Origin of the sequence: Serratia sp. Ag1 (assembly GCF_000743355.1) — a bacterium.
Lineage (GTDB): Bacteria > Pseudomonadota > Gammaproteobacteria > Enterobacterales > Enterobacteriaceae > Chania.
The window spans coordinates 1-49,997 of the sequence record NZ_JQEI01000032.1 but is presented as its reverse complement, the minus strand read 5'-3'; the positions used below and the strand labels follow the sequence as shown (position 1 = coordinate 49,997).

At 53.0% G+C, this 49,997-nt stretch carries 46 protein-coding genes and 1 rRNA gene; 28 read left to right on the top strand and 19 right to left on the bottom strand.

The features are described 5' to 3' along the window. The 3 genes from IV04_RS19085 to IV04_RS19075 all read left to right on the top strand — a co-directional run. A partial coding sequence (locus tag IV04_RS19085) for an IS3 family transposase (protein ID WP_037403943.1) occupies positions 1–583 on the top strand: 583 nt, incomplete at its 5' end. 10 nt (positions 584–593) lie between these two features. Further along, positions 594–932: a DUF3617 family protein gene (locus IV04_RS19080; protein WP_161782105.1), complete on the top strand. Its 339-nt coding sequence runs from the start codon at positions 594–596 to the stop codon at positions 930–932. Positions 933–1,184: 252 nt separating this feature from the next. Then, positions 1,185–2,111, top strand: a complete 927-nt coding sequence (locus IV04_RS19075) for a DMT family transporter (RefSeq protein WP_037403942.1) — start codon at positions 1,185–1,187, stop codon at positions 2,109–2,111. A gap of 201 nt (positions 2,112–2,312) precedes the next feature. Here the strand turns inward: IV04_RS19075 and IV04_RS19070 are convergent, their stop codons facing one another. The 3 genes from IV04_RS19070 to IV04_RS19060 form a co-directional block, all read right to left on the bottom strand. After that, positions 2,313–2,792 carry a 2TM domain-containing protein gene (locus tag IV04_RS19070; protein ID WP_037403941.1) on the bottom strand — a complete coding sequence of 160 codons (480 nt, stop codon included), beginning with the start codon at positions 2,790–2,792 and terminating at the stop codon, positions 2,313–2,315. A gap of 275 nt (positions 2,793–3,067) precedes the next feature. Further along, positions 3,068–4,399: an MFS transporter family glucose-6-phosphate receptor UhpC gene (gene uhpC, locus IV04_RS19065; RefSeq protein WP_037403940.1), complete on the bottom strand. Its 1,332-nt coding sequence runs from the start codon at positions 4,397–4,399 to the stop codon at positions 3,068–3,070. 12 nt (positions 4,400–4,411) lie between these two features. Beyond that, positions 4,412–5,227: an inositol monophosphatase family protein gene (locus IV04_RS19060; protein WP_037403938.1), complete on the bottom strand. Its 816-nt coding sequence runs from the start codon at positions 5,225–5,227 to the stop codon at positions 4,412–4,414. A gap of 385 nt (positions 5,228–5,612) precedes the next feature. Between IV04_RS19060 and IV04_RS19055 the strand changes: the two genes are divergently transcribed. Beyond that, positions 5,613–6,026, top strand: a complete 414-nt coding sequence (locus IV04_RS19055) for a DoxX family protein (RefSeq protein WP_037403937.1) — start codon at positions 5,613–5,615, stop codon at positions 6,024–6,026. 105 nt (positions 6,027–6,131) lie between these two features. Here the strand turns inward: IV04_RS19055 and smrA are convergent, their stop codons facing one another. Next, entirely contained in the window at positions 6,132–6,704 is a 573-nt protein-coding gene (gene smrA, locus IV04_RS19050) for a DNA endonuclease SmrA (RefSeq protein WP_037403936.1), read from the bottom strand. Positions 6,705–6,892: 188 nt separating this feature from the next. Here smrA and IV04_RS19045 point away from each other — a divergent pair, with 188 nt between their 5' ends. Further along, positions 6,893–7,234, top strand: coding sequence for an MbeD/MobD family mobilization/exclusion protein (locus tag IV04_RS19045; RefSeq protein ID WP_037403935.1), 342 nt, complete (start codon positions 6,893–6,895; stop codon positions 7,232–7,234). A gap of 69 nt (positions 7,235–7,303) precedes the next feature. After that, positions 7,304–7,750: a DUF1198 family protein gene (locus tag IV04_RS19040; RefSeq protein ID WP_037403933.1), complete on the top strand. Its 447-nt coding sequence runs from the start codon at positions 7,304–7,306 to the stop codon at positions 7,748–7,750. On the opposite strand, the gene IV04_RS19035 is transcribed toward IV04_RS19040, so the two are convergent. Continuing rightward, complete coding sequence (locus tag IV04_RS19035) at positions 7,720–8,745, bottom strand: AraC family transcriptional regulator (protein ID WP_037403932.1); 1,026 nt, start codon at positions 8,743–8,745, stop codon at positions 7,720–7,722. The genes IV04_RS19040 and IV04_RS19035 overlap by 31 nt on opposite strands. Positions 8,746–8,897: 152 nt before the next feature. Between IV04_RS19035 and IV04_RS26860 the strand changes: the two genes are divergently transcribed. Together IV04_RS26860 and IV04_RS19025 are read left to right on the top strand one after the other, a co-directional pair. Then, positions 8,898–9,197, top strand: coding sequence for a hypothetical protein (locus IV04_RS26860; protein ID WP_037403930.1), 300 nt, complete (start codon positions 8,898–8,900; stop codon positions 9,195–9,197). Between the two features lie 12 nt (positions 9,198–9,209). Beyond that, positions 9,210–9,923 carry a hypothetical protein gene (locus IV04_RS19025; protein WP_037403928.1) on the top strand — a complete coding sequence of 238 codons (714 nt, stop codon included), beginning with the start codon at positions 9,210–9,212 and terminating at the stop codon, positions 9,921–9,923. Positions 9,924–10,048: 125 nt separating this feature from the next. Here IV04_RS19025 and asr read toward each other — a convergent pair whose 3' ends face one another. Further along, the gene (asr, locus tag IV04_RS19020) at positions 10,049–10,462 is read right to left on the bottom strand and encodes an acid resistance repetitive basic protein Asr (protein ID WP_037403926.1); all 414 of its coding nucleotides are present in this window, start codon (positions 10,460–10,462) and stop codon (positions 10,049–10,051) included. A gap of 255 nt (positions 10,463–10,717) precedes the next feature. Between asr and IV04_RS19015 the strand changes: the two genes are divergently transcribed. Continuing rightward, a complete protein-coding gene (locus tag IV04_RS19015; RefSeq protein ID WP_037403946.1) occupies positions 10,718–11,029 on the top strand; it encodes a YqjD family protein in 312 nt (103 codons plus the stop codon). Positions 11,030–11,092: 63 nt separating this feature from the next. Here the strand turns inward: IV04_RS19015 and IV04_RS19010 are convergent, their stop codons facing one another. Then, entirely contained in the window at positions 11,093–12,526 is a 1,434-nt protein-coding gene (locus IV04_RS19010) for a PLP-dependent aminotransferase family protein (RefSeq protein WP_037403924.1), read from the bottom strand. A gap of 100 nt (positions 12,527–12,626) precedes the next feature. Here IV04_RS19010 and IV04_RS19005 point away from each other — a divergent pair, with 100 nt between their 5' ends. Next, positions 12,627–13,058, top strand: a complete 432-nt coding sequence (locus IV04_RS19005; RefSeq protein ID WP_037403923.1) for a carboxymuconolactone decarboxylase family protein — start codon at positions 12,627–12,629, stop codon at positions 13,056–13,058. Between the two features lie 56 nt (positions 13,059–13,114). Here the strand turns inward: IV04_RS19005 and IV04_RS19000 are convergent, their stop codons facing one another. After that, a complete protein-coding gene (locus tag IV04_RS19000; protein ID WP_037403922.1) occupies positions 13,115–14,470 on the bottom strand; it encodes a 2-hydroxycarboxylate transporter family protein in 1,356 nt (451 codons plus the stop codon). Positions 14,471–14,797: 327 nt separating this feature from the next. Between IV04_RS19000 and IV04_RS18995 the strand changes: the two genes are divergently transcribed. From IV04_RS18995 to IV04_RS18980, 4 genes are all read left to right on the top strand, one after another. Continuing rightward, positions 14,798–16,390 (top strand): sensor histidine kinase, encoded by a 1,593-nt coding sequence (locus IV04_RS18995; RefSeq protein WP_037403920.1) that lies wholly within the window; start codon positions 14,798–14,800, stop codon positions 16,388–16,390. Between the two features lie 17 nt (positions 16,391–16,407). Continuing rightward, a complete protein-coding gene (locus IV04_RS18990) occupies positions 16,408–17,094 on the top strand; it encodes a response regulator (RefSeq protein ID WP_037403919.1) in 687 nt (228 codons plus the stop codon). Positions 17,095–17,181: 87 nt separating this feature from the next. Continuing rightward, positions 17,182–17,493 (top strand): type II toxin-antitoxin system HigB family toxin, encoded by a 312-nt coding sequence (locus tag IV04_RS18985; protein WP_037403918.1) that lies wholly within the window; start codon positions 17,182–17,184, stop codon positions 17,491–17,493. Continuing rightward, complete coding sequence (locus IV04_RS18980; RefSeq protein ID WP_037403916.1) at positions 17,490–17,948, top strand: type II toxin-antitoxin system HigA family antitoxin; 459 nt, start codon at positions 17,490–17,492, stop codon at positions 17,946–17,948. The genes IV04_RS18985 and IV04_RS18980 overlap by 4 nt, the downstream gene beginning before the upstream one ends. Positions 17,949–18,215: 267 nt before the next feature. Here the strand turns inward: IV04_RS18980 and ompL are convergent, their stop codons facing one another. The 8 genes from ompL to yihU form a co-directional block, all read right to left on the bottom strand. Next, positions 18,216–18,911 (bottom strand): porin OmpL, encoded by a 696-nt coding sequence (ompL, locus tag IV04_RS18975; RefSeq protein ID WP_037403945.1) that lies wholly within the window; start codon positions 18,909–18,911, stop codon positions 18,216–18,218. Positions 18,912–19,113: 202 nt separating this feature from the next. After that, positions 19,114–20,550, bottom strand: coding sequence for an MFS transporter (locus IV04_RS18970; RefSeq protein ID WP_037403914.1), 1,437 nt, complete (start codon positions 20,548–20,550; stop codon positions 19,114–19,116). A 239-nt stretch (positions 20,551–20,789) separates the two neighbouring features. Then, entirely contained in the window at positions 20,790–22,187 is a 1,398-nt protein-coding gene (locus IV04_RS18965) for an MFS transporter (RefSeq protein ID WP_037403913.1), read from the bottom strand. Between the two features lie 82 nt (positions 22,188–22,269). After that, complete coding sequence (locus IV04_RS18960; protein ID WP_037403911.1) at positions 22,270–24,297, bottom strand: alpha-glucosidase; 2,028 nt, start codon at positions 24,295–24,297, stop codon at positions 22,270–22,272. A 53-nt stretch (positions 24,298–24,350) separates the two neighbouring features. Next, the gene (locus tag IV04_RS18955) at positions 24,351–25,694 is read right to left on the bottom strand and encodes an L-fucose/L-arabinose isomerase family protein (protein WP_037403909.1); all 1,344 of its coding nucleotides are present in this window, start codon (positions 25,692–25,694) and stop codon (positions 24,351–24,353) included. Between the two features lie 37 nt (positions 25,695–25,731). Continuing rightward, positions 25,732–26,775 (bottom strand): aldose epimerase family protein, encoded by a 1,044-nt coding sequence (locus IV04_RS18950; RefSeq protein WP_037403908.1) that lies wholly within the window; start codon positions 26,773–26,775, stop codon positions 25,732–25,734. 50 nt (positions 26,776–26,825) lie between these two features. Further along, a complete protein-coding gene (locus IV04_RS18945) occupies positions 26,826–27,689 on the bottom strand; it encodes a class II fructose-bisphosphate aldolase (protein ID WP_037403907.1) in 864 nt (287 codons plus the stop codon). Between the two features lie 46 nt (positions 27,690–27,735). Next, positions 27,736–28,626: a sulfolactaldehyde 3-reductase gene (gene yihU / locus IV04_RS18940; protein WP_037403906.1), complete on the bottom strand. Its 891-nt coding sequence runs from the start codon at positions 28,624–28,626 to the stop codon at positions 27,736–27,738. Between the two features lie 351 nt (positions 28,627–28,977). Here yihU and IV04_RS18935 point away from each other — a divergent pair, with 351 nt between their 5' ends. From IV04_RS18935 to emrB, 10 genes are all read left to right on the top strand, one after another. Further along, complete coding sequence (locus IV04_RS18935) at positions 28,978–29,874, top strand: sugar kinase (RefSeq protein WP_037403904.1); 897 nt, start codon at positions 28,978–28,980, stop codon at positions 29,872–29,874. Between the two features lie 37 nt (positions 29,875–29,911). Then, positions 29,912–30,712 carry a DeoR/GlpR family DNA-binding transcription regulator gene (locus IV04_RS18930; protein WP_037403903.1) on the top strand — a complete coding sequence of 267 codons (801 nt, stop codon included), beginning with the start codon at positions 29,912–29,914 and terminating at the stop codon, positions 30,710–30,712. 219 nt (positions 30,713–30,931) lie between these two features. Continuing rightward, positions 30,932–32,134: a glycine betaine/L-proline ABC transporter ATP-binding protein ProV gene (proV, locus tag IV04_RS18925; RefSeq protein WP_037403901.1), complete on the top strand. Its 1,203-nt coding sequence runs from the start codon at positions 30,932–30,934 to the stop codon at positions 32,132–32,134. Continuing rightward, positions 32,127–33,185, top strand: coding sequence for a glycine betaine/L-proline ABC transporter permease ProW (gene proW / locus IV04_RS18920; RefSeq protein WP_037403899.1), 1,059 nt, complete (start codon positions 32,127–32,129; stop codon positions 33,183–33,185). Before proV ends, proW begins: the two co-directional genes overlap by 8 nt. A 300-nt stretch (positions 33,186–33,485) precedes the next feature. Beyond that, the gene (gene proX, locus IV04_RS18915; protein ID WP_037403898.1) at positions 33,486–34,487 is read left to right on the top strand and encodes a glycine betaine/L-proline ABC transporter substrate-binding protein ProX; all 1,002 of its coding nucleotides are present in this window, start codon (positions 33,486–33,488) and stop codon (positions 34,485–34,487) included. Positions 34,488–34,643: 156 nt separating this feature from the next. Next, positions 34,644–35,843: an MFS transporter gene (locus IV04_RS18910; protein ID WP_037403897.1), complete on the top strand. Its 1,200-nt coding sequence runs from the start codon at positions 34,644–34,646 to the stop codon at positions 35,841–35,843. A 501-nt stretch (positions 35,844–36,344) separates the two neighbouring features. Next, positions 36,345–36,866, top strand: a complete 522-nt coding sequence (mprA, locus tag IV04_RS18905) for a transcriptional repressor MprA (protein WP_037403894.1) — start codon at positions 36,345–36,347, stop codon at positions 36,864–36,866. Between the two features lie 22 nt (positions 36,867–36,888). Beyond that, on the top strand, positions 36,889–38,340 hold the full coding sequence (locus IV04_RS18900) for an efflux transporter outer membrane subunit (RefSeq protein WP_037403891.1): 1,452 nt from the start codon (positions 36,889–36,891) through the stop codon (positions 38,338–38,340). Positions 38,341–38,368: 28 nt separating this feature from the next. After that, entirely contained in the window at positions 38,369–39,541 is a 1,173-nt protein-coding gene (emrA, locus tag IV04_RS18895) for a multidrug efflux MFS transporter periplasmic adaptor subunit EmrA (RefSeq protein ID WP_037403890.1), read from the top strand. 14 nt (positions 39,542–39,555) lie between these two features. Then, positions 39,556–41,094: a multidrug efflux MFS transporter permease subunit EmrB gene (emrB, locus tag IV04_RS18890; RefSeq protein ID WP_161782106.1), complete on the top strand. Its 1,539-nt coding sequence runs from the start codon at positions 39,556–39,558 to the stop codon at positions 41,092–41,094. A gap of 219 nt (positions 41,095–41,313) precedes the next feature. Here the strand turns inward: emrB and IV04_RS18885 are convergent, their stop codons facing one another. After that, positions 41,314–42,402 (bottom strand): tRNA/rRNA methyltransferase, encoded by a 1,089-nt coding sequence (locus IV04_RS18885; RefSeq protein ID WP_037404627.1) that lies wholly within the window; start codon positions 42,400–42,402, stop codon positions 41,314–41,316. 263 nt (positions 42,403–42,665) lie between these two features. Here IV04_RS18885 and trxC point away from each other — a divergent pair, with 263 nt between their 5' ends. From trxC to pssA, 4 genes are all read left to right on the top strand, one after another. Beyond that, a complete protein-coding gene (gene trxC / locus IV04_RS18880) occupies positions 42,666–43,085 on the top strand; it encodes a thioredoxin TrxC (RefSeq protein ID WP_037404626.1) in 420 nt (139 codons plus the stop codon). A 168-nt stretch (positions 43,086–43,253) separates the two neighbouring features. Then, positions 43,254–43,958: a tRNA-uridine aminocarboxypropyltransferase gene (locus IV04_RS18875; protein WP_037404625.1), complete on the top strand. Its 705-nt coding sequence runs from the start codon at positions 43,254–43,256 to the stop codon at positions 43,956–43,958. A gap of 53 nt (positions 43,959–44,011) precedes the next feature. Then, positions 44,012–46,663, top strand: coding sequence for a bifunctional acetate--CoA ligase family protein/GNAT family N-acetyltransferase (locus IV04_RS18870; RefSeq protein ID WP_037404624.1), 2,652 nt, complete (start codon positions 44,012–44,014; stop codon positions 46,661–46,663). 151 nt (positions 46,664–46,814) lie between these two features. Further along, a complete protein-coding gene (gene pssA, locus IV04_RS18865; protein ID WP_037404623.1) occupies positions 46,815–48,170 on the top strand; it encodes a CDP-diacylglycerol--serine O-phosphatidyltransferase in 1,356 nt (451 codons plus the stop codon). A 77-nt stretch (positions 48,171–48,247) separates the two neighbouring features. On the opposite strand, the gene IV04_RS18860 is transcribed toward pssA, so the two are convergent. Then, positions 48,248–49,558 (bottom strand): MFS family transporter, encoded by a 1,311-nt coding sequence (locus IV04_RS18860; RefSeq protein WP_037404622.1) that lies wholly within the window; start codon positions 49,556–49,558, stop codon positions 48,248–48,250. Between the two features lie 247 nt (positions 49,559–49,805). Beyond that, positions 49,806–49,921, bottom strand: a 5S ribosomal RNA gene (gene rrf, locus IV04_RS18855). Positions 49,922–49,997 lie beyond the last annotated feature (76 nt).

Here is a 49,997-nt window from a genome sequence, read left to right as displayed (position 1 = left end):
CTATAAACGAGGTGGAAGTGAGCGCATTGATATCCCTAACCTGCTTGAACGTCAGTTTGCTGTCACCCGACCAGATCAGGTTTGGTGTGGTGATGTGACGTACATCTGGACAGGTAAGCGCTGGGCGTATCTTGCTGTTGTGTTGGATCTGTTTGCCCGCAAGCCCGTTGGCTGGGCAATGTCCTATTCACCTGATACGGAACTGACCGTGAAGGCGTTACAGATGGCGTGGGAGTTACGTGGTCGCCCTACTGGGGTCATGTTCCATAGTGATCAGGGAAGCCACTATACCAGCCGTAAATACCGCCAGGCGCTGTGGCGTTGTCAGATTAAGCAGAGTATGAGTCGGCGCGGTAACTGTTGGGATAATAGCCCGATGGAACGGTTCTTCAGGAGCTTGAAAACCGAATGGTTCCCCACCAGGGGTTATCAAAGCGTTATCGAGGCTAAAAATGCGATTACCCGCTATATCATAGGGTATTACAGTGAACTGAGACCCCATTGGTACAATGGCGGCTTAACGCCAAATGAATCAGAACGGCTGTTCCATGAACAGTCTAATGCGGTGGCCAATATTAGTTGACCACTACACTATGATGCTCAACGGGCAAGCACTGTCCAACTCCCCCGAGGATGATGAAGACGAACAGTGCGTATCAGCCGAGCAAGCGAAAGATGCGCGCGCTGCAATGGCGTCAAACTTTAAAGATTCGGGTTGCAAAATCACCTCGTGGAACATGGCCTCAGGCAATAAGCTGGAGATGGGGCTTGCGTGCATTAACGAAGAGGGGAAATCTAAAGGCAAACTCAGCGGCGTGTACACCAGCACAAGCTACGATCTCAAAGGACGCTTAGACGGCACTCATGCCCAGGCAGGATCTTATTTTATCGATATGCATATGTATGGAAAACGAATTGGCGAATGCCACTAAGCCATATTCGCACTAAAAGACTTTCCCCTTGAGGCACCAGGTTGTTTTGCGCCAGCCCATCTGGCGCTTTGTTGCTAACGCCCCAGAGCACATCGATTCAAAACACCGCTCATACAGGGAAAAAACCTGTTTCATGCACATTTAGGGTTTATGGCACCAAAAGCGGGTAAAAAGTGAAGTTAAGCAGGACTTTTCAGGCAGATCTCGCTATAACGAAACGGTATTTCATTTTTATTTTAAAAGGGATGTTTTGTGGAACGCAGTCCGCTTCTTTTCACCAATAAAAAATTTGTCTTCTTCGGTGCCACCTTCTGTTGCCTCCTCTGGGGGAGTGCCTACCCGGCGATCAAAAACGGCTATGAACTGTTTAATATCTCGCCAGATGATATCCCCAGCAAAATGGTGTTTGCCGGTTACCGCTTTTTGCTGGCTGGGCTCGTGTTGCTGATGTTTGCCGTTGCCAGCGGCAAATCAATCACCAACATGAAACCAATACATTACAAGCAGATGACTCTGTTAGGTTTAACCCAAACGTCACTGCAGTATGTGTTCTTTTATATTGGTTTGGCGTACACCACCGGTGTCGCGGGTTCCATTATGAATGCGACCAGTACTTTCTTCAGTGTGCTGCTGGCGCATTATCTCTACCAAAACGATCGGTTAAGCTTCAATAAAATTATTGGCTGCATACTGGGTTTTGCTGGCGTAATGGTGGTCAATTTCAGCCCCGACCTCACCAATTTCACCTTCACGTTGATGGGCGAAGGCTCGGTAGTGCTGGCTGCCTTTATCCTCTCTGCCGCAACGATTTATGGTAAACGTATTTCTCAACATATCGACAGCACGGTGATGACCGGCTATCAGCTTGCCATCGGCGGCCTGGTGCTCACGCTGGGTGGCTATCTGTTTGGCGGCGAATTGACGGAATTCGGTTGGCAGGCGCTGCTGCTGTTGGGTTACCTGGTTTTATTGTCTTCCGTGGCGTTTGCCCTGTGGAGCTTATTGCTAAAATACAACCGTGTGGGAATGGTCGCCCCCTTCAACTTCCTGATTCCGGTATCCGGTGCTGTACTTTCTGCCATCTTCCTCAATGAAAGTATTATGGAATGGCGCAACGTTCTGGCATTGCTGCTGGTATGTGGCGGTATTTGGCTGGTAAACCGAATTAAACAAGCCTAAAGCATCATGCCGATCAGTTAAGCACAAAAACCCCGCGGCAAAATCCTTGTTGCAGCGGGGGGAGGGTTATCAATGTAATGCTTAGGGTCGGTGATAACGCGGGCCACAAACCCGCGTTATTGGCTCTTAACGGCTCACCCTTGCTATTTGCGGGGGTTCACTCTGTTCTTGCGTCATCAACAGCAATAAACCTACCCGCCATTATTTTCGCAGTATTTTCTGCAAACGCTCCTGCTGCCAGCGGGCCAACCAGTCTTGCAAGAAAAAGACTTTTGCTCCTTGCAGCAGAATAAATGTTCCCCAGATGGCCAACGGCCAAACAAACCAGATGCTAGCCGGGGTAATAAAGTGGTTGATGGCGTACAAAAACAGGTTCACTACCACATAAACCAGCAGGTTGCGGTAGAAGTTGCTCTCTGCGGCAACCCGAGCCTTGGCGTTTTCAATCTGCTGATCCAGCGCATTATCACGTTGCTCAATATAGGGCTGCTCTCCGCTTCCAGAAATCTCTGTCACGCTGATATTAAATACGGCAGCAATAGCGCTGAGTGTCTCAAGGCTGGCCTGCTCACCATTCTCAATGCGCTGAATAGTGCGCACGCTGAGGGACGAAAGCTCCGCCAATTGTTCCTGTGACCAGGCTCTGGAAAGCCGCAGTTGTTTAATGCAATTCTGACTCATGGATATCATCCTTTATAGGCGAATGGAGGTTTCGCACACTATGCGCTGAAGGCGTTCACAGCAACAGGTCAGCAACCCGACAGTAACCTGACACCTTACCGACAGCAGAGTAAAGCACAGTTCCGCCACTCGGATAATAGGTAAAAGGAGGGATGACTTTCGATTCAGAGAGAAGGCGCAGTAATCTACAACAGACACTTTGATAAAATTTTTACCACCCGTTTATCCTTGCAGTATCGCTCCCCTTCACTGCGAGGAGCGATTTTCCCCAATGTTTAACTGGCAGTTGCCGGTTCTACCCGCCGTGGCTTAACCACCAACGGTAACAGCAGCAGAGCCGAAGCCATGGTCGTTGCCGATAGCACCAAGAAGAAGCCATCCCAACTCCAGGTTTCGAGCACTTTAGCCAGCGGCCAGCCAGACAACCCGGCCCCCAGGTAACCAAAGATGCCGACAAACCCGGTTGCCGCCCCAGCAGAATCTTTGTGCGCAGACTCTGCCGCGGCAATACCAATCAACATCTGTGGGCCAAAGATAAAAAAGCCGATAAAGAAGAAGCAGGTGGCATTAAACAGATAGCTATCAATGCGTAACAACCAGATCAACAGCACGCTGACAAAAATACCAATCATAAAAATGATATTCATCGGCACCCGGTTACCGGCAAACAGCTTATCCGAGCCCCACCCTGCCACGATGGTGCCGATAAAGCCCCCGACCTCCAGCATGGTCAAAGAAGAGTTAGCCTTCACTAGCGAATAGCCATGATTCTGTATCAGGTACAGGTTGCCCCAATCGTTAATGCCAATACGCACCACATAGACAAACACATAGGAGATCGCCAGCAGCCAGATGTATTTATTGGTGAAGATATAGCGTTTTAAAATCGCCATCAGCGGCAGTTTGCTGCTGCTTTGTTCTTGCTCCAGTTCTTGCGGATCCGCTCGCCACTGGCCCACGGTAGGCAAACCCATAGCTACCGGGCGATCGCGTAAACGAAAACAAAGGAAGCAACCGCTAACAATCGCAATCAGCCCTGGCACAATCATCCCGTAGCGCCAACCGTAATTCACGGCCAGTACCCCAGCCAGCAGCGGAATCACCGCCCCGCCGACGTTGTGCGATGTGTTGCAGATGGCCCACCAGAAGCCCCGTTCGTTGCGCGAGTACCAAGTCGTGAGCAGCTTGGAACAAGGAGCCCATCCCCATCCCTGGAAGAACGCATTCGCGATCCAGAACGCCGTCAGGGCAAACAACGACGAGCTGAAACCAAACAGAATATTGATCACCCCCGTCAGGATCAGCCCTACGCCCATAAAATAGCGTGGGTTGGCGGCATCGCTCATCACTCCAGAAATAAAACGGGAAGCACCATACATAAAATAAAACAGCGTCCCCATCAGGCCGACATCTGCCACTGTCAGCCCCAAGTCTTTCAGCATTTCTGGCATCACATAGTTAAAACTTTTGCGGGTGAAGTAATACACCGCATAACCGACGTACATACCGAGCATGATATGAATACGCCAGTAACGATAGGTGTGGTTAACCTGTTCGGCATCCGCAGTCACTGGCTGCACCGGAGCTGATTTCATCCATTTGATCATAATGTCCACCTGTCATGCAGAGAGATGAGGTTGTGAATTGCCATGGTGGGAGAGCGTTGCCAGAACCTGCGCATGCAGTCGCGGGTCGCCTGCGGCAACAACGGTGGATTTGGAATACATGGTGAGCGGCTCACCGTGCCAGTCGGTGATTTTGCCGCCTGCGCCTTCGATGATCGGCACCATGGCGCAGTAATCAACTTCGCGCATACCGCCGCTGTCGACGCTGAGATCGATGCGGCCAGCCGCCAGGCAACCGTAGGCATAGCAAGCAGCGCCGTAGATCCGCCATTTGCTGGCTTTGAGCAGATGGTTATAGCCCGCCCGATGTTCAGGCAGCACAAACTCGGTGTTACTGGTGGACATCAGAGCCTCTGCCAGATTCAGGCAGGGCCGAGTCGTGATCGGGTGGCCATTCAGCGTGCTGGGCTGCCCGGTAATACCGACCCAGCGCTCATCCAGCGCCGGAATATCAATGATCCCGACCACCGGTTGGCCGTGGTGGCACAGCGCCAGCAATGTGCCGTAAACCGGAACGCCCGCAATAAACTGTTTAGTGCCGTCGATGGGATCGATTACCCATACCCACTCTTCGTTCTGGGCTTCGGCCCCGAACTCCTCCCCCAAAATGCCATGGGAAGGAAACGCCTGGTTTAGCTGTTCGCGGATCAGTTGCTCAACTTGCTGATCAATCTGGGTGACCGGGCTGAGATCGTCTTTAGTCTCAAACTCCCGGCCACCGTAAAGGTAACGTTGGCGCTCTTGTTTAATTAATTGACGGGTCTGATCGGCGATGGATTCAGCGACCCTGGTGAAATGTTTCAGTTCCATATTCATGCTCCCAGTTGCAGGTTCTTGTGAACAACATTGCGGCTGACAGGCTCTGTTTAACGGAAGGGAAAGCCGCCGATGAACGAAGCACATAACGCTTATATGTATGTTTTATGTTTAATTTTTGTTAAACATAATCATCACTATGGTATTGAAGGGGGTTAGATACTTGAGGGATTTCTTTAGCGAAGGTAGCGAAATCGGCATAGCTCCGCCGGATCTCGAGGTACGGATGATCATTCAGGCAACACACAAACTGCTCGGCACAGGCAAATGAACCTCAGGGATAAAGCCTATCTCTCTGCCTAGGCTAGAAAAAGTGTGAACTTGTTCTAGGCTTTATTAGGTACAACCACATCATTCCGTAGTGGCTAAGGGGTTCACGATGAGCGAAAGTTTGAAAGACGGCACAATCCTGCTGTCGAGAATATTGCTGATGGTCTTATTTATTATTTTCGGCTGGATGAAGTTGACCAATTTTGGTGCCACGATCTCATCGATGGAGAGGTATGGCACGCCATTCCCCTATCTGGCAGCGATCGTTTCCGTAGTCGTTGAGTTTATTTTCGGTATCGCCATTGTCCTGGGGGCTTTTACCAGACCATTGGCAATTATTTATGCGATTTATGTGTTGGGGACAGCTCTGATTGGCCATCCATTCTGGCGGATGAGCGGAGCAGAAATGCTGGGCAATGAGATTGGTTTTTTTAAAAATATCAGTATTATCGCCGGGTTGCTGCTGCTGTCGGTCACCGGGGCAGGCCGTTTCTCGCTCGATCACAAATGGTTTAAGCAATAAACTTTTGTAGCCAACGGCGTTTCACCGTGCCGTTGGCCTCTTAATCGCAAAAAAGCCTTTGCACTTCGCAGCGCTTTCCCGATTGTTAGTTCAAACAGACAACGCTTAACGGCTGCGCTTGGCGTGGCGTTCGAAGTTTTCAGCCTTCGCTGCGGCAGACTTGCGCAACGTGACATAACAGGCACCTTCACCGCCATCACGCGGCAGAGCCCGGCAAAACGCCTGCACTTGCTCAAACTGCGCCAGCCATTTGGCCACGTAGCTGCGCACAATATTGGCATGGCTCTGATCTCCACGCCCGCGACCATGCACGATCAGCAGCGAGCGCAGGCTGTCTTGCTGCGCCTGCATAATAAAGCGGAACAGCTCCTGACGGCAGGTTTCTACCGGGCGCTTCAGCAGGTTCAAGCTGGCCTGGGGCGCATAGTGCCCACTGCGTAATTTGTCCAACACGCCCTGCTGAATCCCTTCCCCCTTGTATTCCAATGGAATATCACACGCAATAATCTCGAGAAAACCGGTACTGAGGAAATTCTCCAGCCGTAACGCCTGCGCTTCGCGGCGGGCGCGTTTGTCGACAGGATCCTGCGGTTTGAAGTACAGCGTCTGCTGCCCCTCAGATAGCGGGGTTACATCGGCCATCGCTTGCTCAAAAAAACCTTTGTCTTCGTTGATCATTTCGCTTCACTCTCAGGGAATTATGCCAGTCAATAAAGGGTCTGGGGTTCCTTGTGATGTGGGTAATAAAGAGGATTGTAAAACGCCCCGCACAGGTTGCAAGCCACGAATTGCCCACAACGGGTGAGCTTCTGAGCCATTTTCGCTATACTGCATGCCATGATCGAGTGCCGCAAAGGGAAAAAACCATGACAGTGCGTGAACTGGATATCCAGTTTCAGAATGCAATGAATGAGTTGCAGGCCAGCTTTGAAAAACAGCACCGCGAATGGCAGCAAAGCTATCAGGCTCTGCAGCAGCTGTTGGAAGAGGCCCAACAGCGTGAGGTTGCATTACGAATGCAGAATGAGCAACTGATCCGCAAGCTGAATACCGCCAGTTCCGTCCCGGAGCAGCATGCACTGATCAAGCAGATAAAAATGCTGGGAGCACATCTGGACGCTCTGGCAAAAGATGCGGCTACTTTCAATCGCTATGCCCATAGTCAGCAGCATGACACCAGCAATTTTAGCGGCGAGCAACACCGATAATTTCAGGCGCTGTGTGCAGCGTCTCCGGCCAATTAACTTCTGGCGTTCCAAGACGGTAAAACATCATCAATGACGTGGATCATCATCGCCGCCCTGATCGTGGTATTTATTATTGGCTACCGCATTCTGACTTCCGACACCCGCAAGGCGATAGATTCGCTGGCCCATCTGCTGAAAGTAAAACCGATGCTGATTGAGTCGATGCTGCAAGAAATGGGCAGCCGCAACAGCCAAACCTTTATCCGCATGCTGAATAACGGTTATACCGAAGAGATGCATCAGGCTGCCTATCTGCTGTTCATTTATCTGACGTTTGTTAAACAAGCGGACGACGAACAGATTGGGCTATGGCGTGAAACACTGTTGCGTGCAGGGCTCTCGCCCGAGTTACACGCCGAGCACACCGAAGCAGCGCTGTTTTACTTCGCTGAGCTGGATTTGGATCCGTTCGAACTGGCACAGTTTCGCCGCGCCTATAACGAGCGCTATAACCGCGAGGCATTGACTAGTTGGTGATTACGTTTACGCCATTCGCTCGGGTTGACACCATAAACCCGCAAAAATTCGCGATTAAAATTGGACTTTGTGCTGAATCCGGCTTGCCGCATGACTTCCGTGATCGGGCGCTCGCTACCGAGTAACCATTCAGCCGCTTGTTGGATACGCAGTTGATTGACGTATTGCGAAACATTCATACCCGCCTGCTGATTGATCGCTTGTGACACCTTACGCGCGGGTAATCCCGTCTTGCGCGCCAAACGTGCCAGGTTCAGATTCGGTTCCAGATACAGATCGTCCTGTAATAACCGCTGATTAATCTGTTGGAACCAGAGTTCGCCTTCCTCCGCATCAAGGGCCACGCTGACTGATGCCGTCTGAACAGGGGGTTCTATCGGCTCCGGTTGCTCCCGACCACGACCAAGCACCAGAGCCACACCGACCACCACCAACACATTACCAATAGCTGCCAATGCACCAGCATGATGGCCCGCTAACAGCGCGTAATCGAGAGCGATAGCCAGCTCGGCAAAACCACTGATAATCAACAAACCACCTAAACCGCACCAGAGCCGGTAACTCAGCCAACTGTCGGCCAGCGCAACCTGTTGCAAACTATTCTCGCCACGCCGCAAATAACCCAGAATGGCAACCCCATAACCCAAGTAGCCAACAACGATCAGCCCATCCAACGCGAACAAGGCTTTCCATTGTGCCAACAGCGTCAACAATGGTAGTAACAGGTGCCCGATATCGCGCCACCCCACTGGCCCACGAGCATAAAGCATCAGCACCAGATAGCATAATGGCGGGATCAGCGCTGCGCCCAACGGTTGCCATAAAACCACCCACGGTTGTTGATAACCAAAACGTATTCCCACCAACAAACTTTGCCAACCGCATATCAGTAACAGCAGTTGTAACAACCAACGCCGGGGTTGCGGTCGGCCAAGACGTATGAGCAAAACAACACACAGTAAGCTGAGCAAAAACGACAGAGGGATCAGCGGCATAAGCTCCTCATTACCGATTTATGGAAAGCCATTGAGTGTAGAAGCCATCGTCAGCTAAAACAATCGGTTAACGACCTGGATCGCGATCGAGGTCGCTGATGGCGAACAATGATGCCACTGTTGTTTTCCCCCATACTGATTAAGGAAACATAATGAAAAAACTGTGGTTTTTATGGTTACTGTTTAGCAGTGTGGCAACGGCTGCACCCTGGCAAACCGCCAGCCGTTTACAAACGTTTTATAACGGTGATCGTCAATTAGTGAGCCGTATTTATTACCCCACCAGTGCCAATGGCCCGCAACAGATGGTCGGTGATAGGCTCGTTTTTGCAGGCATTAATGCGCAGCCTGATGCACTACCTGCGACCGGGCATTTTCCTTTAATTGTACTAAGCCACGGCAGTGGCGGTAACAATAGCAGCCAAGCCTGGTTAGCACAGGCGCTGGTATAACAAGGGGCGATCGTGGTCGCGGCTAATCATCCGGGCAGCACTAGCGGTAATTCAGTTCCAGCGCAGTCGATACTTCTCTGGCAGCAGACGCAAGATATTTCAGCACTGATTGACGCCATGCTGGGTGACGTAACTTGGCACCCACGTATTAACACGCAGTCAATTGGCGTAATGGGCCATTCCAAGGGGGGCTACAGCGCTATCGCAACCATTGGCGGCCAAGTCACCTTGCAGGATTTTGCAACGGGCTGCCAACGCCTGCCAAATTCACCAAACTGCCAATTCTACCAAGGAGTAGAACTGGATAAAGTGTCCACGGCCGCGTTCAATGCCAACTATACCGACAGCAGAATCCACTTTGCGGTTGCACTCGATCCAGGCATGGTACCTTATTTGCAACCCAGCAGCCTGCGGCGGTTAAGTGCCCCACTCCTGGTCGTCGCAGCGCAGCACTACATGCCGGGCAATGCTGATGATGGCTTGGGAAGTACCTCACTGGCTGCATACAGTGGTCAACATGCAATTACTGCAGTAACACTACCCAATGCCAATCACTTCGACTTTCTGCCGCAATGTAATGCAAAAGCTTTGGTGATTTTGGCGCAAGAAGGGGAAACTTTTATCTGCACTTCAGCAGCATTACAGCGCGAACAAGCCCATAAACACAGCATCAGCGCAGTGCTGGCTTTTATGCAACCGTGGTTATCTGCTCCAGTTGCGGAATAAGGTGTGCTGAAGGGTAAAAGAGAAGCGATTAGTCAGGAATATTTCAAAAAAGAAGACACCCGGTAAACCGGGTGTCTGAATACTTAGCTGATGACGCGGAGCTGTTAACGGCCCGCCATCCTTACTTATTTAGCGGCTGGAGCAGCAGCTTTGGCTTTGTGGTGCTTTTTAGCTGCCTGGGCTTTTTGCTCTGGAGCTTTTTTGCTGTGTTTTTTGGCTTTAGCGGCCTGAGCTTTCTGCTCTGGGGCTTTTTTGCTGTGTTTCTTGGCTTTAGCGGCCTGAGCTTTTTGCTCTGGGGCTTTCTTGCTGTGCTTTTTAGCTTTAGCAGCCTGAGCTTTCTGCTCTGGAGCTTTGCTCATAGCTTTCTTGTGCTCTTTCTTATGATGAGTAGCTTTTGCAGGAGCCTTGTCACCATGTGCTGGAGCAGCCATGGTATCAGTCGCTGCCGGGGCAGCAGCCGGTGCTGCAGTATCAGCAGCGAAAGCCATTGAAGACAGACCCATAGTGGCAGCAACGATCAACGCTAATACTTTTTTCATCTTTAGTTCCTCAGAGAGTGTTTTTCGGTAAGCCCCGGTTGGGCCGTTGAACAGATAATAATGCAATCAATTCAGCGCTTCCGTGAGTGATTGGTTTCGCCGAGTAACCAAATGTACAAAGCAGCTAGACCCTGTACTGCGGGGTAATTGTTCAGCCCAAGAGACCCAACTTGCTGCCAGTTGCTAAAGATGGCCGCCATCATCGTTCAAAAAATGGTCTATAATTATCCGATGTGTTCCGCAATGGAGAGTCTGATGTTCAAGAAAGCTGAAAAAATAGAACGAGACATCGATCAGGATCTGGCCCTGCTGGCCGATACGCTGGATGAGGTATTACGCGACTCCACCAGCAAAACCCAAGAGGAGCTCAGTGAGTTACATCGCAAGGCAAAAAGCGTTTTGCACGATGCCCGTGCTCGATTCAACGACTCCAGCAGCAACCTGACCCAACATGCACGTGACGTGGCAAACCATGCCGACAGCTACGTTCGCGATAAACCTTGGCAGGGTGTCGGTATGGGTGCCGCCGTTGGCATCGTCATCGGCCTCCTGCTCGCCCGGCGTTAAACACCCCTGTAGCTAAAAAGATGAAATAGATGTGCGTCTGGCCCGCAGGAAACTGCGGGCCGTTTAGTTTCCACGCCCGATAACCTCTGCTAGCCTGGCGACAACCCGTTCGACGTCTGCATATTGCGAGAAGTTGGTAAACCCCATCAGCAAACCGTTCGCACTGGTGGTAGCTATCTGCCAGTTTGACAACGCTTGCACCGCCAACCCCTGTTGCCAGGCCTGTTGCGCCAATTCATGGTCATTCAGCCCCGCTTTCAACTGTGCCAACAACTGGATACCACCGGCCTGCGCAACCACCGTCAACTCGTTTGCCAGGCGTTGCCCCAGCGCTTGGGCCAGCCATTCGCGCCGTTGTCGATACAATGGCCGCATCCGCTTTAAATGGCGGTAGAAATGCCCATCGTTGATAAAATCAGCAACCGCAGCCTGCATCAGCGGTGGGCAACCACACATACGCAGGTAGCTACACGCCTCAAAAGCCGCCACCTGACAGGCTGGCACCACCAAATAGGCTAACCGCAGTGCCGGGAACAGCGTTTTGCTGAACGTACCGGCGTACAATACCCTGCCTTGACGATCGAGGCTTTTCAGCGGTGGCAGTGGCCTGCCGTGATAACGGAACTCACTGTCATAATCATCCTCCACGATCCAAGCCGATTGCTGCTGCGCCCATTCCAGTAATGCCATACGCCGCGCCAGGCTGAGGGAAATACCCAGCGGGCTCTGATGGGTCGGTGTCAATACTGCCAAACGGGCATCGGGCCGCAGAGCGATACCGGCAGCAATATCCATCCCTTCATCATCAACAGGTATCGGTATTGTTTGCATTCCGGCGATTTTTAACAAAGGTTGCGTGATCGGATACCCAGGATCCTCAAGCCAGACGGCATCTCCTGGCCGCAAGAGTGTGCTGATAATCAGATCCAGTAAAGCCTGATAACCCGCACAGATAAAAACCTGTTCCGGCTGACAAACAATTCCGCGCGAAAGATGCAGATAATGCGCAATCGCTGTTCGCAACTCTGGCAAACCGCTTGCAGGAGGGTGTGCCATGGCGGCAGTTGTTGTGCTGCGTAGTTGCCGGGCAACGATACGCTGCCACACCGTGCGTGGAAAAACGTCCAGCGCGGGCAGCCCAAGTTGAAAAGGCGGGATCTGCCTTTCGGGGCGAAAAGCTGGGGGGGCAATAACCGGCAAAGGTTCAATCGCCGCCAATGTGCTGCGCCCCGTAAGATCCAGCAATTGTGCTGACACATAGGTTCCCGCTTGCCCACGACTTTGTAAAAAGCCCTCGGCAACCAGGGCTGCATAAGCATTTTCTACCGTGGCACGCGCCACGCCCAGATCGCTTGCCAACCCACGGACTGAAGGCAGCCGGGCATTGGCCACCAGCGTTCCTTGGGTAATCGCATCTTTGATGCGCAGGTAGATCTGCCGATACAGCGGTTCCGCCAGTTGGTTATCCAACCGCAGAGAAGCGAGAATATGACGCATTATGGCCTGGTTAAATAATCATTTTATGCCCCTATAGCATAGACCATATTGCCACTAAAGTAGCATTCAACAATTTGTTGGACGATACATGAGGTTGAACATGAGTAAGCAGCGTTTGAAGTATTCCGAACTGTCACCAGCGCCTTACAAAGGCATGCTGAGCGCGTTAACCGGGTTGGATCAGGGTTCTCTGGATAAGGCGATCATCGAGTTGATCTTTATGCGCGTCTCGCAGATCAACGGTTGTGCCTACTGCTTGGATATGCACGGCAAAGCGCTACGCGAATCAGGCACCAGCAATACCAAACTCGATACGCTGGCAGGCTGGCGCGTCAGTCATGAATTCAGTGAACGCGAGCGCGCTGCTTTGGAGTGGGCGGAATCCGTCACGCAGATCGTCACCAGTGGAACACCGGACAACGCTTTTGCCGCTTTGAAAGCCCATTTCAGCGACGCCGAAATCAGCGATCTGACTTTTGCCATCAGCATCATGAACGCCTTTAACCGGTTGGCCGTCAGCATGCGTCAATAACCCTCTAGGCTCCCGCCGCCTATAAAAGCCCCGTCGAAGGCGGGGCTACCCACACATCAGAAGAAATGTGACAACGCCAGCAACGACAGCGAAACGTTAATCGCGCCACCGATACGCGTGGCGATCTGGGCGAATGGCATCAGCGACATACGGTTACCCGCAGTCAGGATCGCCACATCCCCCGTACCGCCCTGCCCGCTCTGGCAACAGGAAACGATGGCGACATCGATCGGGTGCATCCCGATCTTCTTGCCGACAACGAAACCGGTGCCCACCAGCGCGCACACCGTTGTCACAATCACGATCAAGTTCTGCACGGTGAAGGCATTGACCAATTCCTGCCACGGCGTGATCGCCACCCCCACGGCAAACAGAATGGGATAAGTCACCGCAGTACGGAAAAATTTATACACCACCTGCGACCCCTCCTGAATGCGCGGAGAGACTCCGTGCGCCAGTTTCACCGCTACGGCAGCAAACAGCATACCGACCGGTGCGGGCAGGCCAATCAGCCGGTTCAGTAACATCCCAACCATATACAACAGAATCGCCAACAGAGCCCCACAGGCAATAGTGCTGACATCCACCATCTTGCCACTGGCCTGCTCAGCCACAGGCATCTCGCTATCCCCCTGTTTGCTTGGCATCAGGCTGCCTTCACCGGTCAAATGCGGATAACGTTTCCCCATCTGGTTGAGCAACCCGGCGATCACTATGGCGGTCAGACCGCCCAGCATCACGATCGGCAGAATGCGCCCCAGTGCCACACCCTGCTCCATATGCAAGATGGCGGCATACCCCATCGACAGCGGAATCGCCCCTTCCCCGACACCACCGGCCATGATCGGCAGGATCAGGAAGAAGAAGATCTGGAACGGCTCCAAGCCTAATGCCATCCCGACCCCCATCCCGACCAACATGCCAACAACTTCGCCACACAGCATAGGAACGAAGATCCGCAGGAACCCCTGAATCAGCACCTGGCGATTCATGCTCATAATGCTGCCGACGATAATGCAGCAAATGTAGAGATAAAGAATATTGGTCGACTTATAGAATTTGGTGGTGGACTCCACCACCACATCCGGCAGCAAACCATAATGCACCAGCGCGGAAGGAATAAAGGTGGCGCAGATGGCTGCCGCCCCCATTTTCCCTACTAACGGCAAACGCTTACCGAATTCACCACAGGCAAAACCAAAGAAGGCCAGCGTTGCCACCATCACCACAATATCGCTGGGTAATTTACCTGCCAGACAATCGAGTAAAATAAGTCCCCCGGCCAGAATAAAGAATGGCAGCGGAATAATACCTATTTTGTAATTATCCAGAATGTGCCACCACTTTTCGCGTAGCGAACGTGGGGGATTTTTATCTTTGGCAACGAGGTAGGAATCATCGGTTGTGCTCATAATCTGGCCTCTTATTTATTTGTCCGGCCATCATAGAGAAATGCGCAGATTAACCGCTGTGATTGTGTTCAAAATTAAACAGGGTTTTTAATGGTGGTTATGGTTTCTATGGTGTTAATTGGCGTTATGTAAAATAATGCGTGGAGTTAATGGTGTTAATAATACTGTCATTTTAAATTTTACTGGCTTTATTGCACGACAATGCACTTATTAACCCGCACTATAAAGCTGCGCAGGCAGTCACAACTTGATCAGGAGCAACATTACTTTAAGCATGTCTCATGCTAGGGTAAACGCTCAAACAGACTTCAAGGCCAGTAACACGCCATGCGGATAAAACTCTCTTTTCAAATCAAGCTGTTTCTCTGCCTGGTGGCCTTTTCCTCTATGCTCTTGACGTTAATTGGCGCTTACACCTACTACCAATTGGATGCGCAATTGCATCGCGATCTCGGGGCTCGCGCCCAACTACAGGCACGGGAAATTGCCCTGATCCCAACGCTGATCAATGCGGTAAAACATAATGATACCGACGGTATTGCCGCACTGATGAATAAAATCCGTGCCCGCAGCGATGCCAGTTATATTGTGATCGGTGATAAGCGCACTATGCATCTTTACCATTCCGAACACAGTGATTTCCTGGGTACGCCAATGATAGGGGGGGATAATAAAGAAGTCCTGGAAGGGAAAAGCATCATTTCTATCCGCAAAGGAGGAATTGGCGTTTCATTACGCAGCAAAGCCCCCATTATGGATGAAAATAACCGGGTGATTGGCATTGTTTCGGTAGGTTATCTGAAATCCCAGATTGATAGTTTAAACACCCACACTCTGACACAAATTGTCGGCTCTATTGTCCTGCTATTAATCGCTTTGTTTATTTTCTCTTGGTTATTATCCAAAAACTTAAAGCGTCAGATGTTTTCCCTGGAACCCAAAGAAATTGCGCTGCTGGTGCGCCAGCAAAAAGCCCTGCTGGAAGCCATTTATGAAGGAGTGATCGCCGTCGATCCGCAATTGCGCATCATCACCATCAACCATGCCGCCCGTGAGCTGCTGGATCTGCGCCAACCGGCCAGCAGCCTGATGGGGCGTGAAATCGGCGCAGTGATCCAGTCGCAACCCGATTTCTTCAGCATTACTCAGTTAGAGCAGGATACGCACGACGAAGTGTGCCGCTTCAACCACGCGCGGGTGATCGCCAGCCGGGTCAGGATCATGCAGGAAGAGGAATTGCAGGGTTGGGTGATCAGTTTTCGTGACAAAAATGACATCAATACCCTCAGCAGCCAGCTCAGCCAGGTGAAACGTTATGCCGATAATCTGCGTATCATGCGCCACGAACAGTTGAACTGGACCGCCACTCTGGCCGGTTTGCTGCATATGCAACGTTATGACGAAGCTGTCCGCTACGTGGAGACTCAGTCTGAAGGTGCACAGGAGATCCTCGATTTTATCTCTCAACGCTTCAGTTCTGCCGCGTTATGCGGCCTGCTGCTGGGCAAGTACGCCAGCGCGCATGAAAAAGGCATTGAACTGCGTTTTGATCCGGCCTGTCAGCTGCGCCAACTCCCGGCATCACTCAACGAAACCGAGCTGATGTCGATTATCGGCAACTTGCTGGATAATGCGGTGGATGCCACACTGCGTTGTGCTGCGCCGCACGACGCGGTAGAACTCTATATTAATGACAGCAGCAATGAACTGGTGATTGAAGTGGCAGATCGCGGCCCCGGCATCGCAGCGCAAGTGCGTGATACGCTGTTTGAACAAGGCGTCACCACCAAAGACAAAGGCGATCACGGCATTGGCTTGCATCTGGTGGCCAGCCACGTTGCACAGGCACACGGCAATATAGAAGTGTCGGATAACGATCCGCACGGCGCTATTTTCTCTCTGTTTATACCCATGACTTAAGCCCCCGGACTCACTCTATGCAACATGAAACACTGGACGTTCTGATCGTGGAAGATGAGCCGCAGTTAGCCACACTGCATACTGAATTTCTCGAGAAGAATTTTAACCTGCGGGTCATTGCCCATGCCGCCACGCTGGCAGAAGCCAAAACCAAAGTTAACGTTCATCAACCGCGCCTGATCCTGCTGGACAATTTTCTGCCGGATGGTCAAGGAATTACACTGATGGAAGAAGCGGCGGTGAAAAACCCGGCCTGTTCAGTGATCTTCATCACTGCGGCCAGCGATATGCACACCTGCAGCCAGGCGATCCGCAACGGCGCGTTCGACTATATTATCAAACCGGTGTCTTACCATCGGCTACGCAATTCATTGGAGCGCTTTATCCAGTTTGCTCAGACGCAGCGCACGTTCAAAGTGATCGATCAGAGCAATGTTGATGCACTGTATAACCTGCACGCCAAACAGTTTTCTAGCGAAACCGGTACTAAAGGGATCGAAGCCAACACGCTGGAACTGGTAAAGGCGTTATTCATTAATCAACCGGATGTCGCACATGCGGTAGAAGATGTCGTTGAGCAGGTCGGCATCAGCAAAACCACCGCGCGCCGCTACCTGGAGCACTGTGTCGCCACGCAGTTCGTACGCGTCGAGATGCTATACGGCAATATCGGCCATCCACGGCGGTTGTATCGTAAGGTTTAAAGGGAAATGATTAAGTTTTCAATTTGAAAACTTAATCATATGGATGTATAATGTTTTCAAGTTGAAAACAAGGTTGAGGGATTAACGTTGCATGTGATCAGCAGACAGCCGTTTAACGAGGCAGCCAATAAATTTCCGAACAGCGAACTGGCGCTTTTTGATTTGATGAGGGTTTTGGAGAAGCATAATTTCGGTAGCCCAGACGAAATGAAAACAGTGATCCAGTCTTTAGACAACTTCAAGCATCGTAAAAAGTGGTGGGTCATTGATGTATCTGGTAATACATTGCGTCTTATAGCTTTCATTGATTTTGAAAAACATAAGCTTTTTGTTAAACACATTATTACTCATGCCGAATACGACAAGTTAACCAAGTATTATAGGGAGCATAAAGAATGACTATTGCATCTCACAACAGCAAAAACGGCATCGATGCAACTACTGCAGAAGGCATGATCGCCACATTCGTCAACGCAGTGAAATGCATTCCGCTTATGGCAGGCGGTAAAAGCGCGGCAGAGTATAAAAAAGCCCTTGAACTGATCGAATACCTTATCGATAGGGATGATTTGAGCAACCCGTTGTTTGAACCGCTAGCGGCGAAAATAGCTGAATATGAACAAAATGCACCGGAATTTGAGAGTTTCAACCACCGTATAGCCGAGATCCCTGATGGTATTGCAGCTTTACGCACTCTAATGGACCAATATGGACTCAAACCAGCAGATCTGGCCGATGAACTGGGGTCCAAAAGTAATGTGAGCAACATTTTGAATGGCCGCCGCGCATTAACAGTTCAACATATAAAAGCTCTGGCTGCGCGTTTTAATGTTCCAGCAGATCTGTTTATTTAGCCATTTAAGAGTGACATATATACCCAAAATAATTCGAGTTGCTTGTAGGCGGCAACTGAGTGAAGCCCTAGGAGCATAGATAGCTATGTGACTAGGGTGAATGACAAATCTGCTTGGCAGATTTGAACGCCGCTTGCGGCGGCCCCGAAGGGGCAAGGCCCAGCATGGGCCGAGTCACGCGGCCAACACCCAAGCAACTTGAAGTATGACGGGTATAATATTGCCAATTTACCCGGCCAGCTTATTTAGCCGGGTAAACCCTATTTTTCAAAAGGTATAACGCAGCCCCACACGGATACGGTATTGTTCTGCATTATAATCCAACCAGCGATCTAACCATTGCAGTTCTAAATAAGGCATCCAGTGGGTGTCTATTTTATAGCTGAATTTATTGGTAATCTCCCAGTGATGACCTTTTCCATTTTTACTGTGGAAATCATTTACCCGGATAAAGTAATGTGGCTCGAAGGTATAGTTAAGCTCGTCAGTGACTTTAAAATTCCAGTAACTGGCAAATTCATGGGTATCATTGCGTGCCGGTTGGCCGTTAAAGTCGATGGAGTCATAATTACTGCGGTTATAACGGTAACGCACGGTCAGATTAAACATGGGTAGGAATTTATAGTTGTTATCCAGATAAAGCGCCCCACCGGAGCCAGCACTGTTGGCGTTGACCAATCCGCCCGAAGAAACCGTCCATTGCTCCGTCGGGCGGAACAGCGGATACCAGCCCTCCAGCTCATTATAGCTATGGTTCAACTGATCAAATTTGCCGATATTATAAGCATTAGTGGCCATCACTCCGGCACCGCCGTCAAAATTATACCCTGCGCGCAGGATAACCTCATTCAATTCCGAAGCGGTGTTGTATGCCTCACGGGTTTCCAGATAAGCGCGCCCGGCCTGGGCACTGGCTGAAGCGATTAATGACGTAATCAACAGTAATAATTTAGCTTTATTCATTTTGATTTCCCAAATAGTCTGGATAAAATAACTCGCCGCCGTGCAATCGCGCATGGCGGTATATACCCGTCATACTTCAAGTTGCTTGGGTGTTGGCTGCCCTCACTCACCCCAGTCACTTACTTGAGTAAGTTCCTGGGGCTTCGCTCAGTTGCCGCCTACAAGCAACTCGAATTATTTTGGGTATAGCTATTTTTAATAATTAAACTTCTTTGATGGCTTGTGTGTTAACTACCGGCTGAAAAGTTATATCCTTACCGTGATTGTTTTTACGCAGATTAATTTCATTTATTATCTGCATAAATAGTTGCTCATTTAATTTATAGAAAGCCCCCATCATAATTGCAGCCACCATCGCCAATAGGCAGGGATAAATAAAAATCAACTGTCGCAAACCCTCCAGCACCGCTGGTGACTGCACAACATTCGGAACATAACCAATTTGCGTCAGCATAATCCCCGGCAGCAACCCCGCCAGCGCAGCGGAGATCTTGCGCGAGAAGGTATAACCGGTGTAGACCGAGCCTTCCGTGCGGATGCCAGTTTTCCATTCACCATAGTCGACGGTATCTGATACCAGCGCCCAGTTCAGGCTGTTCACAAACGCGGTGCCAAAAAATGCCATACAGGAGAACGCCACGAAAGAGACGGAACTGTTGCCCCAACCGTAGTTCAGCACATCGCCCAGGCCCCACAGCAGCAATCCGCCGAGATAGACGCGCTTCTTGCCGAAGCGTTTCACCGCCGCTGGCACCATCAGTACGCCAATCAGAATGCAGCCCATGCTGAAAAAGCCCATATAGGACAGCAGACGGATGTCGTGCAACACGTACTGCGTGTAATAAACCTGGATCGCCAGCTTGATGTTAAACGCCGCCAGCGTACACAGGTTGGCGATACACAGCACCAGCAGCGGTGGGTTTTTGAAAATGCCGCAGAAGGACTTGAAGATCCCCGGTTTATGGTGATCCGGTACCACTTCCACATAGCGCTCTTTCACCCCGGCATAGCACCACCACATGCAGAACACGCCGCAGGTAGCAAACACCATGGCCGCCGCCAGATAGCCGATCTCTGGGCGAGCAGTAAACAGCGACTGGATCGGTACGAACCCGACAGTGCACAGCAATAACCCGAGCGTGGCCCCACCTTGCCGCCAGGCAGCCAGTTGCGCCCGTTCCTGCGGGTTCTTGGTGATAGCAGGCACCATCGCCCCGTAGGCACAGTTCATCAGGCTATAAAACAGGCCGAACAACATAAACAGCACGGTGGCCAATATGGTTTTGCCGTTCAGGTTGAAGCCGCTATTGAAAAAGTTAGCCACCGCCAGCAAAGCCACTGGCAGTGAAGCATAAAAAATAAAGGGCCGGAATTTGCCTTTGGCACCGATATTACGCCGCGAATCCAGCAACACGCCGGTCAGCATATCGGTGAAGGCGGTAAAGAACTTGGCAATCAGAAAGATCACACCGCCGTAGATCGCGGGTAATCCCAAAATATCGGTATAGAATTTCAGCAGATACAGCGTGCCAATGCACAGCATCAGGTTAGAACCGAAGTCCCCCATGCCGTAGGCCAGCTTTTCACGCAGCGGCAGCCGCAGCGTGACGGGATCGTTGTAAGGTAATGAGTTGGCCATATACCATGTCCTCGTAGGAGATTGATGACAAAGTGGCTGTTAATCCGAGATACCCGGGCCTAGCGCACCGAGGGGCGCTCCGGCGGCTCACGCCGCTACGACCCCTTCGGCACGCTCTCCCTAATAACGGGCTTTGTCAGCAATCTGATAGCCTATCTGAATAGGCTTTTATTATTTTTTAACCCGTTTCCCCATCGCTGCGATGGCCTGCTATAAACGGAGCTGCAGGTTGCCTCTGTCTACACTGCCGGGTTCATCTTGCGCTTGCGGGTTTCCAACTCATCCACAATCTTGAGGTAGTTCCTCTCCGTCAGGTGGTAGAACAGGCCCATGGTCAATGCCGTCAGCACCGCCAGCCCGCAAGGGTAGATAAAGATCAGTTGCCGCAGCCCTTCCAGCGTACTGGCACCTTGTTCCACGTTAGGCACATAGCCGATATAGGCCAGCATCACGCCAGGAAAGAAACCGGCCAACCCTTGGGAAACCTTACGGAAGAAGGTAAAGCCGGTATAAACCGTGCCTTCAGAACGCACGCCGGTTTTCCATTCGCCATATTCCACGGTATCGGACACCAGCGCCCAGTTGAGGCTGTTAACGAAAGCGGTGCCAAAGAATGCCAGGCAGGAGAACAGCACAAACAGCGTAGAGGTATTACCCCACAGGTAATTCATGGCATCGCCGAGGATCCACAGTGACAAACCGCCCAGATAGACGTTTTTCTTGCCAAAGCGTTTCACCACCGTCGGCACCAGCAGCACGCCGAGCAGAATACAACCCATGCTGAAAAACCCCATGTAAGACAGCAGGGTGATATCGTTAAGCACGTATTGGGTGTAGTAGATCTGGATCGCCAGCTTGATGTTGAACCCGGCCAACGTGCACAGGTTGGCAACGCATAACACGAACAGCGGCTTATTACCGGTAATCGCTTTAAAGGATTGCAGCAGGCCCGGCTTTGGCGCACCCGGTTTCGGCAATTCGACGTAGCGTTCTTTAACGCCGGAATAGCACCACCACATGCACAGCATGCCAACAAACGCGAAGATCGCCGCCGCCACCAGATAACCTACCTGCGCTTGGCCTTCAAACAGCGATAGGATCGGCACAAACCCGACGGTACACAGCAACAGCCCGACCGTCGCCCCGCCCTGACGCCAGGCGGCCAGTTGCGCACGTTCCTGCGGGTTTTTAGTCATCGCAGGCACCATTGCGCCGTAGGAGCAGTTCATCATGCTGAAAAACAACCCGAATGCCATAAAGATCAGCGTGGCAATCACCGTTTTCGCCAGCACGTCGAGCGATATGCCAACGCCGATAAAGTTGGCAACCACCAGCAGCGCCACCGGCATTGAGGCGTACAGAATAAATGGCCGGAACTTGCCTTTGGGGCCGATATTGCGCCGCGAATCCAGCATCAGCCCGGTGCCGATATCGGTAAAGGCGGTAAAAAAGCGGGAGATCAGGAAGATCAACCCACCCCATGCGGCTGGGATGCCCAGCACGTCGGTATAAAACTTCAGCAGGTATAGCGTACCCACACATAACAGCAGGTTAGAACCGACATCGCCCATGCCATAGGCAAACTTCTCGCGCAGCGGCAATGTCAGCTTGACTGGATCCTGGTTAACTTCACTCATGGTGATTCTCCTTGGAAAACACCCCGTCCCGAGGTTGCCGCCATTGCCGGTTGAGCTAATGGCGGCTGACAGTTTCTTATAGTTACAACGCTTTTAATGAGGCAAACAGCCCGGCCCACTCGCTGCTGGCACGGTAAAATACCGGCGGCTGACCGATTGGCGCGGCGACCGTCACTTCACACCCGCCGCTGTGCGGTTCACCGGTCCACAGGTTGATCCAGTTATCCTGCGGCAGATAGAGCGTCCAATCGCTGCGCCCTTCTTCATGTACCGGAGCCACCAGCAGCTCGCGACCAAACAGGTATTGATATTTCAGGTTGTAAGTGTGGGCATCGTCTTCGTAATGCAGGAACAGCGGGCGCATCACCGGCAAACCGGATTGCGAGTTCAGCGCCACCGCCTGTTTGATGTACGGCTTCATGGCGCTAAACACCCGGCTCATGCGGGCGAACTGGCGAATGGTTTCCACATCGTGATCAAACTGCCAGTTATCGTCCGGGCGGTTGCCCTCGTGGGTGCGCATCAGCGGCGTAAAGGCACAGAATTCACACCAGCGCATCAGCAGTTCCTTGCTACGCTTCATCTCAAACAGCGTGGTATAACCACCGATGTCGCTGTGGTGCAGACCATGGCCGGTCATCGCCAGCGACAGCGCCGCCGGGATCACCGAGGCCAAGCCGTCGTCCAGGCTCCAGTCGACGTTCTGATCCCCGGCCCACATCATCACCGAGTATTTCTGGCTGCCGGTGTAGCCTGCGCGCATAAAGAACAGGATCTCCCCCAGCTTGCCGCTTTCCACCAGCGCGTCGTAGTTGCACTTGGCCCACAGCGCAGGCCAGGCGTTGTGCATGATCTCCGCATCCACGCCGTTGTGCATCACGGTGTCAGTTGGCAGGTATTCGCCAAAATCGGCCATCCAGCCGTCGAGGCCGAATTCAATCAGGTTCTTTTTAATGACGTTCTTGTACCAGTCATAGGCTTCCGGTTTAGTGAGATCGACCACCCCGGCGTAGAACTCGCCAAACTCCACCTGATAATCGTTGCCGCTGTAATCTTTGGTCAGATAGCCTTGCTCAGCAGCTTCGGCATACAGCTCTTTCTCGATCGCCACATAAGGGTTGATGTAGCCAAGGAAGCGCACGCCTTCTTTCTTCCACTGGGGAATACGCTTATCCAGTTCGGGGTACAGTTCGCTGTCCCAACGCCAGTTCCACATCAGGCGCTTGCCGAAAGAAGTAATACGGCGGCCTTCCCAATCCTGCGCCCAGATACCGCTGACCTTAACGCCGTGTTCACGCATCAGATCCAGCTTCTGCTGACACACTTCTGTGCCGCCCTGAATGCCGAGGATCACCCCGTCATACACCCAGTCCGGCAACTCCGGCTGGCGGCCCAGCAGCGCGGTGAGTTTCTCCAGCAGGCCGATATAGCTGTCGGCGCAGTCAAAACGCAGCACCGCCTGATCCTGCCAGATCGCCAGTTCGTGGAACTCAGCGGCAGAGAAGTCAAAATTCATGTAGCAGCTATTTTCCACATGGCAGTAGTACTTCTGGCTGCTGACAAAGGTTGGCTGTGGGAAGAACGTCCAGTAATAGTCGCCGCCAGCGTTCTCTTTACAGTCGGCCTGCCAGGTCACATAGCTCTGCTTGTTGCGGCCCACGCCCTGTTCGCTGGTCCACAATGGGAACGGCTTGCCGCGCAGATCGAAGTAAGAAAACTGCTCACCACAGCCGTAAACGTGATCCTGCGGCTGAGCGGCCAAACGCAACCACATACGGTTGTTGGTCTGATCGCTATTGTGCAACTGCATTTCCAGCCGCCCTTGCGCATCGGTGGTGATGTGCAGCGTACTGTGCGCCACATCGCCACGGCTGAAACGGATGTTCCAGCCCTGCCCCTGCGGGGTGATGTGAACCTCGGCCAGCGCCAGTTTTTCGCTGAGCTGATCTTTGATGCTGAAGTTGCCACGGAACATGTCGATATCCGCCTTGCCGCGCCCGATCCACAGGCAGGGTGCATCAGGGGTATGGCGCAGCAGCACGCGCTGCTGAAAAGTCAGGGTGAAGCCACCTGCGTGTTGCGTCAGTTCCAAGCCTTGCTGAGAAGTCATCTTTAATTCTCCAAAAGGTTAAATGCGGTATTTTCCCAAAGCGTTTCCATGCATCAGGTCAGTTCGATCACGTCCAGCCCCAGCAAATCAGCGACTTTGCGCAGCAGCGGGCGATGTTCGCCGTACACCAGCGAAGTGTGATGCTCCATCCCGGCGGCGATTAACCGCTGGCGGTAGGTGTCGGCATCCACATCCAAACGGGCCGTCCCGGCGGTGCCGGAAAACGCCAGCGGAGCCTTGATCATCTCGCCCCCAGCCAGCATCAGGCGCAGTTTGCCCTCCCCTTGGGTAATGCGGCACAGCGTGATGCGCCCAGGTTTGAGGGCAAACTCAGACAGCAGTGGCAGCTTGCGGTTAGAGTGAATAGTGGCCTGCACCGGGCCATCGCGATCGGCCATTTCAATCGGCGCCTGGCCGCAGTGCCAGAACACCACGCTGTTGTCCTGCGGATCGATATCCACCAGATCGGTGTTGAACGCCGCATTGCCGGAAGCCCACTGCGCCATCAGTGAGGACAGCACGCCAAACATGTCGGCTTCGCAGCCGCACGGCACTTGGTCTTCGTTCATCAGCGCCAGCGCGCCGCAGGCGGCACAGCCGTAATCGGTGAAAAAGTCCGGCCAGCAACGCACGGCAATGCCGTTGTAACCTTCGCGCTGCGCTTTTTCACGCAGGGCCGAGTAAACCTTGAGAGTTTTACGGGTGGCGGTCTGGTCCATTTCGGCCAGATTGGAGAAGTCTTTGGCGCGGCGGGCATAAGGCGCATCGGCCACGCTGTCTGGCAACGCTTTTACTTCGTCGATAAACTCCAGCACTGGCTGACGCGTCACTTCCACGCCAAAGTGTTGTTTCAGTTGCTGCTGGTTGTAGTTACAGGCGTCAAAACCCAGCGGATGCTCGCCGATCACCATCACTTTCGCCTGTTTGAAACGCTTGACGATCGCCGCTGCCTGCGCCAACTGCTGTAATTCATTGATCACACGCTGATCACTCGGCAGACCGTGCAAAGTCTGCACCTTGATCGCCTCACGGCTCAGCGCATGGCAAGCCAGATTCACCCCGCAGAACGAATTCAGCCGTAAGCGGCCACCGGTACGCGCTTCGGGGAATGACCACAGCGCCGTTGGCACCGGGAAGTCACGCACCACTTCGGTAGTCAGCGAGGCATCGGTAAAGGTCACTTGCAGGATCAGCAGCAGATCGAGATCTGCCTGCTTGAGCGTGGGCAGCGCTTGCAGGGCCGATGCCGCATCAAATTGCAGCATCGGTTCCCCCACCAGTTCGACATCCATGCCTTCGAGCGTATGCCAGGCTTGCGCCAACATTTCTTGTGCATAGGGCACATCAAAGGTGTTGCGGCCTAACGCCAATACGCCGACTTTTGCTTTATTTGTCATTATATTGCTTCCAGTAATCGGTGAAATTCATCAAAGGCTATGCCACGGTGCTGAAACGGTGCTCGGTGCAACTGTGATACTGTTCGCCAGGGCGTAACACCACGTTGCTGAAGTGGGCGTGGTGAATGCTGTCGGGGAACGCCTGCGTTTCCAGGCAGATACCGGAAAACGCCTGATAGCGATGCCCGGCTTTGCCGTTCCAGACCTTGTTGGAGAGCTTGAAGGCGTTGTAAAACTGCATGCCCGGCAACGAGGTATGGACTTCCATCACGCGCCCGCTGTGCGGGCAAATCAGGCTGGCTGCCGGGTGCAGCGCGCCGTCGCCAGGTTTAAGCACATAGTTCATGTCAAAGTCTTGTGCCGGGCGGTGCAGCATCGCATCCCCCAAACGGCGAGCATTGCGGAAATCAAACGCCGTCCCCGCCACGCGGCGGATCTCACCAGTGGGCAACATGGTGGTTTCATCCACCGGAGTGATGAAATCGGCTTCGATCTTGAGCTGCTGATCGTGGATCAGATGCGTATGGCCACGCAGGTTGTAGTGGCTGTGATTGACCAGGTTAACCAGCGTCGGTTTATCGGTTTGCGCCTCAAAGCTCAACGTCATCACGTTGTCTTCGGTCAGGCCAATACGGTGACGAACCTGCAAATTGCCCGGATAGCCTTCCTCGCCGTCGGCAGAAGTGCGGCTGAAAATAATGCCGTCGCCGTCTTCCTGCGCCTGCCAGACATACTTGTCAAAACCCCGCGCACCACCGTGCAGATGTTGGCCGGTGGTCAATTCATTGGTCGCTAACACGTATTCCTGGCCATCAATCTTGAAGCGCCCCCCGGCGATGCGGTTGGCACAGCGCCCGGCAATTGCCCCAAAGAACGGGTGCCCAGCCTGGTAAGCAGCCAGATTGTCAAACCCCATCACGATGTCTTCTGCCTGCCCGTGCCGATCTGGCACCCACAGTTGGGTAATGATGCAGCCGTAGTCAGTCACACACAGCCGCATACCGTTGGCATTGCTCAGCGTGAACAGAGAAACCGCCTGCCCTTGATGTTCACCAAAATGCTGACGTTGAATGGTTGTCATAGCTTGAACCTTATGGTTAGCGCGACACGACGCCGCGCAACAACAGATGCTTAAAACAGCACGGCCTTGCCGTGGCTGCCGAATAACCGGATTTTTTCGACCACTCTTTCCTTCATCACATCACGCCCGCGACCAAGCGAAACCGCCAGCACAAACTCTTCAGGGTCTTTGTTCAGCACCTCAGCCACACCTAGGGTAAACGCCTGACGCAGTTCGGTATCCACGTTGATCTTGGCGACCCCCAGCGCTACTGCCTTGCGGATCTGCTCATCCGGCACGCCGGAACCACCGTGCAACACGATAGGCTTGCGGACGATCTCACGGATCTCATGCAGGCGTTCAAATGCCAGCCGGGGTTCTTGCTTGTACAAACCGTGCGCCGTACCAATCGATACCGCCAGATAGTCCACGGTGGTCAGTTCGGAAAACTTCAACGCTTCATCGCTGGTGGTGATCAGGGCGTCTTTTTCATCCACCGAGATGTCGTCTTCAGTGCCGCCGATCTTGCCGATCTCCCCTTCCACCCCAATATTCAGCGCGTGAGCCACATCCGCCACCGCGCGGGTGATCCGCACGTTTTCGTCGAATGACAGATGTGAGCCGTCAAACATCACCGACTGGAACCTTGCCTGTACCGCCTGCATGGTTTGCGCAAAGCTGCGGCTGTGATCGAGGTGGACACACACCGGCACGGTAATGTCCTGCATAAAAGCATCGATCATCGCTTTCATCGGCTCTAAGCCCATCACGCTGATCACTTTCTGGCCCACCTGAATCATGATCGGTGCCTGTTCCTGCTCGGCGGCCAGCAAAATGGCGCGAATGGTTTCGGCGTTATGAGCGCTGAAAGCACCAATGGCGTAGCCGTTTTTCCACGCGTGCTGGACCATGGTGTAACCGGATAAATAAGGCATTTTCTCTCCCCTATGCGCGCTGAACATCAGGCGCTTGTGTCATCAATCAATGTTTGCCTGCCAGACCGGAAGCGGAACGAACCTGTTCCAGAATGGCGCTCCAATCCTGATGCCCACGCCCGCTGGCGCGTGCCTGGCTGTAAACTTCGCGCGCCGCCGCGCCCAACGGCATGGCAACGTGCAACTGGTTAGCGACATCCAGCGCAATCCCTAAATCCTTGTGCGCCAGATCGATCATGAACGCCGGGCTGAGATCGCCCTTCAGCACCTTGTTCGGCCAGGTGGTGGTGAAGTGCCCTTTGCCTGCCGGAGTGCCGTTCATCACCTGCAGCGCCACGTCAAACGACAGCCCCAAGGCTTCGCACAGCACCGCCGCTTCGGCAGACAGTGCATTAAGCGCAATGCTCATGTAGTTGTTGATCAGCTTCACGCGGATGCCCATGCCCGGCCCACCGGCATTGATCAATTCCGACCCCATCGCCATCAGTACCGGCGTGGCGCGCTGTACCTGCTCGGCGGTACCACCGGCCAAAATCAACAAAGTGCCCGCCTGCGCGTGATCGGAAGTGCGCCCTACCGGGGCATCCATCAGGCTGAACCCCTGAGCCTGCATATCGGCGATTAAGCGGTCAGTTTGCAGCGGATGAATGGTGGACATGTCGATCACCAGTGCCGCTGGCGACAGCGTGCTGCACACGCCAGCCGCGCCGAACAACACCTCACGCACCAGATCGCCGTTCGGCAGCATGGTGATCACAAATTCCGCGTCCAGTACCGCCTGCGCCGGGCTGGCAGCCGCCGTTGCCCCCTGTGCCACCAAAGCGCTGACCGCCGTTGGGCTGATATCAAAAACGCTCAGCCGGTGACCCTGCTTAATCAGGTTGCTGGCCATCGGTGCCCCCATTTGCCCTAACCCGACGAATGCGATCTGTGCCATGGTTCTCTCCTGTTCGTTACGATTGTCTGTTTTGTGTCAACTTACCTCGCACAATACAGATCATTTATGTCTGTTTTTGATCGTATTTGTAATTTATGGTCAAAAAATTGACACGCGTCACTCTTTTAACATTTGAGAAAATTAAAATGGTGGCATCGTGATCGGCCACCACTTTTTGGCGCAAACCGTTTTAGTGAAACAGAAACATATACCCTATGGATTTCAAGGTACGGGTAGGCGGCAACCGAGCGAATCCAAGGAGTTGAGATTACTCAATGACTTGGGTGAGTCAGGGCAGCCAACACCCCTGCAACTTGAAAGACGACGGGTATACAACAGAGGATCCAGACTATGACTCGCATTGCCTGTGTAGGTATTACGGTGCAAGACCGTTTGTATTACGTGGAGAAACTGCCACAAGGGGGCGGGAAATATGTCGCCAACGATTACCGAGAAATCGGCGGTGGCCCCGCAGCAACCGCCGCCGTCGCAGCGGCTAAGCTGGGTGCAGAGGTCGATTTCATTGGCCGCGTTGGCGACGATGCCACCGGGCGAACGTTGCTGGCAGAACTGGAGAGTTATGACGTTAATGTCGGTTATACCCGCCGCTACCCGCAGGCTCGATCTTCGCAGTCGGCGGTGCTGGTGGATGCGCAGGGTGAACGTATCATTATCAACCACCCCAGCCCCGATCTGCCGGAAGATGCCGACTGGCTGCACGAGATCGACTTTAGCCGCTATGACGTGGTGTTGGCTGACGTGCGCTGGCATCAGGGAGCCCTGACGGCTTTTACACTGGCGCAACGCGCTGGAGTGACTACACTGCTGGATGCCGACGTAACGCCGCAAGACATCCGTCCGCTGGTAGCACTGGCCGATCATGCCGCCTTCTCTGAACCAGGTTTGGCCCGAATGACCGGAGAAACCGCAGCAGAAAAAGGATTACGGTTAGCAAAAAATGACAAAAACGGACAGGTTTATGTCACTCAAGGAAAGCAAGGTTGTTTTTGGCTGGAAAACGGTCAGCTGAAACATCAGCCGGGCTTTAAGGTTGAGGTGGTGGATACCACCGGCGCAGGGGACGTTTTTCACGGCGCGTTGGCGGTAGCACTGGGTTCGCAACCGGATATCGCACAGGCGGTACGCTATGCCAATGCCGTTGCCGCCTTGAAGTGTACCCGCCCCGGCGGGCGCGCAGGCATCCCCAACTGTGATCAAACAGACTCTTTCCTGGCCAGTTTTGTATAAGATGATCAACTGATGACAATATTTAAGAGAGCTAAACATGAGTCTGACTGAACTTACCGGCAACCCGCGCCACGATCAGCTGATTCAGTTGATCACCAAGCGCGGTTACATGAATATCGACGAACTGGCCCAATTGCTGGCGGTTTCAACACAGACAGTACGGCGCGATATCCGTAAGCTGAGCGAACAGGGGCTGATTACCCGTCATCACGGCGGCGCAGGGCGCGCTTCCAGCGTGGTAAACACCGCTTTTGAGCAGCGTGAACTCTCTTACACCGAAGAAAAAATCGCCATTGCGGAAGCGATCGCCGATTACATTCCCGATCGCTCCACGGTATTTATCACCATCGGCACCACGGTTGAGCATATCGCCCGGGCGCTGATGAATCACAGCCACCTGCGGATTATCACCAACAGTCTGCGGGTGGCGCATATTCTGTATAAAAATACCGAGTTTGAAGTGATGGTGCCGGGTGGCACGCTGCGCCCGAATAACGGTGGCATTATCGGCCCCTGTGCAATGACTTTTGTTGAAGGGTTTCGCGCCGATTATCTGATTACCAGCGTCGGGGCGATCGAAGCTAATGGGGATTTGCTGGAGTTCGATGTCAACGAGTCCAGCGTGGTGAAAGCAATGATGGCTCATTCACGCCATATTCTGCTGGCAGCGGATCACACCAAATTCCATGCTTCTGCGGCGGTCGCTATTGGCAATACCCGCCAGGTAACGGCGTTATTTACCGACACTCCACCGCCCCCTTCATTGGGAACATTATTGCAACAGCAACAGGTGGAATTGGTGGTCACTTCGGCCAGTGCTGAAGAGCCAACGCTTTGATATTTCCCGCTGATTTTCCTGTCAATAATTAATGCATGCTGGACGTTAATAAGCATGCATTAACCCCCCATATTTCCCGCCTATCACATCTATTAATTACCGACGAAAGAGCAAAATAAGGTTGTCTCAGAGTGTCAGTATGTTAGGGTATATAGCACTCTTATTTTCTATTAGGAAATTTTATCGCTCGATAATACATCACAGGAAATTGATATTTGCATGGCAATTAAACTCGAAGTAAAGAACTTATATAAGATATTTGGTGAACACCCGGAGCGGGCATTTAAGCTGCTTAAACACGATCTGACAAAAGATCAGATACGGGAAAAAACAGGGTTATCAATCGGCGTAAAAAACGCCTCTCTGGCCATTGAAGAAGGCGAGATATTTGTCATCATGGGGCTTTCCGGTTCCGGTAAATCCACCCTGGTACGCCTTCTCAATCGTCTGATAGAACCCACGCGCGGTCAGGTACTGATTGATGGCGAAGATATTGCCCAAATATCCGATACGGCGTTGCGTACCGTACGGCGAAATAAGATCAGCATGGTGTTCCAGTCATTTGCCTTAATGCCGCACATGAACATATTAAATAATACGGCCTTTGGCATGGAATTAGCAGGTATATCTTTGCAGCAACGTCAGGAAAAAGCATTAGATGCATTGCATCAGGTTGGCCTGGAGAATTATGCTCACGCTTATCCCGATGAACTTTCTGGTGGTATGCGTCAACGGGTAGGATTAGCCCGCGCTCTGGCGAACAATCCGGATATATTGTTAATGGATGAAGCCTTCTCTGCGCTCGATCCATTAATCCGCACCGAAATGCAGGATGAATTAGTCAAATTACAGGCAAAACATCAGCGCACCATTGTATTTATTTCCCACGATTTAGATGAAGCGATGCGTATTGGCGATCGGATTGCCATTATGCAAGGTGGTGAAGTGATTCAGGTAGGAACACCGGATGAAATATTAAATAATCCGGCCAATGATTACGTGCGCACCTTCTTCCGTGGCGTAGATATCAGCCACGTTTTCAGTGCTAAAGATATCGCCCAACGCCGCCCGGTCACGTTGATTCGCAAAACCCCCGGTTTTGGCCCACGTTCAGCACTGCAACTGCTGCGTGAAGAAGACCGTGATTATGGTTACGTGGTTGAACGCGGCAAGAAATTTATCGGCGTGGTGTCGATAGATTCACTCAAGCAGGCGCTGGCAGCCAAGCAAACGCTGGATGATGCGCTGCTGGATGCCCCGCAACCGGTGCCAGCCGATATGCCACTAAGTGAGCTGATCTCACTGGTGGCGCAAGCTCCCTGTGCCGTGCCAGTGGTAGGGGAAGAGAACAACTATATCGGAATCATTTCCAAAGCCATGCTGTTGCAGGCTTTAGATAAAGAGGGCCCAACGCATGAGTAATCAACAAGATCCGTGGGCAACAGCCTCCAGCACAGCCACCAGCAGCGATCCCTGGTCAACGGGTGCCGCTCATGATGCTGCCGCACCAGGCGCTGACTGGCTTAACAGTGCGCCCGTACAGCCAGACAGTTTTAGCCTGCTCGATCCGTTCCATCATACCTGGGTGCCACTGGATTCCTGGGTCACCGAAGGCATCAGTTGGTTGGTCCTGCATTTCCGCCCACTGTTCCAAGGCATCCGTGTACCAGTAGATCTGATTCTCAGCGGTTTCCAGCAGTTGCTGCTGGGCATGCCCGCGCCGATCGCTATTGTGCTGTTCTCGCTGATCGCCTGGCAGATCACCAGCCTCGGTATGGGGGTTGCTACGCTGGTGTCACTGGTGGCCATTGGCGCGATCGGTGCCTGGTCGCAAGCCATGGTTACGCTGGCGCTGGTGCTCACCGCGCTGTTCTTCTGCATTCTGCTCGGCTTGCCGCTCGGCATTTGGTTGGCACGCAGCAAACACGCGGCCAAAGTGATACGGCCTCTGCTTGATGCCATGCAGACCACCCCCGCATTCGTCTATTTAGTACCGATCGTGATGTTGTTCGGCATCGGTAACGTGCCGGGGGTCGTCGTGACCATTATCTTCGCGTTACCGCCGATTGTGCGCCTGACCATTCTGGGCATCAACCAGGTACCGGAAGATCTGATCGAAGCTGCCGAGTCCTTCGGTGCCAGCCCGCGTCAGTTGCTGTTTAAGGTGCAACTGCCACTGGCAATGCCGACCATTATGGCTGGCGTTAACCAAACGCTGATGCTGGCGCTGTCGATGGTGGTAATCGCCTCAATGATCGCCGTCGGTGGCTTGGGCCAGATGGTGCTGCGCGGCATTGGTCGCCTGGATATGGGGTTGGCCGCCGTCGGCGGGGTCGGGATTGTCATTCTGGCGATTATTCTTGATCGCCTCACCCAAGCGCTGGGCCGCGACCGCCGCAGCAAAGGGATTGGCCGCTGGTACTCCCACGGCCCCATCGGGCTGATGACTCGTCCGTTTATCAAAAAAGCCTGATCGTCTTTATCTATACCCAAAATAATTCGAGTTGCTTGTAGGCGGCAACCGAATGACAAACCGGTCAAAGACCGGTTTGAACAGCGCTTGCGCTGGCCCGCAGGGTGAGCCTCATTTATGAGGCTCATAATCCCCAGGAGCTTACTCAGGTAAGTGACTGGGGTGAGTGACAAATCTGCTTGGCAGATTTGAACGCTGCTTGCAGCGGCCCCGAAGGGGCGAGGCCCAGTATGGGCCGAGTAACGCAGCCAACACCCAAGCAACTTGAAGTATGACGGGTATAAAACCAGAGGAATAATTATGCGCACCACAGGAATCTGGGCGATTGCCCTTACCACACTGATTGGCTCACAGGTTGCCTCCGCTGCTGATTTGCCAGGAAAAGGTATCGCGGTACAACCGGTACAAAGCACCCTTTCTGAAGAAACCTTCCAGACATTGCTGGTGAGCAAAGCGTTAGAGAAGCTCGGCTACGAGGTGAAAGAACCTCGGGAAGTGGATTATAACGTGGCCTACACTTCCATCGCCTCCGGCGATGCCACTTTTATCGCAGTGAACTGGGATCCACTTCAGGCCGATCAGTACCGCTCCGCCGGGGGCGATGACAAGTTCTATCGTGAAGGGATATACATCAACGGTGCGGCACAGGGTTATCTGATCGACAAAAAAACCGCTGAGCAGTATCAGATTACCAATATCGCTCAGTTGAAAGACCCCAAGATTGCCAAACTGTTTGATACCAACGGTAATGGCAAAGCCGATCTGACTGGTTGTACGCCAGGCTGGGGCTGTGAGGCGGTGATTAACCACCACCTTAACACTTACGGCCTGAGCAACAGCGTTGAACATAATCAGGGCAACTATGCTGCAATCATTGCCGATACCATCACCCGCTTTAAAGAAGGCAAACCGGTGCTGTACTACACCTGGACGCCTTACTGGGTCAGTGATGTGCTGGTGCCGGGCCGCGATGTAGTCTGGCTGCAAGTGCCGTTCTCGTCGCTGCCGGGTGAGCAGAAGAACGTGGATACCAAACTGCCAAACGGGGCCAATTATGGTTTCCCGGTCAATACCATTCGGATTGCGGCCAACAAGGCATGGGCGCAGGCTAACCCGGCTGCCGCCAAGCTGTTTTCCATCATGCAATTACCGATTGCCGATGTGAATGCGCAAAATCTGCGGATGCATGAGGGGCAAGCTTCTCAAGCGGACATTCAGAATCACGTCAATGGCTGGATCAAGGCGCATCAGGCAACATTTGATAATTGGGTGGAAACCGCCGCCGCAGCGGCAAAGTCATAACCTTTCAGTGGGCGCAGTACGCTGCGCCCTGACACCATTTTGCTAAACAGCCAAAACGACTTTACCATTTTGGGCTCAGTGAGAAATTAAACATTGTTTTAACAACCTGCCTTGCTCGATACTCTGCACCACTGAATATTCTTTAACTGCATCCCAATGAAGCCGCAAACCGAAAGTCAGGGCCTGAGCCCCTTATTAACCCTTATCATCGCCATGGCTACCGGCATCGCCGTCGCCAGTAACTACTATGCCCAGCCATTGCTGGAAACCATTGCGCAAAGCTTTAACCTGTCGGTCAATCAGGCCGGGTTTATCGTCACCGCCGCGCAGTTGGGTTATGCCGTAGGCTTGCTATTCCTGGTACCGCTTGGCGATATGTTTGAACGCCGTGGGCTGATCGTGTTTATGACGTTGCTGGCTGCCGGTGGCATGCTGATCACCGCAACCTCCGGCTCCTTGTCAATGATGATCCTCGGCACCGCGCTCACCGGGTTATTCTCGGTAGTGGCCCAGTTACTGGTGCCGCTGGCCGCCACGCTGGCTCGCCCAGAGAAACGCGGTAAAACCGTCGGTATCATCATGAGTGGCCTGTTGCTGGGGATCCTGCTGGCGCGTACCGTTGCCGGAGCTTTAGCGGCCATCGGCGGCTGGCGCACCATTTACTGGGTTGCCAGCGTGTTGATGATCCTGGTGGCGCTGATCCTATGGTGCGCCCTGCCGCGCTATAAACAGCATTCTGGTCTGAATTATCCGCAGTTGTTGAAATCCATCTTCTCGCTGTTCTGCTACACGCCGTTGCTGCGCACCCGCGCCATTATCGGTGCACTGTCATTCGCCAACTTCAGCATTTTATGGACTTCAATGGCGTTCCTGTTGGCCGCACCGCCGTTCAATTATTCCGAAGGGGTGATCGGGCTGTTTGGCCTGGTGGGTGCCGCTGGTGCTCTGGCGGCGTCACGCGCTGGGCATCTGGCAGATAAAGGCAAAGCAGGGCTGACCACCAGCGTCGGCCTGCTGCTGCTACTGTTGTCCTGGATCCCGATTGCATTAGCGAAACATTCCGTCTGGGCCTTGATTATCGGCATTCTGGTGCTCGATCTGGCGGTACAGGGCGTGCATGTCACTAACCAGAGCGTGATTTACCGCATTCTGCCAGAAGCACGCAATCGCCTGACCGCAGGCTACATGACCAGTTATTTCATTGGTGGCGCCTTGGGTTCAGTGCTTTCTGCCAGTGCTTATCAGCATGCGGGTTGGAACGGCGTTGCAGCCATCGGGGGAGTTTTATGTCTGCTAAACCTGCTGACCTGGTGGCGAGGAAAACGCCATGATCCGCAAGGCTCAGTCATTTCTTAGTTAGCAAGCATATAGTTATTTTTGTCATTTATTAAATGCCAGAGAGTATTAACCTCATTAACTCTCTGGTATTGTTATCGAGTTAAATTATTTTACTCTAAATAGTTCGAGTTGCTTCAAGGCGGCAAGTAACGGAGATCCCAAGCAACTTGAAGTATGAAGGGTATATCCAACAACCTTCCAAAGGATGGTGGAGATATTTTCTGTAGCCCGATGAATCATGTAACCCTGTTGCCGCGGCTTTCTGTCCCCTCTTCACGCTTTTCGCTCATACAGAATGCTGCGGAAATATGCCAGATCCAGTAAATAAAATTTATGTATCTCAACTGTCGGGAATACCTGTTGGGTGTCGCCACCCACAAAGCCATAGTCTTTGTAATGTTAATAATTTACAAATGACTTACAAATGACACGAATTGCTAAATGATTCCCTTTGTCGACGATTTACATTATTAATCACTATCGTTACTATACCAAACGAAACTAATGAGGCTAAAGATTATGGAAAGCTCGTTTACGCCCATAGAACAAATGCTTAATTTCCGCGCCAAGCGCCAGGCAAACTTCCCTTACCAAGAGATTCTGCTGACCCGTCTTTGTATGCATATGCAAAGCAAGTTGCTGGAAAATCGCAATAAAATGCTGAAAGCGCAGGGAATCAACGAAACGTTGTTCATGGCTCTCATTACGTTAGATGCTCAGGAAAACCACAGTATCCAGCCTTCTGAGCTAAGCTCTGCGTTGGGTTCTTCGCGCACCAATGCGACCCGTATTGCCGATGAACTGGAGAAACGCGGTTGGATTGAACGCCGGGAAAGCGACAATGACCGCCGGTGTCTACACTTGCACCTGACGCCTGCCGGAGAAGCATTTATCGGCCAATTGCTGCCACCGCAGCACAAAGCTCTGCATTTCCTATGGTCCACGCTAAATGACGAAGAGCAGCAGCAGCTTGAAAAACTGACGCGTAAACTCTTGGCCCGCCTGGATAAGATGGAAATTACAGAACAGTTATCCCAATAATTTCTGTTCAGGTACTTTATTTATGCGATCCCCGTTGAACTGGAGATTTACCCCGCTGTGCGCCGTTTTACTGCTGGCGGGGTGTGCATCAACCGACAATATCGGCCCGCAATCCCAACTGCTAGACCCGCAACACCTGCAGCTTGCGCAGCCCAAAGTCAGCTCACTGGCCGTTAGCCCGCAGTGGTGGCGCACGCTGAATGATCCACAGCTTGATGCGCTGATGGCCCAAACGCTGCAAAATTCGCCGTCGCTCAAACAAGCGGCTGCCCGCGTGCGTGCAGCCCAGAGCGTGGTCGGTGAAGCCAGTGCCGCCAACGGCCCGAAGCTGGATCTTAACGCCAGTAGCGATCGCCTGCGCGTCTCGCAAAATACCAATCAGGGTTTCGGTTACCCAACATCGCCGATTTATGAAACCAACAATTCACTCGGCCTGAATCTGGCCTATGAGTTTGACTGGTGGGGCAAATATCGCGATCGGGTCAACGCAGCCAAAGCACAGGTTGATGCCGCGCGCGCAGAACAGGCACAAGCGGCGCTGGCGCTGACCAGTTCGGTGGCTTCGGCCTATTATCAGTTGCAGGCCAACTATGCGCTGGAAAAAGTGCTGCAGCAGGAGGTCAGCAACCACCAGCGTTTGGCCGAATTGCGCCAACAACAGTATAAGGCCGGGATCTATGGCGTTGATGTGCCACAGCAAACGCTGGCACAGGCGGATGGAACCAAACAGCAGATCATCCAGTTGCAGTCACAGATTGAGCAGCTTAAGCATCAGTTGGCCGCATTGGCGGGCCAAGGGCAGAATGCGATGCAGTCTTTGCATCCCGTGGCTTTGCCTACAGCAGAACTGCTGGCCCCTAAAGGAGAACTGACCGCCGACTTACTGGGCAAACGCCCGGACATCGCGGCACAGCGCCAACTGGTCGAGTCATACGACAAACGCGTCAGCGCAGCGCGTAAAGAGTTTTACCCCAGCCTGTCGATTTCAGCCTTTGCCGGTTTGAATACCACCCATGTCGGTGGCACCAACCCTAATCTGCTTGAAGCGGCGAGCCAAGCGTGGAACGTGATGCCAGCGCTTTCTCTGCCCATCTTCCACGCGGGTGCGCTACGCAGCAAGCTGGGCGAGGAGTCTGCACTCTATGATGAAGCCGTGGAATCCTATAACCAAACTATTCTGAATGCAGTGCAGGAAACGGCGGATGCCATTACCGTTCAGCAAAGCAGTGCCAAACAGCTGCAGCAGGCGGCTTCGGCTTCACAATCCATGCAGCAGGTGTACCGAGTCGCAAGCGCCCGCTACCAGGCAGGGATTATCGGGCGTGACGAACTGTTGACCAGCCAAATGCAGCTACTACAGCAGCAACAGGCAGAACTGAATGCCAGCAGCAATCTGGTGCAAGCAAAAATTGGATTGGTTCGTGCGTTGGGGGGTGGCTATCAGGCCCCGGCGGCGGCGGATTCGAAAGTATAACCAAGAGATCTAGAGCGTGGAGAAAAGCATGAGTGCAAGCGAGGAAACTCAAACCCCGCCGCAACCGAAGAGCAAAAAAAAGCAGCGTAAATTTTGGCTGTTGCTGCTGACGGTTGTTTTTATTGCTATTGGCGTAGCCTATTTAGTGTACTGGTTCCTGGTGCTGCGTCATCATCAGGAAACGGATAACGCCTACGTTGCCGGTAATCAGGTGCAAATCATGGCGCAAGTGTCTGGTAGCGTAAACAGTGTGACGTTCGACAATACCGATTTTGTCCAGAAAGGGGATGTTCTGCTGACGCTCGATCCTACCGATGCCGAGCAGGCGTTTGAACGTGCCAAAACCGCGCTGGCCAACAGTGTGCGCCAGACACATCAATGGGTCGTTAACAGTAAGCAGTATCAGGCCAACATTGCGTTGCGCAAGTCCGAACTGAGCAAAGCAGAAAACGATCTCAAACGCCGCGTGGTGCTGGGTAGCGTGGATGCGATTGGCCGGGAAGAGTTGCAACACGCACGTGAAGCGGTAGACGGTGCAAAAGCGGCGTTGGAAGTGGCAGTGCAGCAATACAACGCCAATCAGGCCATGGTGCTGAATACCCCACTGGCAAAGCAACCCGCCATTCTGCAGGCGGCTGCGCAGATGCGTGATGCCTGGATGGCGCTGCAACGCACCCGGGTGATCAGCCCGATCACTGGCTTTGTTTCACGCCGTAGCGTGCAGGTCGGCGCACAAATCTCGCCAGGAATGCCGCTGATGGCGGTGGTACCGGCTGACCATCTCTGGGTCGATGCCAACTTTAAGGAAACCCAAATCGCCAACATGCGTATTGGCCAACCGGCAACCGTGGTCAGTGACGTTTACGGCAGCGACGTGGTGTTCCAAGGCAAAGTGGTGGGTATTGATATGGGTACTGGCAGCGCCTTCTCGCTGCTGCCTGCGCAAAACGCTACCGGTAACTGGATCAAGGTGGTGCAGCGTTTGCCAGTGCGTATTGAGCTTGATCCCAAACAGATTGCTGAGCATCCGCTGCGGATCGGTCTTTCGACATTGGTGACCATTGACACCAGCAATCGCGATGGGCGCGTCCTCTCCGATGTGGTACGTGAGCAACCACGTTATGAAACCAGCGCACTGATGCTGGATCTGGCCCCTGTTGACCAGATGATCGCCGATGTGATCCATGCAAACGCAGGTTAAGCGCATGGGAGGCTATCTTGGCACAAAAACCGCTTGAAGGTGCCCAGCTTGCCTGGATGACGGTCGCTCTCGCCATGGCGACCTTTATGCAGGTACTGGACTCCACCATTGCCAACGTTGCGATACCGACCATCTCCGGTAACCTCGGGTCTTCCAACTCGCAGGGAACCTGGGTGATCACCTCGTTTGGGGTGGCAAACGCCATCTCCATCCCGATCACCGGTTGGCTGGCAAAGCGTATCGGCGAAGTGCGCTTGTTCCTGTGGTCCACGGCACTGTTTGCCCTCGCTTCCTGGCTGTGTGGTATTTCCAACAGCCTGGGCATGCTGATTTTCTTTCGCGTGATCCAGGGTGTGGTGGCCGGGCCGTTGATCCCGCTGTCGCAAAGTTTACTCTTAAACAACTACCCTCCCGCCAAACGCGCGATGGCGCTGGCGCTCTGGTCGATGACCGTGATCGTTGCGCCGATCTTCGGGCCGATTCTCGGCGGGTATATCAGCGATAACTATCACTGGGGCTGGATCTTCTTTATCAACATCCCCATCGGGCTGTTCGTGATCCTGGTGGCAATGTCGACGCTGAAGGGCCGCGAAACCAAAACCGAGATCAGGCCGATCGATACCGTCGGGCTGATTCTGCTCGTGGTGGGCATCGGCTCGCTGCAAATCATGCTCGATCAGGGGAAAGAACTGGATTGGTTCAGTTCGACGGAGATTATCGTCCTGACGGTGGTAGCCGTAGTCTCTCTGGTGTTCCTGGTGGTGTGGGAACTCACCGACGATCACCCGGTAGTGGATTTATCGTTGTTCAAATCGCGCAACTTCACTATCGGCTGCCTGTGTATCAGCCTGGCATACATGCTGTATTTCGGGGCAATTGTGCTGTTGCCACAGTTGCTGCAGGAGGTGTATGGCTATACCGCCACCTGGGCCGGGCTGGCATCTGCGCCGGTCGGGCTGATCCCGATCCTGCTGTCACCGATTATAGGTCGCTTCGGTAACCGCTTGGATATGCGGCGCCTGGTGACGTTCAGCTTTATTATGTATGCCGTGTGCTTCTACTGGCGCGCGTATACGTTTGAACCGGGGATGGATTTTGGCGCTTCGGCGTGGCCGCAGTTTGTGCAGGGCTTCGCTATTGCCTGCTTCTTTATGCCGTTGACCACCATAACTCTTTCAGGGTTACCGCCAGAGCGCATGGCTGCCGCATCGAGTCTGTCGAACTTTGTGCGTACGCTGGCTGGCTCTATCGGCACGTCAATCACTACTACCCTGTGGACCCAGCGCGAATCAATGCACCATGCGCATTTGACCGAGTTTGTGAACCCGTTCAATCCGCAATCGCAGGAGATGTACACTCAGCTTGAACAGCTCGGGATGAGCAAACAGCAGGCCTCAGTATATATTGCCAATGAGATCACGGCTCAGGGGTTGATTATCTCAGCCAACGAGATTTTCTGGCTGTCTGCCGGGGTGTTCCTGATCCTGCTGGCACTGGTGTGGTTCGCCAAACCGCCATTCAGTTCCGGTGGCGGCGGCGGTGGTGCTCACTAACCATACAACTAAAACGGGTGCTTGCAGAACCTGTTTCAGACTGCTGACAAAGCCCGTTATTAGGGGGAGCGTGCCGAAGGGGTCGTAGCGGCGTAAGCCGCCGGAGCGCCCCTCGGTGCGCTAGACCCGGGTATCTAGGATTAAACAGCCACTTTGTTATCAACATCAAACGGGTGCTTGCGAGCACCCGTTTTTTCTTCTTGCTTCTGCGTATTTAAGTTACGCCTGATTCTGACGCCACCAGTCGGCCAGCAGAATACCGGTCGCCACCGAGACGTTCAGGCTTTCTACCTTACCAGTGCCGCCGATAGACACGCTCATATCCCCTTGTTGCCAGGCGCTGTCGCTCAGGCCATCACGCTCTTGCCCCAATACCAGCACCATTTTGGCTGGCAGTTTGGCCTGTGCCAGAGTGGTCCCTTTGTGGCTAGAGGTGGTTACAATGGTATAACCGGCCTTGCGGAAGGTATCCAAGACCGACAGGAAATCATCAGCGTTAATTGCCTTGATATGTTCTGCGCCGCCTTCTGCAGTGCGCACCGCTGCACCCGACTCCAGCAAAGCCGGATCCTGCAACAGCACGGCATTAACACCAAAATGCGCACAGGAGCGCATAATTGCCCCCAGATTATGCGGGTTGCCCACTTCTTCCAGCGCCAGCACACAATCTTTGGCCGGGGCGTTCTGCAAGTAGGTCTGCGCCTCCAAACCCTGACGTTTCTTGATCAGGAAGCACACGCCACCATGGTGTTCAGTGCCAGAGGCTTTCGCCAGTTCTTCCTCATCCACCACGTGGTAAGCCTTGCGGTTCGCCGCCATCCAGCGCAGCGCTTCGCGAAAACGCGGCGTGACCGACTGCACGAACCAGGCACGCACAATGGCGTCCGGGCGGCTGGCGAACAGCGCTTTACAGGCGTTTTCACCATAAACACGGGTTTCTTCTGCACGTTGGCGGCGTAGCTGCTCTGGATCGATAAAGCTTTTGCCGCTGATGCCACCGTGATCAAACGCCGGTTCTTCTGCCGGGCCACGGGATACGGTTTTCCAAGGGGAATCGTAACCACCACGATCTTCAGTGCGCGCCGGGCGACGTGGACGATCGCTGTCACTGCGGCGGGAATCGGTACCACGGCGGTCATTACTACGCGCTTTATCCTGATTGCTACGGCCACCAGCGCGTGCATTATCAGCCGGGCGGCCTTTGCCTTCCGGACGCTTATTCTTGTTACGGTTGTCGCCGCTGTCATCGTCACTGCGGACGTACATCACCTTCACCTTACCGTTCTTGCCACTAAATGAGTCGTTCATTGTCTTCTCCACCAACGCGCAGGGCGCGAAGATTACCTGATGTTGGTACGCTAAGCCACCAACTTGCGCAAAAGCCAGCAACTATCACACCCATCGAGCAAATCACTTGGTTCGATGCAGCGTTTTTGCCGATAATAAACAATATTGAGGATACATATTCGCGGCCTATACTTTACATAATCCGAGTTGCCCGTTCCGCAGCCATACCTGTGCAACTTGAAGTATGATGAGTATCTACCGCTGTGCCAGCACCCGAGGTAACCATGAATACAGTTTGTGCAGCATGCAATGCCATCAACCGCGTACCTGAAGATCGCTTGGCCGATGGCGCTAAATGTGGCCGCTGCGGCCATGAATTATTCAGCGGCGAAGTGATTAACGCCACTGCCGCCACCCTTGACCACCTGTTGCAAGATGATCTGCCAGTCGTGGTCGACTTCTGGGCCCCTTGGTGCGGCCCGTGCCGCAACTTCGCCCCGATCTTTGAAGAAGTGGCTGAAGAACGTGCTGGCAAGGTGCGTTTCGTGAAGGTCGATACCGAAGCTGAACCCGAACTGAGCGCTCGTTTCCGTATCCGCAGTATTCCGACCATCATGATGTTCCGTGAAGGCAAAATGGTCGATATGCTCAATGGTGCCATGCCGAAAACGCCGTTTGATAACTGGCTCAACGATTTAGTTTAACGCAAAAAGCCTGGCAGCGCCGCCGATTGTTTAGCGTACCGATTAAAGCCCGGTTGGTTCTCCTGCCGGGCTTTTTCTATGTGGTGATTTATTACTTCAACCGCCGTGCCGCTTACCTGCAACTCTGAGTATTTTGGGTATACAATAACGGTTTTTCTCAGGATCGTTATGACTGACAACGCTGTACTCCGCCTGCGCCAATTCCGTTTAGCCCAGGCTACCCGCCCGTTTCGAGCTCGCGGCTGCCGTGCGGTACGCTGTCAACATTGCCTGTTACCACAGCAGAACTGTCTGTGCGCTACCATTAAGCCACAGTTGGCCAACAGCCGATTCTGCCTGATCATGTTCGGCACCGAGCCACTCAAGCCCAGCAATACTGGCCGCCTGATCGCCGATATCTTGCCAGACACCCAGGCTTTCCTCTGGTCACGTACCGAGGTCGATCCCGGCTTAATCGAGGCGATCAACGATCCAGGCCGCCAACCTTACGTGGTTTTCCCGGCTTCCTATGCCGATCCCGAACGCCTGGTGTTCAGTGAATTACCGGCCAACGGAAAACCGCCGCTATTTATCATGCTTGATGGCACTTGGGCGGAAGCACGCAAAATGTTCCGCAAAAGCCCCTATCTGAATCCATTCCCGGTCTTCTCGCTGAACGTGCTGGCGGCCTCCGGTTACCAATTGCGCGAAGCCAGCCGCACCGAGCAGCATTGCACCGCCGAAGTCGCCGCTGCGTTGTTGCAACAGGCTGGGGACGAACAGGCTGCTGCTGGCCTTGTGCAACATTTCAATTACTTCCGCGCCCAATATCTGGCAGGGAAAGCTTGCCGCTCAGAGGCATCGGTCACAGCAAACCTGCCACAAAGCGCCTAAAATCAGGCGATAAGTTATATACACAGAGAGTTAAGGGATATCAGGAGCCGTATATGAGCCAGCGAGGATTAGAAGCACTGTTACGCCCCAAGTCGATCGCCGTGATCGGCGCTTCGCAGCAATCTAATCGCGCCGGTTATCTGATGATGCGCAACCTGCTGGCCGGGGGTTTTACTGGCCCGATTTTACCGGTGACCCCTCGCTACAAGGCCGTGTGCGGTGTCATGGCCTATCCCAATGTCACCAGTTTGCCGCTGACGCCCGATCTGGCCGTGTTGTGCGTTAACGCCCAACGTAATCTGCAATTGATTGAGGAACTGGGGGAACGCGGTTGCAAAGCAGCGATCGTGCTCTCTGCGCCTCATCAGCAATTCGCCGAGCTCAAAGCCACCGCACAGCGTTATTCGATGCGGCTGCTCGGGCCAAACAGCCTGGGCCTGCTTGCACCGTGGCACGGCATTAATGCCAGCTTTTCGCCGGTTCCTATCCAGAAAGGTAAACTGGCGTTTATCTCCCAGTCCGCCGCCGTAGCCAATACCGTTCTGGACTGGGCACAACAGCGTGAGGTCGGTTTCTCTTATTTTATCGCGCTGGGTGACAGCTTGGATATCGACGTTGATGATTTGCTCGACTTCCTGGCGCGCGACAGCAAAACCAGTGCTATTTTGCTGTACCTGGAAAATATCAACGATGCACGCCGTTTCCTTTCCGCTTCACGCAGTGCCTCACGCAATAAACCGATTCTGGTGATCAAAAGTGGCCGCAGCCAGCAGGCGCAACGGCTACTTAACAGCCAGCAAGGGCTGGATGCAGCCTATGATGCCGCCATCCAGCGCGCCGGTTTGTTGCGAGTGCAAGACACCCATGAACTGTTTTCCGCCGTAGAAACCTTAAGCCATATGCATCCGCTGCGCGGTGAGCGGCTGATGATTATCAGCAATGGTGCCGCCCCCGCCGCCATGGCGCTGGACGAATTGCTGGCGCGCAATGGCAAACTGGCTATGCTGACGGAAGAAACGCAGGCGAAACTTAAAGCGGCCCTGCCAGAATTTATTCATGCCAACAATCCTATTGACCTGCGTGATGACGCCACACCACAGCGTTATCTGGCAGCTCTGCAGCCATTGCTGGATAGCCAAGACTACGATGCGTTGTTGTTGATCCATGCCCCGAGCGCGGCGTCACCGGGCACAGAAACCGCCGAACGGCTGATTGAGGCGATACGACAGCATCCGCGCGGTAAACGCATCACCTTCCTGACCAACTGGTGTGGGGAATATTCTTCGCAGGAAGCACGCCGTCAGTTTACCGAAGCCGGGATCCCCACCTATCGTACGCCAGAAGGGGCCGTCACCGCGTTTATGCATATGGTGGAATACCGCCGCAACCAGAAACAGTTAAAAGAAACCCCTGCGTTGCCGGTAGGGCTGACCGCCAATACCGCCGATGCACACCGATTAATCGATCGGGCACTGACGGAAGGAGCGACTCAGCTCGATACGCACGAAGTACAACCGATTCTGCAAGCTTATGGGCTCAGCACGCTACCAACCTGGATCGCCGGTGACAGCGCCGAAGCAGTCCATATTGCCGAGCAAATCGGCTACCCGGTGGCGTTGAAACTGCGCTCACCAGATATACCGCACAAATCGGAAGTACAGGGCGTTATGCTGTATCTGCGTACCGCCATCGAAGTGCAACGCGCGGCAGAAGCGATCCTCGACCGGGTAAAACGCACTTATCCGCAGGCGCGGATCCATGGGCTCTTGGTACAGAGCATGGCTAATCGGGCCGGAGCGCAGGAGTTACATATTGCCGTAGAGCAAGACGCCATCTTCGGCCCATTGATTATGCTGGGCGAAGGGGGGGTCGAATGGCGGCAGGAAAATCAGGTTGCCGTTGCGCTACCGCCGTTAAATATGGCTCTGGCACGCTATCTGGTCTTGCAGGCGGTGAAAGGCGGCAAAATCCGTAGCCGCAGCGCATTGCGCCCGCTTGATATCCCCGGTTTAAGCCGCCTGCTGGTTCAGGTTTCCAACCTGATTCTGGATTGCCCACAGATCTCACGCCTGGATATTCACCCGGTACTGGCTGCCGGTAACGAGTTTACCTTGCTGGATGTGTCCATGCAGCTCGCCCCTTTCAGCGGCGATCCGCAGGCACGGCTGGCTATCCGCCCGTATCCCCATGAACTGGAAGAAACCATTACTTTGAAAGATGGTTCACAATGCCTGTTCCGCCCGATTCTGCCGGAAGATGAACCTGCCCTGAAGCATTTTATCGATCTCGTTACCAAAGAAGATCTCTATTACCGCTATTTCAGTGAGATCAACGAGTTTAGTCATGACGATTTGGCTAACATGACGCAAATCGACTACGATCGAGAGATGGCTTTCGTGGCCGTGCGTAATGGTGAAGAGATTATCGGTGTCACCCGTGCGCTTTCTGATCCAGATAATACCGATGCTGAATTCGCCGTGCTGGTGCGCTCCGATCTGAAAGGGCTGGGCCTCGGCAGGCAACTGATGATGAAGCTTATCGGCTATGCGCGTGCGCGTGGGCTGACCCGTCTGACTGGCATTACGATGCCGAATAACCGTGGCATGGTGACTCTTGCGCAAAAACTGGGCTTTGCCGTCGATATCCAGATTGATGAAGGTATTGTCAATTTAACCTTGCCGTTACAGGCTAGCGTAACGCCGTGACCTCTGTCGCAATGCGCTACGAATCCACCACTTAACGCCAAAAAATACGCGCAATCGGGCAAGTAGTGGTATTATCCCCGGTTATTCGAATGATGGTTTTAATGCGAGTGGCATTCAGGCCATCCAAACATGAGAGAAGAAGCGCACTGTGATGTTGTCAAAATTTAAACGTAGTAAACATCAACAACACCTTGCACAACTGCCCAAACTCCCCCAGACGGTTGCTGATGTCCGTACCCTTTATGCACCGTCAGATTTCCGCACCACGCTGCTGGAATCGATCGCCAATGCAACAACGCGGATTTATCTGGTTGCGCTCTATTTGGAGCATGATGACGCTGGCCGCGATATCCTTGAGGCGCTTTATCAAGCCAAACAGCGGCGTCCAGAACTGGAGATTTGTGTTCTGGTCGACTGGCATCGCGCTCAGCGTGGGCGTATTGGCGCTGCGGCAGCCAATACCAACGCCGATTGGTATTGTGCCATGGCGGCACAACACCCACAGATTTCGGTTCCGGTCTATGGCGTTCCCGTCAATACCCGTGAAGCCCTAGGCGTGTTGCATCTGAAGGGCTTTGTGATTGACGATACCGTCATTTACAGCGGTGCCAGTATTAATGATGTGTACCTGCACCAACACGATAAATACCGTTACGATCGCTACCAGTTAATCTCCAACCAGGTACTGGCTGATACCTTGATCGATTACATCAAGCATCACTTACTGGTCGCTGGTGCGGTGCAACGTCTTGATCGTGACGATCGGCCAAAAAGCCCGGAGATCAAAAACGAAACACGTATGTTCCGTTTTGCCCTGCGCCGTGCCAGTTATCAGTTTCAGGGTACAGCAGGCAATGATGAACTGGCAGTCACACCACTGGTGGGGCTCGGCAAACAAAGCATCCTGAATAAAACCATTCATCATCTGATGGCCAGTGCCGATCAGAAACTGACACTGTGCACACCTTATTTCAATCTGCCAGCCCTGTTGGTGCGTAATATTATTTATCTGCTGCGCCAGGGGAAACAGGTGGAAATCATCGTGGGTGATAAGACGGCTAACGACTTCTATATTCCAGAAGATCAGCCGTTCAAAATTATCGGTGCACTGCCCTATCTTTACGAAATCAACCTGCGCCGTTTCTTGAGCCGCCTGCAACGCTATGTTGATACCGGGCAACTTATTGTTCGCCTGTGGAAAGATGGCGACAACAGTTATCACCTGAAAGGTATGTGGGTAGACGATCAGTGGCAATTAATCACAGGTAACAATCTTAATCCGCGTGCTTGGCGGCTGGATCTGGAAAATGCGATCCTGATTCATGACCCCAAACAGGAAATGCGAGAACAGCGTCACAAAGAGCTGGAGATGATCCGTACTCATACCACTGTGGTTAATCATTATCTTGAGCTACAGAGCATCCAGCAGTATCCGGTCAAAGTGCGTAAGCTGATCCGCCGCTTACGTCGTATCCGTATTGATCGATTGATCAGCCGTATATTATAACCGCGCGCTAATCGTCTCCTCGTGCAGCCCGGCAATGCCGGGCTTTTTTGTCTGGCTGGCTACGGCTTGTACCACAATTAGAGTTCGAGCTCTTTACCCTTGCGGTGTAGCCTTAATGACACCAACATTGCCAGCAAACACATCGCAGAGACATACCAAAAGAAGGCCTGCTCCACTCCGAAAGACTTCAGCGACAGTGCAACATATTCAGCCGAACCGCCAAACATGGCGTTAGCTACCGCATAAGACAGGCCGACCCCTAATGCCCGCACTTCTGGTGGAAACATCTCTGCTTTCAACAACCCACTGATCGAGGTATAGAAACTGACAATAAACAACGCCAGCACGATCAGACCGAATGCGGCATAAGGGCTGGTAACGTTTTTCAGGGTAAACAGAATTGGCACCGTCAGCAGAGTCGCCAGCGAGGTAAAGATCAGCATCGAACTACGGCGGCCAATCTTATCCGACAACGCTCCTATCAGCGGCTGCAACAGCATATAAATGAACAGCGCGGCGGTCATGATAACGCTGGCCAGTTTGGCGTCCAGACCGGTGGTATTGACCAGGTATTTCTGCATATAAGTGGTGAAGGTATAAAAGCTCAGCGAGCCGCCAGCAGTAAAACCCAGCACCATCAGGAATGCCTTACGGTTTTTCCATAACCCTTTCAGTGAGCCAGCATCTTTATGGCTACGGGTTTTCTCGTCGGATGTTTCATTCAGTGAACGGCGCAGAAACAATGCCACTACCGCCAACGCCGCACCCAGCGCGAACGGAATACGCCACCCCCAAGCCTTTAGCTCTTCAGTGGAAAGGATCTGTTGCAAACCGACTAGAACCAACAACGCCAGCAATTGACCGCCAATCAGCGTCACATATTGGAAGGAAGCATAAAAACCACGCCTCCCCTTCACCGCCACCTCACTCATATAGGTGGCGCTGGTACCATATTCACCGCCAACCGAGAGTCCCTGAAATAATCTGGCAATCAACAACAAGGCTGGAGCCCAGCTCCCGATCGCTTCATAGGTCGGCAAACAAGCAATTGCCAGCGATCCGGCACACATCATGCACACCGATATCAACATTGAGTTCTTTCGACCGTGTCGGTCGGCAATATAGCCAAATAACCAACCGCCGATTGGCCGCATGAAGAAACCAGCAGCAAAAACGCCAGCAGTCTGCAATAGCTGTGTCGTACTGTTACCTGCAGGAAAGAATGAAGCGGCAAAATAAATTGAGCAAAAGGAGTAAACGTAAAAATCAAACCACTCCACCAGGTTCCCCGATGAAGCTCCAACAATAGCGAAAATACGCTTCTTTTTATCTTGTGCCGCCAAGTCGGCACTTTCCTCATTATCAATAACCAAGGTGGTTTCTGCCATTGTATTTCTCCATTCTAGTCCAGCAATATAAGCCGATGTATTGTCAGTTAATTGTTTCTTAATTGTTTGTTTTTAGTTAACAATAAATCCTGACAAGAGGCTAAACATAACGGGTAAAACAGGGGGGCAAACGTGAGTTTTGTGATAGAGATTAAATAGTAGGGTGTAACTAGATGAAAAAACGTTAAATTTTGTTCTTAAAAACGCAAAAAGGCCATCCTTGCGGATGGCCTTCTACGGGTTTGATGCCTGGCAGTGTCCTACTCTCGCATGGGGAGACCCCACACTACCATCGGCGCTACGGCGTTTCACTTCTGAGTTCGGCATGGGGTCAGGTGGGACCACCGCGCTATTGCCGCCAGGCAAATTCTTTCTCATTCCAGCCGTTACATTACATACCCTTCTACCGTATGCACGCAACCACCAGAACCAATCTCGG

What these genes read in the sequence shown, in the direction of transcription:
- IV04_RS19080 (WP_161782105.1), top strand. Translation starts at nt 594, where the DNA reads ATGATGCTCAACGGGCAAGCACTGTCCAACTCCCCCGAGGATGATGAA.
- IV04_RS19070 (WP_037403941.1), bottom strand. Translation starts at nt 2,792, where the DNA reads ATGAGTCAGAATTGCATTAAACAACTGCGGCTTTCCAGAGCCTGGTCA.
- uhpC (WP_037403940.1), bottom strand. Translation starts at nt 4,399, where the DNA reads ATGATCAAATGGATGAAATCAGCTCCGGTGCAGCCAGTGACTGCGGAT.
- IV04_RS19060 (WP_037403938.1), bottom strand. Translation starts at nt 5,227, where the DNA reads ATGGAACTGAAACATTTCACCAGGGTCGCTGAATCCATCGCCGATCAG.
- IV04_RS19055 (WP_037403937.1), top strand. Translation starts at nt 5,613, where the DNA reads ATGAGCGAAAGTTTGAAAGACGGCACAATCCTGCTGTCGAGAATATTG.
- smrA (WP_037403936.1), bottom strand. Translation starts at nt 6,704, where the DNA reads ATGATCAACGAAGACAAAGGTTTTTTTGAGCAAGCGATGGCCGATGTA.
- IV04_RS19045 (WP_037403935.1), top strand. Translation starts at nt 6,893, where the DNA reads ATGACAGTGCGTGAACTGGATATCCAGTTTCAGAATGCAATGAATGAG.
- IV04_RS19040 (WP_037403933.1), top strand. Translation starts at nt 7,304, where the DNA reads ATGACGTGGATCATCATCGCCGCCCTGATCGTGGTATTTATTATTGGC.
- IV04_RS19035 (WP_037403932.1), bottom strand. Translation starts at nt 8,745, where the DNA reads ATGCCGCTGATCCCTCTGTCGTTTTTGCTCAGCTTACTGTGTGTTGTT.
- IV04_RS26860 (WP_037403930.1), top strand. Translation starts at nt 8,898, where the DNA reads ATGAAAAAACTGTGGTTTTTATGGTTACTGTTTAGCAGTGTGGCAACG.
- asr (WP_037403926.1), bottom strand. Translation starts at nt 10,462, where the DNA reads ATGAAAAAAGTATTAGCGTTGATCGTTGCTGCCACTATGGGTCTGTCT.
- IV04_RS19015 (WP_037403946.1), top strand. Translation starts at nt 10,718, where the DNA reads ATGTTCAAGAAAGCTGAAAAAATAGAACGAGACATCGATCAGGATCTG.
- IV04_RS19010 (WP_037403924.1), bottom strand. Translation starts at nt 12,526, where the DNA reads ATGCGTCATATTCTCGCTTCTCTGCGGTTGGATAACCAACTGGCGGAA.
- IV04_RS19005 (WP_037403923.1), top strand. Translation starts at nt 12,627, where the DNA reads ATGAGTAAGCAGCGTTTGAAGTATTCCGAACTGTCACCAGCGCCTTAC.
- IV04_RS19000 (WP_037403922.1), bottom strand. Translation starts at nt 14,470, where the DNA reads ATGAGCACAACCGATGATTCCTACCTCGTTGCCAAAGATAAAAATCCC.
- IV04_RS18995 (WP_037403920.1), top strand. Translation starts at nt 14,798, where the DNA reads ATGCGGATAAAACTCTCTTTTCAAATCAAGCTGTTTCTCTGCCTGGTG.
- IV04_RS18990 (WP_037403919.1), top strand. Translation starts at nt 16,408, where the DNA reads ATGCAACATGAAACACTGGACGTTCTGATCGTGGAAGATGAGCCGCAG.
- IV04_RS18980 (WP_037403916.1), top strand. Translation starts at nt 17,490, where the DNA reads ATGACTATTGCATCTCACAACAGCAAAAACGGCATCGATGCAACTACT.
- ompL (WP_037403945.1), bottom strand. Translation starts at nt 18,911, where the DNA reads ATGAATAAAGCTAAATTATTACTGTTGATTACGTCATTAATCGCTTCA.
- IV04_RS18970 (WP_037403914.1), bottom strand. Translation starts at nt 20,550, where the DNA reads ATGGCCAACTCATTACCTTACAACGATCCCGTCACGCTGCGGCTGCCG.
- IV04_RS18965 (WP_037403913.1), bottom strand. Translation starts at nt 22,187, where the DNA reads ATGAGTGAAGTTAACCAGGATCCAGTCAAGCTGACATTGCCGCTGCGC.
- IV04_RS18960 (WP_037403911.1), bottom strand. Translation starts at nt 24,297, where the DNA reads ATGACTTCTCAGCAAGGCTTGGAACTGACGCAACACGCAGGTGGCTTC.
- IV04_RS18955 (WP_037403909.1), bottom strand. Translation starts at nt 25,694, where the DNA reads ATGACAAATAAAGCAAAAGTCGGCGTATTGGCGTTAGGCCGCAACACC.
- IV04_RS18950 (WP_037403908.1), bottom strand. Translation starts at nt 26,775, where the DNA reads ATGACAACCATTCAACGTCAGCATTTTGGTGAACATCAAGGGCAGGCG.
- IV04_RS18945 (WP_037403907.1), bottom strand. Translation starts at nt 27,689, where the DNA reads ATGCCTTATTTATCCGGTTACACCATGGTCCAGCACGCGTGGAAAAAC.
- yihU (WP_037403906.1), bottom strand. Translation starts at nt 28,626, where the DNA reads ATGGCACAGATCGCATTCGTCGGGTTAGGGCAAATGGGGGCACCGATG.
- IV04_RS18935 (WP_037403904.1), top strand. Translation starts at nt 28,978, where the DNA reads ATGACTCGCATTGCCTGTGTAGGTATTACGGTGCAAGACCGTTTGTAT.
- IV04_RS18930 (WP_037403903.1), top strand. Translation starts at nt 29,912, where the DNA reads ATGAGTCTGACTGAACTTACCGGCAACCCGCGCCACGATCAGCTGATT.
- proV (WP_037403901.1), top strand. Translation starts at nt 30,932, where the DNA reads ATGGCAATTAAACTCGAAGTAAAGAACTTATATAAGATATTTGGTGAA.
- proW (WP_037403899.1), top strand. Translation starts at nt 32,127, where the DNA reads ATGAGTAATCAACAAGATCCGTGGGCAACAGCCTCCAGCACAGCCACC.
- proX (WP_037403898.1), top strand. Translation starts at nt 33,486, where the DNA reads ATGCGCACCACAGGAATCTGGGCGATTGCCCTTACCACACTGATTGGC.
- IV04_RS18910 (WP_037403897.1), top strand. Translation starts at nt 34,644, where the DNA reads ATGAAGCCGCAAACCGAAAGTCAGGGCCTGAGCCCCTTATTAACCCTT.
- mprA (WP_037403894.1), top strand. Translation starts at nt 36,345, where the DNA reads ATGGAAAGCTCGTTTACGCCCATAGAACAAATGCTTAATTTCCGCGCC.
- IV04_RS18900 (WP_037403891.1), top strand. Translation starts at nt 36,889, where the DNA reads ATGCGATCCCCGTTGAACTGGAGATTTACCCCGCTGTGCGCCGTTTTA.
- emrA (WP_037403890.1), top strand. Translation starts at nt 38,369, where the DNA reads ATGAGTGCAAGCGAGGAAACTCAAACCCCGCCGCAACCGAAGAGCAAA.
- IV04_RS18885 (WP_037404627.1), bottom strand. Translation starts at nt 42,402, where the DNA reads ATGAACGACTCATTTAGTGGCAAGAACGGTAAGGTGAAGGTGATGTAC.
- trxC (WP_037404626.1), top strand. Translation starts at nt 42,666, where the DNA reads ATGAATACAGTTTGTGCAGCATGCAATGCCATCAACCGCGTACCTGAA.
- IV04_RS18875 (WP_037404625.1), top strand. Translation starts at nt 43,254, where the DNA reads ATGACTGACAACGCTGTACTCCGCCTGCGCCAATTCCGTTTAGCCCAG.
- IV04_RS18870 (WP_037404624.1), top strand. Translation starts at nt 44,012, where the DNA reads ATGAGCCAGCGAGGATTAGAAGCACTGTTACGCCCCAAGTCGATCGCC.
- pssA (WP_037404623.1), top strand. Translation starts at nt 46,815, where the DNA reads ATGTTGTCAAAATTTAAACGTAGTAAACATCAACAACACCTTGCACAA.
- IV04_RS18860 (WP_037404622.1), bottom strand. Translation starts at nt 49,558, where the DNA reads ATGGCAGAAACCACCTTGGTTATTGATAATGAGGAAAGTGCCGACTTG.